At 72.0% G+C, this 52963-nt stretch carries 59 protein-coding genes and 4 pseudogenes (2 of these 63 cut by a window edge); 34 read left to right on the top strand and 29 right to left on the bottom strand.

Annotated elements, in window-relative coordinates:
• Nucleotides 1–3, bottom strand: a pseudogene (locus C4J65_RS34095) (TetR-like C-terminal domain-containing protein); its annotated part reaches 357 nt to the left of the window's first position; the annotation flags it as partial.
• 48 nt (nt 4–51) lie between these two features.
• Here C4J65_RS34095 and C4J65_RS34100 point away from each other — a divergent pair.
• Entirely contained in the window at nt 52–987 is a 936-nt protein-coding gene (locus C4J65_RS34100) for an MBL fold metallo-hydrolase (protein ID WP_115745923.1), read from the top strand.
• A gap of 13 nt (nt 988–1000) precedes the next feature.
• On the opposite strand, the gene C4J65_RS34105 is transcribed toward C4J65_RS34100, so the two are convergent.
• Nucleotides 1001–1696 carry a TetR/AcrR family transcriptional regulator C-terminal domain-containing protein gene (locus tag C4J65_RS34105; RefSeq protein ID WP_115745924.1) on the bottom strand — a complete coding sequence of 232 codons (696 nt, stop codon included), beginning with the start codon at nt 1694–1696 and terminating at the stop codon, nt 1001–1003.
• Nucleotides 1697–1749: 53 nt separating this feature from the next.
• On the opposite strand from C4J65_RS34105, the gene C4J65_RS34110 reads away from it, so the two are divergent.
• Nucleotides 1750–2871 carry an NAD(P)/FAD-dependent oxidoreductase gene (locus C4J65_RS34110; protein WP_115745925.1) on the top strand — a complete coding sequence of 374 codons (1122 nt, stop codon included), beginning with the start codon at nt 1750–1752 and terminating at the stop codon, nt 2869–2871.
• 30 nt (nt 2872–2901) lie between these two features.
• Here the strand turns inward: C4J65_RS34110 and C4J65_RS34115 are convergent, their stop codons facing one another.
• Entirely contained in the window at nt 2902–4380 is a 1479-nt protein-coding gene (locus C4J65_RS34115; RefSeq protein WP_115745926.1) for an FAD-dependent monooxygenase, read from the bottom strand.
• A gap of 270 nt (nt 4381–4650) precedes the next feature.
• Between C4J65_RS34115 and C4J65_RS34120 the strand changes: the two genes are divergently transcribed.
• The 4 genes from C4J65_RS34120 to C4J65_RS34135 all read left to right on the top strand — a co-directional run bounded on the left by C4J65_RS34120 (nt 4651) and on the right by C4J65_RS34135 (nt 8567).
• Complete coding sequence (locus C4J65_RS34120) at nt 4651–5232, top strand: dihydrofolate reductase family protein (protein WP_115745927.1); 582 nt, start codon at nt 4651–4653, stop codon at nt 5230–5232.
• Between the two features lie 153 nt (nt 5233–5385).
• Nucleotides 5386–6522 (top strand): PQQ-dependent sugar dehydrogenase, encoded by a 1137-nt coding sequence (locus C4J65_RS34125; RefSeq protein ID WP_205351185.1) that lies wholly within the window; start codon nt 5386–5388, stop codon nt 6520–6522.
• A 52-nt stretch (nt 6523–6574) separates the two neighbouring features.
• Nucleotides 6575–7816 carry a D-mannonate dehydratase ManD gene (gene manD / locus C4J65_RS34130; RefSeq protein ID WP_115745929.1) on the top strand — a complete coding sequence of 414 codons (1242 nt, stop codon included), beginning with the start codon at nt 6575–6577 and terminating at the stop codon, nt 7814–7816.
• A gap of 76 nt (nt 7817–7892) precedes the next feature.
• Nucleotides 7893–8567 (top strand): histidine phosphatase family protein, encoded by a 675-nt coding sequence (locus C4J65_RS34135; protein WP_115745930.1) that lies wholly within the window; start codon nt 7893–7895, stop codon nt 8565–8567.
• On the opposite strand, the gene C4J65_RS34140 is transcribed toward C4J65_RS34135, so the two are convergent.
• Nucleotides 8551–10449 (bottom strand): LamG-like jellyroll fold domain-containing protein, encoded by a 1899-nt coding sequence (locus C4J65_RS34140; protein WP_115745931.1) that lies wholly within the window; start codon nt 10447–10449, stop codon nt 8551–8553. The genes C4J65_RS34135 and C4J65_RS34140 overlap by 17 nt on opposite strands.
• 243 nt (nt 10450–10692) lie before the next feature.
• Here C4J65_RS34140 and C4J65_RS34145 point away from each other — a divergent pair, with 243 nt between their 5' ends.
• Nucleotides 10693–11526: a PIG-L family deacetylase gene (locus C4J65_RS34145; RefSeq protein WP_115745932.1), complete on the top strand. Its 834-nt coding sequence runs from the start codon at nt 10693–10695 to the stop codon at nt 11524–11526.
• 77 nt (nt 11527–11603) lie between these two features.
• Here C4J65_RS34145 and C4J65_RS34150 read toward each other — a convergent pair whose 3' ends face one another.
• Nucleotides 11604–12533 (bottom strand): endo-beta-N-acetylglucosaminidase H, encoded by a 930-nt coding sequence (locus C4J65_RS34150; protein ID WP_115745933.1) that lies wholly within the window; start codon nt 12531–12533, stop codon nt 11604–11606.
• 116 nt (nt 12534–12649) lie between these two features.
• On the opposite strand from C4J65_RS34150, the gene C4J65_RS36250 reads away from it, so the two are divergent.
• A complete protein-coding gene (locus tag C4J65_RS36250) occupies nt 12650–12787 on the top strand; it encodes a hypothetical protein (protein ID WP_162833489.1) in 138 nt (45 codons plus the stop codon).
• Nucleotides 12762–12971, top strand: a pseudogene (locus C4J65_RS36930) (SMI1/KNR4 family protein); the annotation flags it as partial. The gene C4J65_RS36250 and the pseudogene C4J65_RS36930, both read left to right, overlap by 26 nt.
• A 22-nt stretch (nt 12972–12993) precedes the next feature.
• Here the strand turns inward: C4J65_RS36930 and C4J65_RS34160 are convergent.
• Complete coding sequence (locus C4J65_RS34160; protein ID WP_115745934.1) at nt 12994–13545, bottom strand: snapalysin family zinc-dependent metalloprotease; 552 nt, start codon at nt 13543–13545, stop codon at nt 12994–12996.
• Nucleotides 13546–13704: 159 nt separating this feature from the next.
• On the opposite strand from C4J65_RS34160, the gene C4J65_RS34165 reads away from it, so the two are divergent.
• Nucleotides 13705–13995 carry a hypothetical protein gene (locus C4J65_RS34165; RefSeq protein ID WP_115745935.1) on the top strand — a complete coding sequence of 97 codons (291 nt, stop codon included), beginning with the start codon at nt 13705–13707 and terminating at the stop codon, nt 13993–13995.
• Between the two features lie 60 nt (nt 13996–14055).
• On the opposite strand, the gene C4J65_RS34170 is transcribed toward C4J65_RS34165, so the two are convergent.
• Both C4J65_RS34170 and C4J65_RS34175 read right to left on the bottom strand, forming a co-directional pair.
• Nucleotides 14056–15429: a cellulase family glycosylhydrolase gene (locus tag C4J65_RS34170; protein ID WP_162833490.1), complete on the bottom strand. Its 1374-nt coding sequence runs from the start codon at nt 15427–15429 to the stop codon at nt 14056–14058.
• A gap of 149 nt (nt 15430–15578) precedes the next feature.
• The gene (locus C4J65_RS34175; protein WP_115745937.1) at nt 15579–16043 is read right to left on the bottom strand and encodes an SRPBCC family protein; all 465 of its coding nucleotides are present in this window, start codon (nt 16041–16043) and stop codon (nt 15579–15581) included.
• A gap of 48 nt (nt 16044–16091) precedes the next feature.
• Here C4J65_RS34175 and C4J65_RS34180 point away from each other — a divergent pair, with 48 nt between their 5' ends.
• A complete protein-coding gene (locus C4J65_RS34180) occupies nt 16092–16697 on the top strand; it encodes a TetR/AcrR family transcriptional regulator (RefSeq protein WP_115746775.1) in 606 nt (201 codons plus the stop codon).
• A 248-nt stretch (nt 16698–16945) separates the two neighbouring features.
• Here the strand turns inward: C4J65_RS34180 and eno are convergent, their stop codons facing one another.
• Nucleotides 16946–18250 carry a phosphopyruvate hydratase gene (eno, locus tag C4J65_RS34185; RefSeq protein WP_115745938.1) on the bottom strand — a complete coding sequence of 435 codons (1305 nt, stop codon included), beginning with the start codon at nt 18248–18250 and terminating at the stop codon, nt 16946–16948.
• Between the two features lie 214 nt (nt 18251–18464).
• Between eno and C4J65_RS34190 the strand changes: the two genes are divergently transcribed.
• The 3 genes from C4J65_RS34190 (at nt 18465) to C4J65_RS34200 (ending at nt 19674) form a co-directional block, all read left to right on the top strand.
• On the top strand, nt 18465–18887 hold the full coding sequence (locus tag C4J65_RS34190) for a MarR family transcriptional regulator (protein WP_115745939.1): 423 nt from the start codon (nt 18465–18467) through the stop codon (nt 18885–18887).
• Between the two features lie 135 nt (nt 18888–19022).
• Entirely contained in the window at nt 19023–19388 is a 366-nt protein-coding gene (locus tag C4J65_RS34195) for a VOC family protein (protein WP_115745940.1), read from the top strand.
• Nucleotides 19389–19404: 16 nt separating this feature from the next.
• Nucleotides 19405–19674 (top strand): DUF1905 domain-containing protein, encoded by a 270-nt coding sequence (locus tag C4J65_RS34200; protein ID WP_162833491.1) that lies wholly within the window; start codon nt 19405–19407, stop codon nt 19672–19674.
• Nucleotides 19675–19716: 42 nt separating this feature from the next.
• On the opposite strand, the gene C4J65_RS34205 is transcribed toward C4J65_RS34200, so the two are convergent.
• Nucleotides 19717–20940 carry a saccharopine dehydrogenase C-terminal domain-containing protein gene (locus C4J65_RS34205; RefSeq protein WP_115745942.1) on the bottom strand — a complete coding sequence of 408 codons (1224 nt, stop codon included), beginning with the start codon at nt 20938–20940 and terminating at the stop codon, nt 19717–19719.
• A gap of 107 nt (nt 20941–21047) precedes the next feature.
• Between C4J65_RS34205 and C4J65_RS34210 the strand changes: the two genes are divergently transcribed.
• The 3 genes from C4J65_RS34210 (at nt 21048) to C4J65_RS34220 (ending at nt 23004) form a co-directional block, all read left to right on the top strand.
• Nucleotides 21048–21761, top strand: coding sequence for a TetR/AcrR family transcriptional regulator (locus tag C4J65_RS34210; protein WP_115745943.1), 714 nt, complete (start codon nt 21048–21050; stop codon nt 21759–21761).
• A 134-nt stretch (nt 21762–21895) separates the two neighbouring features.
• Nucleotides 21896–22168 (top strand): DUF4190 domain-containing protein, encoded by a 273-nt coding sequence (locus C4J65_RS34215; RefSeq protein WP_115745944.1) that lies wholly within the window; start codon nt 21896–21898, stop codon nt 22166–22168.
• A gap of 308 nt (nt 22169–22476) precedes the next feature.
• Nucleotides 22477–23004, top strand: coding sequence for an EF-hand domain-containing protein (locus C4J65_RS34220; protein ID WP_115745945.1), 528 nt, complete (start codon nt 22477–22479; stop codon nt 23002–23004).
• Nucleotides 23005–23081: 77 nt separating this feature from the next.
• Here the strand turns inward: C4J65_RS34220 and C4J65_RS34225 are convergent.
• Nucleotides 23082–23570, bottom strand: a pseudogene (locus tag C4J65_RS34225) (response regulator transcription factor); the annotation flags it as partial.
• Between C4J65_RS34225 and C4J65_RS34230 the strand changes: the two are divergent.
• Nucleotides 23571–23792, top strand: a pseudogene (locus tag C4J65_RS34230) (alpha/beta hydrolase); the annotation flags it as partial.
• 1 nt (nt 23793) lies between these two features.
• On the opposite strand, the gene C4J65_RS34235 reads toward C4J65_RS34230, so the two are convergent.
• The gene (locus tag C4J65_RS34235) at nt 23794–24387 is read right to left on the bottom strand and encodes a TetR/AcrR family transcriptional regulator (protein WP_240330579.1); all 594 of its coding nucleotides are present in this window, start codon (nt 24385–24387) and stop codon (nt 23794–23796) included.
• Between the two features lie 51 nt (nt 24388–24438).
• Here C4J65_RS34235 and C4J65_RS34240 point away from each other — a divergent pair, with 51 nt between their 5' ends.
• Entirely contained in the window at nt 24439–24990 is a 552-nt protein-coding gene (locus C4J65_RS34240; protein WP_115745947.1) for a GNAT family protein, read from the top strand.
• 69 nt (nt 24991–25059) lie between these two features.
• On the opposite strand, the gene C4J65_RS34245 is transcribed toward C4J65_RS34240, so the two are convergent.
• A complete protein-coding gene (locus C4J65_RS34245) occupies nt 25060–25782 on the bottom strand; it encodes a VOC family protein (RefSeq protein ID WP_115745948.1) in 723 nt (240 codons plus the stop codon).
• A 255-nt stretch (nt 25783–26037) separates the two neighbouring features.
• Here C4J65_RS34245 and C4J65_RS34250 point away from each other — a divergent pair, with 255 nt between their 5' ends.
• The 3 genes from C4J65_RS34250 to C4J65_RS34260 all read left to right on the top strand — a co-directional run bounded on the left by C4J65_RS34250 (nt 26038) and on the right by C4J65_RS34260 (nt 28448).
• Nucleotides 26038–26895, top strand: coding sequence for an aldo/keto reductase (locus C4J65_RS34250; protein ID WP_115745949.1), 858 nt, complete (start codon nt 26038–26040; stop codon nt 26893–26895).
• Between the two features lie 63 nt (nt 26896–26958).
• Nucleotides 26959–27891 (top strand): aldo/keto reductase, encoded by a 933-nt coding sequence (locus C4J65_RS34255; protein ID WP_115745950.1) that lies wholly within the window; start codon nt 26959–26961, stop codon nt 27889–27891.
• A 47-nt stretch (nt 27892–27938) separates the two neighbouring features.
• Nucleotides 27939–28448: a 2'-5' RNA ligase family protein gene (locus C4J65_RS34260; protein ID WP_115745951.1), complete on the top strand. Its 510-nt coding sequence runs from the start codon at nt 27939–27941 to the stop codon at nt 28446–28448.
• Nucleotides 28449–28502: 54 nt separating this feature from the next.
• Here C4J65_RS34260 and C4J65_RS34265 read toward each other — a convergent pair whose 3' ends face one another.
• On the bottom strand, nt 28503–28937 hold the full coding sequence (locus C4J65_RS34265; protein ID WP_115745952.1) for a VOC family protein: 435 nt from the start codon (nt 28935–28937) through the stop codon (nt 28503–28505).
• 172 nt (nt 28938–29109) lie between these two features.
• On the opposite strand from C4J65_RS34265, the gene C4J65_RS34270 reads away from it, so the two are divergent.
• A complete protein-coding gene (locus tag C4J65_RS34270; RefSeq protein WP_115745953.1) occupies nt 29110–30867 on the top strand; it encodes a lysyl oxidase family protein in 1758 nt (585 codons plus the stop codon).
• A gap of 102 nt (nt 30868–30969) precedes the next feature.
• On the opposite strand, the gene C4J65_RS34275 is transcribed toward C4J65_RS34270, so the two are convergent.
• The 4 genes from C4J65_RS34275 to C4J65_RS34295 form a co-directional block, all read right to left on the bottom strand.
• Complete coding sequence (locus tag C4J65_RS34275) at nt 30970–31995, bottom strand: NADP-dependent oxidoreductase (protein WP_115745954.1); 1026 nt, start codon at nt 31993–31995, stop codon at nt 30970–30972.
• 3 nt (nt 31996–31998) lie between these two features.
• Entirely contained in the window at nt 31999–32427 is a 429-nt protein-coding gene (locus C4J65_RS34280; RefSeq protein WP_162833492.1) for a helix-turn-helix domain-containing protein, read from the bottom strand.
• Between the two features lie 113 nt (nt 32428–32540).
• On the bottom strand, nt 32541–33662 hold the full coding sequence (locus C4J65_RS34285) for an NAD(P)/FAD-dependent oxidoreductase (RefSeq protein ID WP_115745956.1): 1122 nt from the start codon (nt 33660–33662) through the stop codon (nt 32541–32543).
• Between the two features lie 162 nt (nt 33663–33824).
• Nucleotides 33825–34808 carry an alpha/beta hydrolase gene (locus C4J65_RS34295; protein ID WP_115745957.1) on the bottom strand — a complete coding sequence of 328 codons (984 nt, stop codon included), beginning with the start codon at nt 34806–34808 and terminating at the stop codon, nt 33825–33827.
• Between the two features lie 163 nt (nt 34809–34971).
• On the opposite strand from C4J65_RS34295, the gene kcsA reads away from it, so the two are divergent.
• From kcsA to C4J65_RS34310, 3 genes are all read left to right on the top strand, one after another.
• Complete coding sequence (gene kcsA, locus C4J65_RS34300) at nt 34972–35454, top strand: pH-gated potassium channel KcsA (protein WP_115745958.1); 483 nt, start codon at nt 34972–34974, stop codon at nt 35452–35454.
• A gap of 73 nt (nt 35455–35527) precedes the next feature.
• Complete coding sequence (locus C4J65_RS34305; protein ID WP_115745959.1) at nt 35528–36133, top strand: dihydrofolate reductase family protein; 606 nt, start codon at nt 35528–35530, stop codon at nt 36131–36133.
• A gap of 236 nt (nt 36134–36369) precedes the next feature.
• The gene (locus tag C4J65_RS34310) at nt 36370–37548 is read left to right on the top strand and encodes a Cmx/CmrA family chloramphenicol efflux MFS transporter (protein ID WP_115745960.1); all 1179 of its coding nucleotides are present in this window, start codon (nt 36370–36372) and stop codon (nt 37546–37548) included.
• A 31-nt stretch (nt 37549–37579) separates the two neighbouring features.
• Here C4J65_RS34310 and C4J65_RS34315 read toward each other — a convergent pair whose 3' ends face one another.
• From C4J65_RS34315 to C4J65_RS34325, 3 genes are read right to left on the bottom strand one after another with little or no spacing between them, the layout of a single operon-like run.
• Nucleotides 37580–37864 carry an MGMT family protein gene (locus tag C4J65_RS34315; protein ID WP_115745961.1) on the bottom strand — a complete coding sequence of 95 codons (285 nt, stop codon included), beginning with the start codon at nt 37862–37864 and terminating at the stop codon, nt 37580–37582.
• Nucleotides 37861–38397: a DUF488 domain-containing protein gene (locus C4J65_RS34320; protein WP_115745962.1), complete on the bottom strand. Its 537-nt coding sequence runs from the start codon at nt 38395–38397 to the stop codon at nt 37861–37863. The genes C4J65_RS34315 and C4J65_RS34320 overlap by 4 nt, the downstream gene beginning before the upstream one ends.
• Before the next feature lie 8 nt (nt 38398–38405).
• Nucleotides 38406–38615 carry a DUF2945 domain-containing protein gene (locus C4J65_RS34325; protein WP_115745963.1) on the bottom strand — a complete coding sequence of 70 codons (210 nt, stop codon included), beginning with the start codon at nt 38613–38615 and terminating at the stop codon, nt 38406–38408.
• A gap of 153 nt (nt 38616–38768) precedes the next feature.
• Between C4J65_RS34325 and C4J65_RS34330 the strand changes: the two genes are divergently transcribed.
• Entirely contained in the window at nt 38769–39716 is a 948-nt protein-coding gene (locus tag C4J65_RS34330) for an NADP-dependent oxidoreductase (RefSeq protein ID WP_115745964.1), read from the top strand.
• Between the two features lie 5 nt (nt 39717–39721).
• Nucleotides 39722–40318 (top strand): HD domain-containing protein, encoded by a 597-nt coding sequence (locus tag C4J65_RS34335; protein WP_115746776.1) that lies wholly within the window; start codon nt 39722–39724, stop codon nt 40316–40318.
• Between the two features lie 44 nt (nt 40319–40362).
• Here the strand turns inward: C4J65_RS34335 and C4J65_RS34340 are convergent, their stop codons facing one another.
• Genes C4J65_RS34340 through folE form a run of 4 tightly spaced genes read right to left on the bottom strand, consistent with a single transcriptional unit; the run spans nt 40363 to nt 43916 of the window.
• Complete coding sequence (locus tag C4J65_RS34340; protein WP_115745965.1) at nt 40363–41106, bottom strand: pyrimidine reductase family protein; 744 nt, start codon at nt 41104–41106, stop codon at nt 40363–40365.
• Entirely contained in the window at nt 41106–41981 is an 876-nt protein-coding gene (folP, locus tag C4J65_RS34345) for a dihydropteroate synthase (RefSeq protein WP_115745966.1), read from the bottom strand. The genes C4J65_RS34340 and folP overlap by 1 nt, the downstream gene beginning before the upstream one ends.
• 38 nt (nt 41982–42019) lie before the next feature.
• A complete protein-coding gene (locus C4J65_RS34350; protein WP_115745967.1) occupies nt 42020–43267 on the bottom strand; it encodes an FAD-dependent oxidoreductase in 1248 nt (415 codons plus the stop codon).
• A 34-nt stretch (nt 43268–43301) separates the two neighbouring features.
• Entirely contained in the window at nt 43302–43916 is a 615-nt protein-coding gene (folE, locus tag C4J65_RS34355) for a GTP cyclohydrolase I FolE (RefSeq protein WP_115745968.1), read from the bottom strand.
• A gap of 120 nt (nt 43917–44036) precedes the next feature.
• Here folE and C4J65_RS34360 point away from each other — a divergent pair, with 120 nt between their 5' ends.
• The 3 genes from C4J65_RS34360 to C4J65_RS34370 all read left to right on the top strand — a co-directional run bounded on the left by C4J65_RS34360 (nt 44037) and on the right by C4J65_RS34370 (nt 46439).
• On the top strand, nt 44037–44744 hold the full coding sequence (locus C4J65_RS34360) for a helix-turn-helix domain-containing protein (RefSeq protein WP_115745969.1): 708 nt from the start codon (nt 44037–44039) through the stop codon (nt 44742–44744).
• 234 nt (nt 44745–44978) lie between these two features.
• Nucleotides 44979–45677 carry a DUF2249 domain-containing protein gene (locus tag C4J65_RS34365; protein WP_115745970.1) on the top strand — a complete coding sequence of 233 codons (699 nt, stop codon included), beginning with the start codon at nt 44979–44981 and terminating at the stop codon, nt 45675–45677.
• Between the two features lie 51 nt (nt 45678–45728).
• Nucleotides 45729–46439, top strand: coding sequence for a helix-turn-helix domain-containing protein (locus tag C4J65_RS34370; RefSeq protein ID WP_115745971.1), 711 nt, complete (start codon nt 45729–45731; stop codon nt 46437–46439).
• A gap of 126 nt (nt 46440–46565) precedes the next feature.
• Here C4J65_RS34370 and C4J65_RS34375 read toward each other — a convergent pair whose 3' ends face one another.
• The 4 genes from C4J65_RS34375 to C4J65_RS34390 form a co-directional block, all read right to left on the bottom strand.
• Complete coding sequence (locus C4J65_RS34375) at nt 46566–48281, bottom strand: SulP family inorganic anion transporter (RefSeq protein ID WP_115745972.1); 1716 nt, start codon at nt 48279–48281, stop codon at nt 46566–46568.
• 166 nt (nt 48282–48447) lie between these two features.
• The gene (locus C4J65_RS34380; protein ID WP_115745973.1) at nt 48448–49479 is read right to left on the bottom strand and encodes an NAD(P)/FAD-dependent oxidoreductase; all 1032 of its coding nucleotides are present in this window, start codon (nt 49477–49479) and stop codon (nt 48448–48450) included.
• Nucleotides 49476–49991, bottom strand: a complete 516-nt coding sequence (locus tag C4J65_RS34385; RefSeq protein ID WP_115745974.1) for an isoprenylcysteine carboxylmethyltransferase family protein — start codon at nt 49989–49991, stop codon at nt 49476–49478. Before C4J65_RS34385 ends, C4J65_RS34380 begins: the two co-directional genes overlap by 4 nt.
• Nucleotides 49992–50000: 9 nt before the next feature.
• Entirely contained in the window at nt 50001–51194 is a 1194-nt protein-coding gene (locus C4J65_RS34390; protein ID WP_115745975.1) for a 3-oxoacyl-[acyl-carrier-protein] synthase III C-terminal domain-containing protein, read from the bottom strand.
• Between the two features lie 90 nt (nt 51195–51284).
• Here C4J65_RS34390 and C4J65_RS34395 point away from each other — a divergent pair, with 90 nt between their 5' ends.
• The 3 genes from C4J65_RS34395 to C4J65_RS34405 all read left to right on the top strand — a co-directional run.
• Entirely contained in the window at nt 51285–52091 is an 807-nt protein-coding gene (locus tag C4J65_RS34395; RefSeq protein ID WP_240330667.1) for a UbiA family prenyltransferase, read from the top strand.
• Nucleotides 52092–52278: 187 nt separating this feature from the next.
• A complete protein-coding gene (locus tag C4J65_RS34400; protein WP_115745976.1) occupies nt 52279–52833 on the top strand; it encodes a hypothetical protein in 555 nt (184 codons plus the stop codon).
• A 38-nt stretch (nt 52834–52871) separates the two neighbouring features.
• Nucleotides 52872–52963 carry the 5' portion of a cupredoxin family copper-binding protein gene (locus C4J65_RS34405; protein ID WP_115745977.1) on the top strand. The gene runs 310 nt beyond the window's last position, so the window shows 92 of its 402 coding nt (coding positions 1–92); it begins with the start codon at nt 52872–52874; its stop codon lies off the right edge, out of view.

Raw genomic sequence — 52963 nt, forward strand, 5'->3', positions numbered from 1 at the left:
ACGAAGGATCCGCTCCCGGATCCACCGCCCGCCACCCGGAGGAAACCGATCATGAGCACCGCACCGGCCACCCACCGGACCGCCGTCCCTTCCTGGACCGTGGGCGACGTCCTCGTGCACCGCGTCGACGAGGTGCCCCTGCCGGCCGCCACCGGAGCGTGGCTGCTGCCCGCCGCCACACCGGACCTCGTCGCCGGGCAGCACTGGCTGCGTCCCCATTTCGCCGATCACGAGGGCACCCTGCGCATCGACAGCCACAGCTTCGCGTTCACCGTCGGCGGGCTGCGGGTGCTGGTGGACACCGGCATCGGCAACGGCAAGGAGCGGGCCAACCCCGCCTGGCACGACCTGCGCACCGACTTCCTCCGGCGTCTGACCGCCGCCGGGTTCCCCCCGGACTCCGTCGACCTGGTGATCCTCACCCACCTGCACGCCGACCACGTCGGCTGGAACACGCGTGCGGTGAACGGGGAGTGGGTGCCCACCTTCCGCAACGCCCGCTACCTGACCTCGCGCACCGAGCGTGAGTTCTGGGCCGGGTACGACATGGAGGAGGCGCGCCGCCAGATGTTCCGCGACTCCGTGATCCCGGTGGAGGAGGCGGGACTGCTCGACCTCGTCGACGTCCCCGCCGAAGGGGTGGAGGCGGTCCCGGGGCTCCGTCTGATCCCCACCCCGGGGCACACGCCCGGCCACCTCGCCGTCGAGCTGACCAGCCGCGGCCAGAAGGCTCTGGTCACCGGCGACTGCGTCCACCACCCCGTCCAGTTCGCCCACCCCGCCGTCGGGGCCTGCGTCGACATCGACCCGCAACGGTCCGAGGCGACCCGCCGCGAGCTGCTCGGCTCACTCGCCGGAACGGACACCCTCGTCCTGGGCACCCGCTTCGCGCCGCCCACCGCGGGCCGCGTCGTCGTCCACGAGGACGCCTACCGGCTCGCACCCGTCCCCGCCCGGGATTCCCGTGCTGCCCGCAACCTGCGGTGAGCAGGCGTGGACGTCAACTCCCCGGTGGCCGCGCGAGTCTGACGGCCACGGCGTCGAGGACCCAGTCCAGGCCGGTCGCGAAGGACTCCTCGGCATCCACATGCGTGCCGTCGTGCACGGCCCTGGCCAGCGCCGGGTAGCGGCCCGTGGCCAGCGTCCGCGTCAGGTGCGGGCCGTGGGCGCGCTGCCACTCGGGCTTGGACAGGCCCGTGGTGCGCTCCGCCCGCAGGTCCGCGATCTCGCGCCGGATGGCTCCGGTGAAGTAGGAGCTGACCGTCTCCACCGCGCGCATCACGGTGTCGACGTCGGCGAGGCCGTCGAGCGCGGCCAGCGTCTCCTCGGCCACGGCGAGACCGTTGGGCCCCAGGGCCGGGCGGCCGCCGAGGAGGTCGGCCAGCCACGGGTGCCGCAGAGCGGCCTGCCGGGTGCGCTGGGCGAGGACGCGCAGCGCCTCCCGCCAGTCACCGGCGCGTTCCTCGGGGAGGATCTCGGCATACACCGCGTCCACCATGAGGTCGAACAGCTCGTCCTTGGTGGCGATGAATCCGTACAGCCGCATCGGCCCGGCGTCCAGCCGGGCCGCCACCTTGCGCACGGACACCGCCGCCAGGCCACCCTCGTCGGCGAGCGCGACCGCGGCGTCGACGATCCGCTCGCGGTCGAGCGGCACGGGGCGATGCGGCGGCTCCGGCCGGTCCCAGACAGTCATGCGCCCACCGTACTGTTGCGATACGCCGTAGACGGAAAATACACTGTATCGACATGAGACAACGTATCGCGGTGATCGGCGGCGGTCCCGCAGGACTTGCCTTCGCCCGTGTCATGCACCGCCACGACCGCCTCGTCGCCGTCCTCGAACGCGACCCCGGCCCGGACGCCCGCCCCTCGGGCGGCACCCTGGACCTGCACGAAGGGCTGGGCCGGCTCGCCCTGGACAAGGCGGGACTGCTGGCGGAGTTCCAGGCGCTGTCCCGCCCCGAGGGCCAGGCCATGCGCATCCTGGACACGGACGGGACCGTGCTGCGCGACTGGCGACCGGATCCGGCGGACCGGGCCAATCCCGAGATCGACCGCGGGCAACTCCGTGACCTGCTGCTCGGCCCCCTCGATGTCCGGTGGGGCCAGGGCGTGATGAAGGTGGTGCCGGGGACCCGGGACGGTGTACTGGTCCACTTCGAGGACGGGCGGCGGGAAGCGTTCGACCTGGTGGTCGGCGCGGACGGCGCCTGGTCCCGCACCCGCCCGGCGGTCTCCCCGGTGACGCCGCACTACACCGGCGTCACCTCGGTCGAGACCTCACTGGACGACGTGGACACCCGCCACCCCGACCTCGCCGCGCTGGTCGGCGACGGCTCGGTGGCCGTGTACGGCGTGAACCGGGCCCTCGTCGCCCAGCGCAACAGCGGCGGCCACGTCAAGGTGCACGCCCAGTTCCGTGCGCCACTGGACTGGCACGCGCACCTTGACCTCGGGGACGCGGAGGCCGTGCGGTCGCGTCTCCTGACGCTGTTCGACGGCTGGACCGCTCCCGTCCTCGACCTCCTCCGCCACGGCACCGCGTTCGTCCACCGGCCCCTGCACGTCCTGCCCGTGTCCCACACCTGGACCCACGTCCCCGGAGTCACCCTCCTGGGCGACGCCGCCCACCTGATGCCTCCCCTGGGGGCGGGCGCCAACCTCGCGCTGCTGGAGGGCGCGGAACTCGCCGAGTCCCTCGCCGACGGCCCCGTGGATCCGGACGGGGCCGTCCGCGCCTTCGAGGAACGGATGTGGGCACGGGCCGGACGCTGGGCGAAGATCACGGCGGCCGGTCTGGAGCGCCTGGTGAGCCCGGACCCCGCCGCGGCCCTCGCCGTCTTCGACCAGGTGCAGCCGTCCCGCTGAGCGGCCGCCCCGTCGGCCGCCGGGGCCGGGTCAGCCGACGGGCTCGCCGAACCAGCGGGAGAGGTGCTCGTCCAGGTCCCGCTGGTCGTCGCCGATCCAGGCGACGTGGCCGTCCGGGCGCAGCAGGACGCACGGTACGTCCAGCTCCGCGGTGGGGTCCGCGAGCCGATCGACCCGGCCCGCCCAGCCGCCGACGGTCAGGCGTTCGGTGCGGTCCAGCAGCAGGCCGCGTCCGCGACGCAGCAGACCGTAGAGGTTGCCCTGCCCGACGCCGATGTCCCGCATCCGGCGGCCGAGCAGGTCGGGGCCCGCACCGAAGTCGTAGCGGATGCCGGTCGCGGTGACCTTCTCGATGAGCCGGCGGTTCACGTCGTCGATGTCCATCAGTTCGGTGAGCAGCCGGCGCACGGCCCGCGCGCCCGGTTCGGTGGAGTGCAGTTCCATCTGGGCACGGGTGTTGTCCAGCACGTCCTCGGCGACCGGACGGCGCTCGGCCTGGTAGGTGTCCAGCAGTGTGTCCGGCGCCCAGCCGCGGATCCGCGCGGCCAGCTTCCAGCCGAGATTGAACGCGTCCTGAAGGCCCAGGTTGAGCCCCTGCCCGCCGGTGGGCGGATGGATGTGTGCCGCGTCGCCGGCCAGCAGCACCCGCCCGACCCGGTAGCGCTCGGCCAGCCGGGTGGCATCCCCGAAGCTGGACAGCCAGCGCGGGGAGTGCACCCCGAAGTCGGTTCCGGCGACGGCGCGCAACTGCCGCCGGAAGTCCTCCAGAGTGGGCGGTTGCGCGCGGTCACCGACTCCCGCGCCGGGGACCACGACGCTGTAGACCCCCGCACCGAAGGGCCGCAGCCAGAATCGCTGCTGGGTGTCGCGGACGCGCGCCACCCCGGCGGAGACCTCCTCCGGGGGCGCCCCCACTTCCATCTCGCCCATCAGCGTCTCGTTCCGCGAGGGCTCGCCGGGAAAGGGGACGCCCAGCAGTTTGCGCACCGTGCTGCGGCCGCCGTCGCAGCCGACGAGGTAGCGCGAACGCAGCCGTTGCCCGTCGGCCAACTCCACGGTCACCCCCTCGGCATCCTGCTCGAAACCGGCGACCGCGCCCCCGTGCAGGACTCGCGCGCCCAGGTCGACCGCGTGTTCCTCGAGGAGCCGGACGACGACCGGCTGCGGGATGCCCAGCAGATAGGCGTACTCGGAATCCAGGTCCTTGGGCGCGGGTTTGGGGATGGCGGCGAAGACTCCGCCGACCGGGCGCCGCCTGCCGTGGCTCAGGAGGCGGTCCAGCAGTCCGCGCATGGCCATCAGCTCGAGGCTGCGCATGTGCAGAGCGACGATACGGACGAACGACGCGGGCTCGGTCTCCTTCTCGAGAACGAGTACCCGCACATCGTGCAGCCGCAGCTCGGCGGCCAGCATCGCGCCGGTCGGCCCGCATCCGGCGACGATCACGTCGAAGTCGTGGTCGGCCGTGTCCTCGGACGACGGCTCGGTGGTGAACTGCCCAGATTTCATGGGGTGTTGCCTTTCGGGAGTGCCTTGTGGTCGAGGCGCTCCCGGCGACACCTGTGTCAGTCGCCGGCCATGACGGGAAGGGGGAGCACCCACGTCGATACAGCGTTCATGGGTCTCACCTCCTCGGGCGGTGTCACGGTCGGGTGCAGGTTACAAGTGCGGCGCTCGGCCCGTCCAATCCCTTTGGACGAGTCCGACGACTTTCGGGCCCCGCAGCGGTCGTATCCGGTAGGCAGACCTGGCAGACCCACCGCAGGGAGGAACGGACCGATGGCACGTCTCATGGTCGACTTCATCATCTCGCTCGACGGATACGCGGCCGCGGACGGCTGGCCCGGATTCTGGGGCATGGAGGGCCCCGAATACCTGGCCTGGCTCGACGGGGACGACGAGAAGCAGCACACGAGCCTCATGGGGGCCACGACGTACCGGCTGATGTCCGGCTTCGCCCGCGAGATGCCCGACGACCCCGGCTTCCAGGGGATCACCGCGATGCCCAAGGTGGTGTTCTCCTCCACCCTCCGGACCCCGCTGTCCTGGGACAACACGGAACTGGTCCAGGGGGACCCGGTCCCGGCCGTGCGGGACATGAAACGGCACGGGACGCGGCCCCTGCGCACCCTGGGAAGCCTCACCCTGTGCCGCTCGCTGCTCCGGGCAGGTCTGGTCGACCGCTTCCGCGTGGTCGTCTTCCCGGTCATCACCGGCGCGACCGGCCGGGAAAGGATCTTCGACCAGTACCCGGACGTCACCCTCGACCTCGTCCAGAGCCACACCTTCGACGGCCGGCTCCAACTGCTGGAGTACGTACCCACGGTCCTGGACGGACCGCCCGCGGCCGACCAGAAGTAGCGCGTATTGGTCTGGGCCTGAAAAGCCCGACCCCCTATTCTCGGCGGTGGCCGGCGACACCCCCACCCCAGTCGTCGGCCGGCCCGGACGACCCCAGGTCCGGACCGGGCCGTCAGGTGCACTCCCCCCACTCACCGCCTCCGGGAGGCCATGGTGAACATGCGCACCAGAATGTCGGCGATCGTCGCAACACTGGGTCTCGTAGGATCCCTGGCCCTGGCCACGGCGTCCGCCGACGAGCCCCACACCGCCCGAGCCGCGGCGCAGGTCGCGCTGACCGAGGTGGCCCGGGCCCAGAACCCGACGGCCGGTGCCGCGGGCCCGAAGGACACGGTCTGGATCGCCGAACGCGCCGGCACCGTCCGCGTCCTCGCCGACGACGGACTCGGCGACCCCGTGCTCGACATCTCCGACGAGACCACCACCGACGGCGAACGCGGCCTGCTCGGCCTCGCGTTCGACGAACAGTTCACGCACCTCTACCTCTCCTACACCGACCTCGAAGGCACCAGCACCGTCGACGAGTTCGCCGTCCGGGACGGCCTGGTCCAGGAGAACACCCGGCGCACCGTGCTGACCCAGGAGCAGCCCGAGTCCAATCACAACGGCGGCGCCATCACGTTCGGTCCCGACGGCTACCTCTACATCGCGCTCGGCGACGGAGGAGGCGGCGGCGACCCCCAGGGCAACGGCCAGAAGCTCGACACCCTGCTCGGCAAGCTGCTGCGGATCGACCCCCAGGGCGGCGACCCCTACGCGATCCCGCAGGACAACCCCTTCGCCGACGACCCGGACGCCAGGGGCGAGATCTGGTCGTACGGACTGCGCAACCCCTGGCGGTTCTCCTTCGACGCCGGCTCGGGCGACCTGCTCATCGGCGACGTCGGCCAGAGCGACTGGGAGGAGATCGACTGGGCGCCCGCGAGCAGCCCGGGCGGCGAGAACTACGGCTGGTCGCAGATGGAGGGCACGCACCCCTTCCGCGGCGGCACCGAGCCCGCGAACCACGTCCCGCCGGTCCACGAGTACGACCGCACCGGCCTCGGCTGCTCGGTCACCGGCGGCTACGTCTACCGCGGCGGGGCGATCCCCGGCCTCGCGGGACAGTACGTCTACAGCGACTACTGCGACGGCACCCTGCGCTCCCTGGAGATCGAGGACGGCCGGGTCACCGCGGAGCACGACCTCGGGGTGAACGGCGGCGAGGTCGTGTCCTTCGCCCAGGACGGCGAAGGGGAGCTGTACGTCCTCGCCATCGGAGGTACGGTTTCCCGCGTCGACCCCGCGTGACCCCGGCACGGGCCTGACCACCGGGCGCGCGTCGCCGAGGAGGAACGACCCTGTGAAGATCACCGCCGCCGACGTCGTCGTCACCAGCCCGGGACGCAACTTCGTCACCCTGCGCATCACCACCGAGGACGGGCTCACCGGCCTCGGCGACGCCACCCTCAACGGGCGCGAACTGGCCGTCGAGGCATACCTGCGCGAGCACGTGGCCCCGCTGCTGCTCGGGCGGGACGCGCACGCCGTCGAGGACACCTGGCAGTACCTGTACCGGGGCGCGTACTGGCGCCGGGGCCCGGTCACCATGGCTGCCGTCGCCGCCGTGGACATGGCGCTGTGGGACATCAAGGGCAAGGCGGCGGGCATGCCGGTGTACCAACTCCTCGGCGGCGCCTGCCGCACGGGCGCCCTGGCCTACGGCCACGCCTCCGGCCGGGACATACCCGAACTGCTCGACTCGGTGCGCGAACACCTGGCGGACGGCTTCCGGGCCGTCCGCATCCAGAGCGGCATCCCCGGTCTCGACTCCGTGTACGGCGTCGCCGCCTCCGCCGCCGGCGACGGGGACCGCTACGACTACGAACCCGCCCGCCGCACCGGCACCGCCCACCCGCGCCCCACCGAGGAGACCTGGGACACGCGCGCCTACCTGCGCCACATGCCCACGGTGTTCGAAGCCGTACGGCACACCTTCGGCCCCGAACTCCCACTGCTGCACGACGGCCACCACCGCATGACACCCATCCAGGCGGCGCGGCTCGGCAAGGACCTCGAACCCTACGACCTCTTCTGGCTGGAGGACGCGACCCCCGGCGAGGACCAGGGGGCACTGCGGCTGATCCGGGAGCACACCACCACGCCGCTGGCCATCGGGGAGGTCTTCAACTCCGTCCACGACTACACCACCCTGCTCCAGGAACGGCTGATCGACTACGTCCGCTCGGCGGTGACCCACACCGGCGGCATCACCGCCGTACGCAAACTGCTCGACATGGCCGCCGTGTACGGCATCAAGTCCGGCATGCACGGTCCGACCGACATCTCGCCCGTGGGCATGGCGGCCGCCCTCCACCTCGACCTCGCCCTGCACAACTTCGGCATCCAGGAGTACATGCGCCACGCCCCGGACACCCTGGAGGTGTTCCGCACCTCCTACCGCTTCGAGGACGGCCTCCTGCACCCCGGCGAGGCCCCGGGCCTCGGCGTCGAACTCGACGACGAGGCCGCGGCCCGCTTCCCCTACGAGCCCGCCTACCTGCCCGTGAACCGACTCTCGGACGGCACGGTGCACGACTGGTGAGACCCGGGACACCCGTGGCGCGTGGCAGAGTGGAGACGCCCCGTCGTTCCGTCGTCCCGCAGAAAGTCCCCGTCGCATGCGTCTCCTGCTCATCAGGCACGGCCAGACCCCGTCCAACCTCAAGCACCTCCTGGACACGGCCGAGCCGGGCCCCGGCCTGACCGCCCTCGGCCAGGAACAGGCGGCGGCGCTGCCCGACGCCCTGGCGTCGGAGAAGATCGACGCGCTGTACGCGTCGACGCTGGTACGCACGCAGCTGACCGCCGCGCCCCTGGCCTCGGCGACCGGACTGGAGGTGCGGGTCCGGGCCGGGATCCGGGAGCTGACCGCCGGCGACCTGGAGATGCGCGGCGACGACGAGGCGGCGCGCACCTACATGCACACCGCGTTCGCCTGGTCCGCGGGTGACGTGCGGCTCCGTATGCCCGGCGGCGAGAACGGGGTGGAGGCACTGGCCCGTTTCGACGCCGTCGTGGCCGAGGCCCACCAAGGCGGCGCGGCGACCGTGGCCATGGTCAGCCACGGCGCCGCCATCCGCATGTGGGTGGCGGCGCGGGCCGACAACGTGGACGTCGACCACGCCGCCGGGCACCCCCTGGCGAACACCGGAATCGTCATCCTCTCCGGTTCGCCCGGTCAGGGCTGGCGGGCGCTGCTCTGGGAGGGCGAGTCCCTGGGGCCCGTGCCCCTCACGCCGGGCCCGGACGACCCCACCGGAGCCACCGTGGAGCAGCTCAGCCGAGGGGAGTGAGGAACTCCCGCACCGGCAGCGGCCGCCCCACGATCCGCGTGTCGCCCAGCCAGCCGTAGAAGCCCTGCCCGAACCGCTCGTCGAACTGCGTGCCGCCCAGGACGAAGGGCTTGCCGAGGGTGGCTATGCCGGTCGACGGCTGGGCGGGATTGCGCGCGATCTTCGATCCGTCCACGTACATCACCGTGCGGCGGCCGTCGTTGACGACGGCGATGTGCATCCAGCGCCCGACCGGCACCGCATGGCTCCAGGAGGTGGGGTCGGCGTCCTGGCGGTGCGGGTAGACCACGAACTGGAGGAACCGCTCGGGGGAGAGGTTGAGGCTGCACGTCGGCTCCAGCGGGGACCAGCCGGTCGTCTTGCCCGCGTCGCCGTTGCGGCCCTCCCAGCTGAGGATGCCCATCCAGTCGTGGTTGCCTTCGAACGGCTCGGGCAGCCGGACGAAGGTCTCGATGGTGTATCCGCGCGGGAACTTCTCGCTGTTCAGGGCGGCCCCGTCCGCGGTGGTGAGGATGGCACCGCGGTCGGGGCCCTGACCGCCGTCGAAGCGGAGGCTGGCGTGCGCCGGCTGACTGCGGTGGTGCTCCCGCGACCAGGTGAGCGCGTCGGCGCCGGAGGCGTGCAGCCTGCGCACCCTCAGATCGTTCCCCCGGCCGGTGAGGTCCCTGACCACGGTGCCGTCGGGCAGGGGCGCACCCGGCTTCTGGGCCGCGTCGGTTCCGGAGCCGTCGAAGCGCCAGTAGGCGAGCGTGCCGCGGGGCATCACGGCCCGGGCCGGCCGGGGCTTCGGCGCGGGCACGGGGGCGAACCCGGAGAACCGTGCGTCGAAGTCGATGTCGAGCGTGAACCGGTCGGTGGGGCCGGTGAGTTCCAGCGTCTCGGCCGCCAGCGGGGAGCGCGCCGCGGGGTCCCGGGCGAGGAACCAGGGCGAGAACGTCTCCACGTCGACGACCCCGCGCACCAGGTCGAAGCCGTAGGTGCGGATCATGCCCGCGCCGCCGTAGTAGCGGTCCTGGTAGTTGGTGATGTGGACGTGGACGTCGTGCCCGGCGTCGTTGGTCAGTACGGTGCGGCCGGGCGGCCAGTAGTGCCCGCCCAGCGCCAGGAAGATCTGGTCGTTCCCCTTGATCAGGCCGTCCCACAGGCGTTGGCCGTGGTCGGACAGGCGGGCCTCGCCGTCGTCCCCGGACCAGGCGATGTCGTGCGTGGTCAGCACCGCCGGCAGGGTCGGGTGCCGGTCGAGCACACCCTGCGCCCACGCCAGCCCCTGGTCGGAGACTCGCCAGTCCAGGGCGAGGACGAGCCACTGCCGCCCGCCGGCCCGCAGGGCGTGGTAGCTGTTGTAGCCGTCGGGCGAGGCTCCGCCGAACGTCGGCATGGACCGGTAGCGGTCCGGCCCGAAGGCGGAGAGGTAGGCGGAGTCGCCCCGCTGGTCGTCCGTGGACGAGCGGATGTCGTGGTTGCCCGCCAGAACGCTGTACGGGACGCGGCCGTGCAGGACGCGGAAGGTGTCGGCCGCGAGGTCGATCTCGGCCTCGGTGCCGTGCTCGGTGACGTCGCCGAGGTGCGTCATGAACGCGATGTTGGCGGCGGCCCGCTCGGTGACGAGGTGGCGGAACGTCGCCCGCAGCGGGGCCGGATCGGCGCTGTCGGCGTCGAACAGGTACTGGGTGTCGGGCAGCACCGCCAGGGCGAAGCGCGGACTGTCGGCATCGAAGCGGCCGCCGGACGAGCCGGACGAGCCGGCCGCGTCGGCCGCCTGTGCCGGGACGGTGGCCGTACCGGCGACGGCGGCACCGGCCGCCGGTACGGCCACCGCCGCACGCAACAGCACGCGTCTGTCCGGGTGACGGCGACCACTGCTCTGTTCCTCTGTGCTCATCTGGACTCCACGAACCGGGTGACGGATGGCGATCAGTGCGCATGCTGCTCACCCGCGCCGACCGTCCGATGGCGCCGAGCTGAACACCGCCCGCCCGGCCGACGACGGCCCGTGGCGGTAACCTGCGGCGGCGGGCCGGGAACAGGGGAGCCGTCACACGCTGTTGCATCGGCGGAGGGACCGGCGCCGCATCCGCGCCCGCCGCGTCCGGAGCATGACGTATCCCAGCAGGAGGACCTTTTCATGACCGACCGACCCTTGACGCTGATGGCCGTGCACGCCCACCCCGACGACGAGGCCACGGGCACGGGCGGGGTCCTGGCGCGGTACGCGGCGGAGGGCATCCGCACGGTGCTCGTGACGTGTACCGACGGCGGTTGCGGTGACGGACCGGGAGGCGTCAAGCCGGGAGATCCCGGGCACGATCCGGCGGCCGTCGCCCTGATGCGCCGGCGGGAACTCGAGGAGAGCCGTGACGTCCTGAAGATCAGCGATCTGGAGACGCTGGACTACGCCGACTCCGGAATGATGGGCTGGCCGAGCAACGACGCCCCCGGTTCCTTCTGGCGTACCCCGGTGGAGGAAGGCGCCGCCCGCCTCGCGGAACTCATGCGGCACTACCGGCCCGACGTGGTCGTCACCTACGACGAGAACGGCTTCTATGGTCACCCCGACCACATCCAGGCCCACCGCATCACCATGGCGGCACTGGAGATGACGACGCTGACACCGAAGGTGTACTGGACGACGGCGCCCCGCTCGATGATGGGGCGTTTCGGTGAGATCATGCGTGAGTTCAACGAGGACATGCCGGAGCCGGACCCCGCCGAGGCCGCCGCGATGGCCGAGATCGGCCTCCCCGACGAAGAGATCACCACCTGGGTGGACACCACCGCGTTCAGTGGCCAGAAGTTCGACGCGCTGGCCGCCCACGCCAGTCAGGGCGAGAACATCTTCTTCCTCAGGATGGGCAAGGAGAGGTTCGGCGAGCTGATGGGCATGGAGACCTTCGTACGCGTCCGGGACACCACCGGCGCGGCCGTACCGGAGAACGACCTCTTCGCCGGACTGCGCTGACCCGCCACCCTGCGGCCGCCCTGGGGGCCGCAGGGTATCCATGACATCGTTGTCCGGTCGCGGCTCGGCGCGCCGCCCTACGGCGTGTGGACGGCCTCGCTGCCGTACAGCTCCCTGGTGAACGCGGAGACGTCGGCGCTGCGGTCGCTGCCGTCGAGGTTGTACGTCAGATAGACGCCGTATCCCTCGTCGACGGTGCGCCGGGCGAGGTCGGCGGACGTGCTCCGCGAGGTCCGGCCGATCTCGACGGCCGCCGGTGACAGCTTCGACTTGGGCAGCGCGATCCCGGGCACCTGCCAGGTGCCGTAGTACGGGTTCCAGGCGTAGTCGAAGTCGGTGGAGACGTCCACGCCGCCGTAGGAGAGGCGCGAGGCGGCCGGGCCGATGTTGTACAGGCTGATGATCTTGTCGGGCATGTTCGCTCGCAGGGCCGTCACCAGATGGACGAACGAGCTGTCGTTGGGCTGCGCGGTGCCGTTGTTGCCGTACTCGGCGTACTCGTCGTCGAAGTCGATGCCGTCGAGCCCGTACTCGGCGACCGCGTCCGAGAGTTGCTTGGCGAAGGCCGAAGCGGCCTGCTGGGACGGGAAGTTGGCGAACCCCGCCCCCTGGTGGTTGCCGAGTACCGAGAGGACGACCTTGATGCCCTTCTGCTGCAACGGCCGTATCTGTGTGGCGGCGTTGTCGAGGACGCGCTGCACGTTCTCGTTGAAGTGCAGGTACGCCGACTTCGTGCCCGTGTCGTAGTTGATGTTCGCCGCGAAGATCACGGCGACGTCGAAGACGTTGCCGCCGCCGTCGGCGAGGGTGTACTTGCCCGCGTTGAGCATGCTGTTGTTGTTCACCTCGATGTAGGCCACCGAGGTCGGTCCCTGTTTCGCGGGAGCGGGGGCCGCCGCCGCGCCGGTCGTGGTGGCCGTCGCGGTCGTGCCGAAGGCGAGGGCCGCGACCGCCGAGAGCGCGAGCGCGGCCCTGCGCACCCTGCTCCGTACCGGAGTGAACTTCATTGATCGTTCTCCCATCTCGTGACCGGCGTCCGGCCGGTCGACCGGCGCCGAGTGAAGCCCTTCGAGTCTTCCCCGACCCGGACGGCACTGTCAGTGGGTGATGGCAGCCTGGACCCATGACGGATACGACGGCGTTCGACTGGCGGCCCTTCCTGGTCGAATGGAGCGGGGAGTGGGCGGACCGCCTGCCCGAGGGGGAGATCCGAGAGCGGGGAGACACCGAGGACGCTGCGCCCGGACCAGTACTTCGGTGATCCGGGCGACGGCGCCGACGACGCGGAACGGGCGCTGCTGGCGGCGGTGGGCCGGGAGTTCGGCGTCCACCTGCCCAGGCAGGCGCTCGTGCACGGGAGGCTGCACACCTGCACCAGTCGCTCCTGGACCCGTCCACCGGGGGACGGTGAGGGGTACCTGGAAGTCCGCGTGCCCATGTGCTGACCGTGCTGATCGTCGCCGAGACTCAGTCCTCGATGAGGACGGGCACCGGTCCCGCGACCGCCGACGGCGAACCGGCCGCACCGGCGAAGTTGTCCTCGACCTCCGCTTTCTCCGCGGCGTTCGGGTACGGGTTGGTGCACGGGACGCCCGCGCTCGATCCCGACATCAGACTGGAGCACGGCCCGGGTTTGCGGTCCGGCAGCCCCAGGATGTGACCGAGTTCGTGGGACGAGATGCGTACCGTGTTGTAGCCCTCGTTCACCGCCTGACGTCCGATCCAGACGGTGCCCTTGCCCAAGGACGTGGGGAGGGCGCGCGGCCAGCCGTCGTCGGCCAGGATCCGGATGTCGGCCCGCTGTCCGGCCGAAACCGGACGCAGCTCGGCACCCTGGACACTCTCGTTCCAGATGGCCGCGCCCTGGTCCACCGCGGAGCGGAACTCCGCGGAGCCGCTTGCGTCGTAGGTGAGTACCCGGGCTGCGGCCGGTGAGCCCGCGGCCACGGCCTGGCCGCCCAGCAGTGGCAGCGACATCAGCGCCGCCGCGAGACATCCGGTCAGTGTGCGGACGTGCATGCTCGACCTCCTTGTGGGGGAGAGGAGTCGTGCTCATGACATCAATTGGCTCCCTGCCCAGGGGACGGCGCCGCCAATCAGTCAATCCGTCGGCAGCTCCTGGCCGTCGGTGACAAGGAGGCCGAGCGGGGCCGGGCGCCGTGCACGTACGATGCCCGGATGTCCGAGCCGTTGCGCACGAGCCGCCGCAGGTGGATTGCCGCGTGGGCGGTGACAGGTGCCGTCGGCCTCGTCGTCACCGCGGTGCTGAACGCCTCCTCGGCTCCGGCCCCCCGGCCCGAGGAGCCCGTCCGCGCCGTGTGCGCGGAGCGCATCGCGGGCATGGAGAAGCAACTGGCCAAGGCCAGGCGGGAGGGCGGCGGCGGGGTGCTGACGTTCTCACGGGTCAAGGGCGGTACCGAGGACGACTGCGACGAGGAACTCCGGGACCACTTCGGGGGCGGTCGGTGAGCCGCGGAACCGGAGCCGCGGCCCACCCCCTCGTGCGTCTGCTCCTCCTGCCTCGCCGCGTCAGCTCGTCGGGAAGTCGTCCGCGGTGCTGATACGGCTCTTCAGCAGCGCCCCGGACTCGGTCAGCACACCGCTGCTGCTGTAGTCGCTGCCCTCACAGGTGCCCGGTTTGAAGGCGGCGCTGCCCTCGTCCGCGTCGGAGTAGGTCCAGTTCGCGTAACTGATCTTCAGCTGGTCCAGCAGATCCAGCCAGGCGATGCTGCTCGACCGGTCCACCGCACCACCGCCGGTGGCGCTCACCGTGCCGAACTCCGAGACGAACAGGGGGAGCCGGGAGGCCGCCCGGCTCACCGTCGCCCGGTAGTTGTCCTTGTGGCTGGCGGCGTAGAAGTGGAACGCGTACATGATGTTGGTCGCGTTCACCGGGTTGTTGACCACCTCGCTCTCGTTCGCGCCGTCCGAGACGCCCAGCGAGGACCAGCCGCGGGTGCCGACGATGACGACGGCGTCCGGGTCGGCGGCCCGGATCACCGGGATGACCTGCTCGGCATAGCTCTTGATGGCCGTCCAGCTCACACCGTTGGGCTCGTTGGCGATCTCGTAGATCACGTTCTTCTTGTCCGCGTTGCGGGCGGCGACGGAGGAGAAGAACGTCTTGGCGCGGTCGAGGTTGTAGTTCGGGTCGCCCGGCGTCAGCGTGTGGAAGTCGATCACCGCGTACATGTCGCGGGCCTCGGCCATGTCGACCAGGCCGTTCACCCGGCTGGTGAAGCCTGCCGGGTCGGTCTCGTAGCCGTCCTCCTGCACGTACATGGCGATGCGGAGCAGGTCCGACTTCCAGTCCTTCGCCAGGGCGTCCAGGGACGTGTCGCCGTAGCACGGGCCGAACCACTGGATGCCGTGCGTGCTCATGCCGCGGAGCTGAATCGGGCGGTCGTACTGATTGCACAGATGCACACCGCAGACGTGCAGCTGGCCGTTGACGCCGACCGGTGTTCCGGTCGCGGGCGGGTCCGTCGGCGGATCGGTGACGGACCCGGCGCAGGTCACGCCATTGAGGGTGAAGGACGCGGGCGCGGGATTGGGCCCCGTGAAGGACCCCACGAACCCGAGGTCGGCCGACGCGCCCGTGGACAGGGTGCGGTTCCAGTCGACGCTGTCGGCGGTGACCGTGGCGCCCGACTGCGACCAGGCCGCGTTCCAGCCCTGGACGACTCGCTGCCCGGCGTCCGGCATCGTGAACCCGAGCGTCCATCCGTTGACGGGATCACCCAGGTTGGTGACCTTCACCCCGGCCTGGAAGCCGCCCTCCCACTGGCTGGTGATGGTGTACTCGGCCTTGCAGCCGGTGGCGGCCTGCGCCTGGGGGCCGGCGAGCGCTGTCAGGCCGACGATCGATACGCCGGTCGCGAGCAGGGCCAAAAGGCGTTTCAAAGCGTTCCTCCTCGTACGAAGCGGACACGATGCGATGGGAGCGCTCCCAAAGCCCATCGGCCCGAGACCGTACACCCGTACGCCGGTGCGCGACAGGTGCCGGAACGCCGAACTCCCCGCCCGTGAGGCGCAGTCGGCCCCCGCTGCCGTCAGGTGCCGGTGGCGGACACGTGGTGGGCCAGCTCCTCGGCCAGGCGCCGCATGACCGTGCGGTTGGCGCGCCGCATCGTCACCCGTACGACGGGACCGAGCAGCCGGTCGGTGAGCGGGGCGCGTACCCAGGCGTAGGTGAACGAGACGCGGGCCCCGCCGGTTGGCAGCGCTTCGACGTCGTAGGTTCCGTGGGCCACGCGCCGGCCCGCGGCGCTGATGTTCCGTTCCACGATGCGTCGTGGCGCCTCGGCCTCGACGACCTCGATGTCGACGTCGGTCGTCCTGCCGCCCAGCGTGGCGGTGACGGCGGCGCGCGAGCCGATGCCGCGGGCGGGGCCGCTGCAGCGCCAGTCGGAGAGGTAGTGATGCGTGAATCGCTCGTGGTGCGCCATGACGTCGAGGAAGTCGTAGACCTGCTCGGGCGTCTGGGGCACGGCGATGGACACGGTGACAGGCTTCATGTACCACACGGTACACACGAGATGTACCACTTGGTACACTCGCTGTCCATGACACGGGACGATCCGCAGCCGGCGTCGGGCACCGCCCGAGGGACGCCGGGAGACCGGCGCGCGCGGTTGGTGGAGGCCGCCGTCGACCACGTCGCGGCGCACGGCATCGCCGACCTCAGCCTGCGCCGGCTGGGTGCCGCGATCGGCGTCAGTCATCGCATGCTGATCCACTACTTCGGATCCAGGGAGCAGCTGCTCGTCGAGATCGTCCGGGCGTCGGAGCGACGCCAGCGCGCGTTGCTGGCACGGCTTCGCGCCGAGCCCGGTCGCTCGCCCGCCGACACCGCGCGGCAGCTGTGGCGGCGGTTGACGGATCCCGAAGTGGCCGGTCAGGAGCGGCTGTTCTTCGAGATCTGCGGGCAGGCGCTGCGCGGCCGCCCCGAGGCCGCCCCGATCCTCGAAGGGCTCGTGGGGGACTGGCTGGAGCCGCTCGTGCGTGCCGAGGTCGAGGCCGGTGCGTCGCCGGACGAGGCCCGCGACCGCGCCAGGCTGGGGCTCGCGACCGTCCGCGGCCTGCTGCTCGACCTGCTCGCCACGGGTGACCGTGCCGGAGTCGACTCGGCGATGGAGGAGTTCCTCCGGCTCTACTACGGCCCCGGGTGACGGAGTTGCCGCGGCCGTGCGGTTGCTGACGGCCGTGTGCGCCGCCTCGGTGACCCCGTCCATCGGCCCGCCTGCTGACCCGCGGAGAGAGGCTGCGGGCGCTCGTGCCCGCGCGGCCTGGATCTCCACACCGTCGAAAGCCCCTGCTCGGCGCGCTGGGCCGTCACGGCGGACGGCCCACCTGCCGGTGATGAGCAGCCCGGTCACCGCGCCTCCGGGGCGCCGCGGCGGCCCGCTCCGGTCGCGGCTCAGATCCGGCGCAGTGCGGAACTGCCCGCGAACCGTGCCGAGTCGCCCAGTTCCTCCTCGATCCGGATGAGCTGGTTGTACTTCGCCGTGCGGTCGGAGCGGGAGAGCGAGCCGGTCTTGATCTGACCGCAGCCGGTCGCCACCGCGAGATCCGCGATGGTGGTGTCCTCCGTCTCGCCGGAGCGGTGCGACATGACGACGGTCCAGCCCGCTTCGTGCGCCGTGGCCACGGTCGCCAGTGCCTCGGTCAGGGTTCCGATCTGATTGACCTTGACCAGGACCGAGTTGCCGACGCCGGTACGGATGCCCTCGCGCACGAGCGTCTCGTTGGTGCAGAACACGTCGTCGCCGGTGAGCTGGCAGCGGTCGCCGACGCGCCCGGTCAGCATGCGCCAGCCGTCCAGGTCGTCCTCCGCCATCGGGTCCTCGACGGAGACGACCGGGTAGGCGTCGATGAGCTCGGCCAGGTAGTCGGCGTGCTCGGCGGGGGTCCGACGCACTCCCTCGCCCGCGTAGTCGTACACGCCGTCGCGGAAGAACTCCGACGACGCCGGGTCCATGACCAGGCCGATGTCCGGGCCGGCGCGGTACCCGGTGCGCTCGATGGCGGTCACCACGAAGTCGAGGGCCTCCTCGGCGGTGCGCAGTGCGGGCGCGAAGCCGCCCTCGTCGCCCACGCCGGTGGAGTGCCCGGCGGCCAGCAGATCGCGGCGCAGGGTGTGGAAGACCTCGCTGCCCATGCGGACGGCTTCGGCGAACGTGTCCGCGCCCACGGGCACGATCATGAACTCCTGGAAGTCCAGCGGATTGTCGGCGTGGGCACCGCCGTTGACGATGTTCATCATCGGCAGCGGCAGAAGGTGCGCGTCGGTGCCGCCCAGGTATCGGTAGAGGGGCTGGCGGCGGGACGCCGCGGCGGCCTTGGCGGCGGCGAGGGAGACGCCGAGGATCGCGTTGGCGCCGAGCCGGGACTTCGTGGCGGTGCCGTCGAGGGCGATCAGTGCGGCGTCGAGACCCGCCTGGTCCGCCGCGTCGCGGCCGTGGACGGACGCCGCGATCTCCCCGTTCACATGAGCCACCGCGCGGTCGACGCCCTTGCCGTGCCAGCGGGCGGAGTCTTCGTCGCGCAGCTCCACCGCCTCCCGGGCGCCGGTGGAGGCGCCGGACGGGACGGCCGCCCGCCCCAGGGACCCGTCTTCCAGGACGACGTCGACCTCGACCGTGGGGTTGCCGCGGCTGTCGATGATCCGGCGGGCGGTGACGGTCTCGATCGCCGCGGCGCGTTCGACTGCTGTTGCGGACATGGGAGTTCCTTCCCGTTGTCGGTGCCGTGACCCGCTGCGGCAACGCTGGCGCGGAGCCCGGCAGGACCAGACTCTACAGCAATGCTGTTCAGTTTGGCTGAGCAGCATTGCTGTAGAGCCTGGCCTGTGCAGATGCGCTGTGCGGATGTGCTGTGCGGACGGGCTGTGCAGGCCAGGTGAACAGCTTTGCTGGTCAGCGGGGGTAAAATGCCCCATGCCCTCCCCGGAAGCCGCCGCCGTCGCCGCCGAACTGCGCACCGCGATGAGCAAGCTCACCCGACGCGTCAAGCACGAGGACCGCATCCCGTTGGGCCAGGTCGCCGTGCTCGGCGCCCTCGACCGCGACGGCGCCATGACCACCAGTGAACTCGCCGCCGATCAGCGCGTACGTCCCCAGTCGATGGCGCGGGCAGTGGGCCTTCTACTGGAACAGAACCTGGTCACCCGACGGGCGCACCCCACGGACGGCCGCAAGGCGCTGGTCGAGCTGTCGGAGGCGGGCCGCACCGCGCTGGAGGCGGAGCGTGGCCGCAGGGTCGGCTGGCTCGCGCGGGCCATCGAGGAAGAACTCACGGACAGGGAGCGGGCGTTGCTGGCGGAGAGTGCCGCCCTGCTCGAACGGCTGGCCACGCGCTGACGCCGTCTCGGTGGGCCGGGGCACCGCTCGGCCCAGGTCTCGTCGGCCGGCGTCGGTCCTCGGGGCCACCGATGAGTCTTCCCGCCCGCCTCCGTCCTCCCTGGTGACCGAAGGCCGAGGCAGTGGAGGCAGCAAATGAGCAGGACCACCCGCATCACTCACGTGGCGACGGTCGGGATCCGCGTCGCCGACCAGCGCAAGGCAACCGAGTTCTATGTGGGCGAGCTCGGCTTCGAAGTGCGCCGGGACGTACCGTTCGGCGGTGGACGCTGGATCGAGGTGGCCCCACCAGGGGCGACGACGACCGTGGCCCTCGTGCCCGAAGGGATCCCGGCCGGCATCCGGCTCGCCACCCGGGACGCCGACGCCGACCACGCGGACCTGCGCGCACGCGGCGTCGACGTGGACGCGGAGGTCCTGCGGACGGGACCCGGAGTGCCGCACATGTTCGCCGTACGTGCCCCGGACGTCAATGACCTCATTGTCGTCGCAAGCTCCTGAACGGGCGGTGTCGACGATGGACAGGCAGTTCACCGCAACCTTGCTGAAGAGCCCGGCCAAGGGCGGCTGGACCTACGTCGTCTGGCCCGAGTCGGTCGAGTACTTCGGCACCCGCGGCCTGGTGAAGGTCCGGGGCACGATCGACGGTCACCCCTTCCGGGGTTCCTTCATGGCCCTGGGCGACGGCAGGCACAAACTGCCCGTGCGGGCGGACGTGCGCAAGGCGATCGGCAAGGAAGAAGGAGACACCGTGACCGTCCGCCTGGTGGAGCGGTCGGGCGCCTAGCGCGCCCGCGCCGGCCGCCTTAGGCACCGTGACCAATACCGCTCACCCCTGTTCGCGCAGTCCCCAGGGCGACCCGTACTCGGTGAGCAGGTCGAGGAACGGCCGGGCGGGCAGCGCCTCGGGACCGAGGACACCTGCGCCGGACCAGGCCCCGGTGGAGACCAGTTCGAGGGCGACGACCGGGTTGACGGCCGTCTGCCAGACGACGGCCTGTGACCCGTACTCGCGCATGGACCACTGATTGTCGACCACGTGGTACAGGTAGACCTCGCGGGCCTCGCCGTCCTTGGTGCCCCTGACCCAGGTGCCCGCGCAGGTCTTCCCGGTCATCCTCTCGCCCAGGGTCGCGGGGTCGGGAAGGCAGGCGGCGACCACGTCACGCGGGGAGACCCGCACCGGTCCGTCCTCGCCCGGCACGGTGACCCTGGCTGTCGAGTCCAGCCCCAGCTCGTGGAGGGTCTTGAGCCGGGCGATGAAATCGTCGCCGAGGCCGTACTTGAAGGTGACTCGCCGGGCGTCCAGCCAGCGGGGGATCAGCAGCACCTCCTCGTGCTCCACGTTCACGCACTCCACCGGCCCGATCCCGTCGGGAAAGTCGAACACCTCCGGTTCACTGAAGGGAGCGGTGGTGAACCAGCCACGATCCTTCTCATAGACCACCGGCGGGTTCAGACACTCCTCGATCGTGGTCCAGATGCTGAAGGAGGGGGCGAACTCGTAGCCCTCCACGGTGAGGTCGGCACCGTCGCGGACGCCGATCTCCTCGATCTCGTCGAAGAGTTCGTCCGCGGCGTACCGGGCGAAGACGTCGGACAGACCTGGCTCCACCCCCATCCCCACCAGAGCCATGCGCCCCGACTCCGCCCAGCGCCCGGCCAGTTCGAACTGCGCGTCGCCGAGCTTCACCCCGCACTCCTCGTACGGACGGGAGACGTGCGGAGCGGACAGCGACATGGCCATGTCCAGGTAGTGGACCCCGGCGGCGAGGGCCGCCCGGAACAGGGGCATCACGAACCGCGGATCGGTCGCGTTGAGCAGGAGGTCGCACCGGTGTTCCACGAGCGCCGTCCGCACCGCGGCCTCGTCGGAGGCGTCGAGGCGAAGGGCACTGAACCGCTCACCCCGTCCCGTCAGCGCGTCGACCGCCGCACGCGCGCGGGAGTGGTCGTAGTCGGCCACGACCATGTGGGTCAGGAACTTCCGGCGGGCCACGATCCGGGTGACGGCCGTGCCGACACCGCCCGCGCCGACGAGGAGGACGCGCATGACAGAGACCTTTCGTGCGGGAGGCCGCTGCCTCCGGAGCGACCCCGATGCAACAGGACCCGCCGTTGTAAGGTCAACCGTGTTGGCATAAGGACGGGAGCGGGCGGATGCCGAAGAAGGTGGTGCCCGAGGAGGCGCGACGCAGGCGCAGGCCGACGCGGCAGGGCGCGGTGCTCTCGGAGGGCCTGATCGTGCGGACCGCGCTGCGGATGCTGCGCGAGCACGGCACCGGCGGACTGACCGCCCGGCGTCTGGGCGCGGCACTGGGGGCGGACCCGAGCACCCTGTACCGCTACTTCGCCGGCATGGACGACCTGGCACGGGCCGTGGGCAACGAGCTGATGGGGCGGGCCCTGGACGGGTGGACGGCGCGGGGCGACTGGCGCGCGGACCTCCGCTCCCTCGGTCTCGCCCTGCACTCCTCGTACCTCGCCCATCCCCAGGCGGCCGTGCTCACCGCCAGCCGGGTGAGCGGACGGCCGCGCGAGATCGCCGTGGACGAGGCGATCCTCGGTCTCCTGCGGGGCGCCGGGCTGACCGATCGGGCCACGGTCCGCTTTTACCACGCGTTCATCGACCTGGTCCTCGCCTTCGCGGCGCTCGACGCGGGTTCACTGGTTCTTCCGGAAGAAGCCCGCAGGGCCGACGAGGACATGTGGGGAACCACCTATGCCCGGCTGCCCGCCGCGACCCACCCGAACATCGCCGCGACCGCCGGCCGGCTCGCGGCCCGCATGCCGCACAGCGCCTACCCCGTGGTCCTGGACACCCTGCTGGACGGCATCGCCGCCGAACTGACCGGGACGGCACCGGAGATGTGAAGTCGCAGAGGTCCAGCGTGCTGCGCTCCGGGCGGCCTCGCAGTGACGATCCGTAGGTATGAATCGACACCGAGCGGCAACTCGAAGGTTACGCAGGGAGATACCCACTGATCCACGACAGTCCGGGAGAAAGCATGGCGACCTACAGCAGAACAGGAACCCGAAAGGGCGGCAGGACCAGCGGACTGGCGATCGCCGGACTGGTCTGCGGCATCGTCGGGCTTTTCGTCCTGCCCATCGTCCTGGGCCCGCTCGCGATCGTCTTCGGTGCCGTGGCGCTGCGGCAGACCGGATCCACCATGGCAAAGTGGGCACTCGGCCTCGGAGTGGTCGACGTCCTGCTCATGATCGTGATGTTCGCCGTGGCGGCGAACAACGGCGGCAGCTTCTCCTGGCACATCGGCTGACACAGCTCGACCGGCCGTTCACCACGGTGCCCGCACAGCTTCCCGCAAGCGGTGCGGGCACCGTGCTGCGCGACGCGGCCGCGGCCTGGTGGCGAACCCGGCTCGGCTGCTCGTCACCGACGAGGACCGGAAGTCGCGTCCAGGGCAACGGCGTTTCATGCAACGGCCGCGTGGTTTCCGCCCGTTCGTGTGCTCCCGGCCGCTTTCGCCGACGCGGCGGTGGCAGCGGACCGATAGTGGACGAGCCGCCGGAGATGATGCCGGCGCACTCCGCCGCAAGCCGTCCATCCGAAAGTCCGAGGTGCACCATGACGCCCACCAGCGAGGCGACGGATCGCGTCCAGTTGGTCTTCTCCCTCTTCGACGCCGACGGGAACGGCTACCTGGAGCAGGCCGATTTCGACCTCATGGGCGACCGCGTCACGGCGGCCGTGCCGGCGGCCCGCGACGCGGTGAAGGAGCGGCTCACCGCGTCCTTCGGCGGCTACTGGGACACGCTCCGGACCGAGTTGGACGCCAACGGCGACGGGCGGATCAGTCCCGAGGAGTTCACCTCCGTCGTCCTGGACCCGCAGCGCTTCGACACCGCCGTGGACGAGTTCGCCGAGGCGCTGGCCGCGATGGGGGACCCGGAGGGCGACGGCCTCGTCGCACGTCCCGAGTTCGTCGCGCTGATGATCGCCATCGGTTTCGAACGGCGCAACATCGAGACGCTGTTCGACGCCTTCGAGCCGGACGACGGCGACCGGATCCGGGCGGCCACCTGGGCGGACGGCATCAGGGACTACTACCGGCCCGAGAAGTCCGGCATCCCCGGTGACCACCTGACCACCTGACCACCTGACCGCCTGACTACCGGCCTCTCCGGCTGACCGGCGGCGGGCCGGACAGGAGCCGGAGCCGGTCCCCATGATCACCCGCTGTCTGAAGGGCGATCAGTAGCACGCCAACGGGTCGAGTAACCCGCGTCGCGGACCAGGAGCGCGATCTGGACCCGGTTCTCGACCCCCAGCTTGGCGAACAGACTGCCGGTGTGCCCCTTGACCGTCGCGACGGTGATGCGCAGCCGCTCGGCGATCTCCGGGTTGCCCAGCCCGTCCGCGACGGCCCGGGCGGTCTCCCACTCCCGTTCCGTCAGCACGGACAGCCGTTCGCGCGCGCCCTCGCGGGTGCGGTCCCGGCTGTGTGAGGAGTCCGGGCCCGTGGCCGCGGCGATCACTCGCGCCGTTGCCGCCGGGGACAGCGCCGGATGGCCGTCCGCGACGGTCCGCACCGCGTCGAGGATGCGCGGTGGAGGGGTGTCCTTGAGGACGAAGCCGAGCGCCCCGGCACGCAGCGCCCCGAGCACGAGGTCGTCGGAGTCGAAGGTGGTCAGCATCAGCACCCGTGGCGGCGCGGGCCGGTGCTGCAGAACGAACGCGACCCGGGCACGCCGCTGGCCGGCGCCAGGGAACTGCGGCGCGCCTTCGGCGGGCGGGCCACGATGGTGACCGCCGACCAGGGCGGCCACGGTGTCTATCCGTACGGTCGCAACACCTGCGCCAACGATGCGGCGACGAGGTTCCTCACCACCGGAGAACGCCCCGCGCGGGACCTCGCCTGCGCGGCGCGACCGAGCGAGTGAACTACCCCGCCCCGGCGGCCAGGGCGGCCAGGTAGTCGTCCAGCAGCTCGACCTGCCGCCGCGGCGTGAACGTCACCGGGTCGAACAGGGCTTGGACCACCAGCCCGAGCACGAACGACTGCGCGGCGGCCGCGACCTGCGCGGGGTCGCCCGGGGCCAGTTCGCCGCGTTCCTGCGCCGCGACCACCCGGGCGCGCAGCCTTTCACGGCCCTCGGCGTACTTGCGGGCGTAGTCGGTGCTCAGGGCCGGGTCGGAGAGCGCGGCGTCCCAGGAGGAGACCCAGACGCGGTTGCTGTCCGTGGCCTCGGGGGTCAGCGGCAGGATGTCCAGCAGGGCGTCCCTGAGGGTGGCCGGGCCCCGGCCCCCGCCGCGGCGGGGGCGGGAGAGGGTGCGCTGTTCGAGCAGGTCGAGGGCGTAGGCGACCAGGGCGCGCTTGGTGGGGAAGTAGTGGGTGAGCAGGCCCGTGGTCGCGCCGAGTTCGGCGGCCACGGCACGCAGGGTCAGGCCCGCGAAGCCGCGGGTGGCCATGACCTGCCAGACCGCCGCGGAGACGTCCTGCCGCCGGGCCTCGTGATCTCCCTTGGTGCGTGGCATGCCGCCACGGTACATTGTCATAACAGTTGTTGTGCAAACGGGGAGACTCTCATGTTCTCGGTGTCGCTGGGTGGCGCTGCTCGACTCGGTCCGCTGGAGGTGTGGCAGGCCGAGGAGTTCGCGGGGCATCTGGACCGGGCTCGTGAGCACATCCGCCCCTGGGTCGGGCCCGGCTTCGTCACCCGCGACACCGACGGAGCGCGGGCCACCCTCGAGCGGTATGCCGCACGCCAGGCCGCCGACGGCGCCCGTCTGTACGGCCTGTGGAGCGAGGAAGTACTGGTCGGAGGCGTGATGTTCACCCAGTTCGACGCGGCCTTCGGCAACTGCGAGATCGGCTGCTGGCTGGAGCCGTCGGCCGAGGGCCGGGGGCTGATCACGCGGGCCTGCGGACTGCTGCTGGACTGGGCCTTCACGGTTCGAGGGCTGCACCGGGCCGAATGGCACTGCCGGGCGGACAACGACCGCAGTGCCGCGGTGGCCGAGAGACTCGGCATGACACTCGAAGGAGTGCGACGCGAGGCGTGGCCGTACGAGGGTGTGCGCCACGACAAGCAGGTCTGGGCGATCCTGGCCGCCGACCGGCGGTCAGGGGCGCAGTAGGCGGGCGACGGCGGACGACGGACGGCGGTGCCAAGCCGTCCGCGCCGTGGGATGCTGGGCACCGGGTTTTCAGCCGACGTGTGTCACCGTGAACTCGTTGCCGTCCGGGTCGAGCAGGAACGCCCGGCCGCCAGCCCCCTCATCGGCGGCGGAGCGCGTCGCGCCGAGCGAGAGCAGGCGGGCGGTCTCCGCCTCGAAGTCGGCGTCGGCGGGCAGCGCGAGCTCGAGGTGGAGCCGGTTGGCGCCGGACTTCGGCGCCACCGGGGGACCGCCCCAGGTGATCTTCGTGCCGCCGGCCGGGGACTGGATCGCGGTCTCCTGGTCCTGGTCCCACACCAGCGGCCAGCCCAGGGCCGCACTCCAGAAGTAGCCGACCTCCTGGGTGCCGTCGCAGGCCAGCGCTCCGACGGCGCCGGTGCCGGCGAGGAAGTTGTTGCCCGCCTCGATGACGCAGAACTCGTTCCCGTCCGGGTCGGCGAGCACCACGTGCCCCTCCTCCGGGAGCTGGCCCACGTCGATGTGTTTTCCGCCCAGTCGCAGCGCCCTGGCCACCGTCGCCCGCTGGTCCTCCGGGGACGCGCTCGTGAGGTCGAAGTGTGCCCGGTTCTGTCCGGTCTTCGGCTCCGGGCTCGGCAGGAACCGAATGCGGTACCCGGCGCCGTCAGGAGGCAGGACCGCGAGGTCGTCGTCCGCGCCGCCGGACAGCTCCCAGCCCAGGACCCCGGACCAGAATCGCGCCAGGTCCAAGGGCACGGAGGTGTTGAAGCAGATCGCGAACAGTTGACTGGTCATACGCCGTGCAACCCCGATTTCATGACGTGGTTTCGCCCGTCCCGTGGCCGCAGCCTAGGGGTGGCCGCGCCGGCCCCGCATCCGGGTTTCCGGAGCGGGAGTGGGAGAGGGTGAGACGTGCCCCCCATTCACGTCCCGTACTTCTGAATCCAAGAAACCAGAGCTGTTGGATTTCTGGATCAGCGGTTCCTAGAGTGAGCGCGGGGGACTCGCGCGGCACCCGCGCTCACGAGAGCGTCCAGGACGAGGAGATCCATGCAGCAGCGCACCATCGGCGACCGGGCCGTCTCCGCGATCGGTCTCGGCGGGATGCCGATGTCGATCGAAGGCCGCCCGGACCCGGAGCGGTCGATCGCCACCATCCACGCCGCGCTCGACGCCGGCGTCACCCTCATCGACACGGCCGACTCCTACCACCGCGACGCGAACGAGGTGGGCCACAACGAGGAACTCGTCGCCCGCGCGCTGCGCGCGTACGGTGCGGGCGCCGCCGACGTCCTCGTCGCCACCAAGGGCGGCCACCTGCGTCCCGGTGACGGCACGTGGACGCGCAACGGGGACCCCGAGTACCTCAAGCGCGCGGCCAGGGAGTCCGCCCGTCGGCTCGGCGTCGACGCGATCGGCCTCTACCAGTTCCACCGCCCCGACCCCGCCGTCCCGTACGCCGACTCGGTCGGTGCCCTCCGTGAGCTGCTCGACGAGGGCGTCATCCGGATGGCCGGGATCTCGAACGCCGGCATCGCGCAGATCGACGAGGCCCGCCAAGTCCTCGGCGGGCGGCTCGTGTCGGTGCAGAACCAGTTCTCGCCCGCGTTCCGCTCCAGCCGGTCCGAACTCGAACACTGCGCCGGGCTCGGTATCGCGTTCCTGCCGTGGAGCCCGCTCGGCGGCATCGCCAACGCCAAGGACCTGGCAGCACGACACGGCGTGTTCCAGCAGGTCGCCGACGAGACCGGCACCAGTGTCCACCGGGTCGCGCTCGCCTGGCAGCTCGCGCTCGCACCGGTGGTGATCCCGATCCCCGGCGCCTCGCGCCCCGCGAGCATCCGCGACTCCGCCGCGGCGGCAGACCTCGAACTCACCGCCGACCAGGTCGCGCTCCTGTCCACCTGACCGGCCTCCGTCCGATCCGTCTCCTGATCCGTTGATCCCTCCGAGCCACAGCGAAAGAGCCGCATGAAGACCTTCACCCTGCCCGGCACGGACATGGTCGTGCCCAACGTCGTCCTCGGCCTGATGCGCATCCAGGACATGAACGACGACGAAGTGCGCACACTCGTGCACACCGCACGCGACGCCGGCATCACCTTCCTCGACCACGCGGACGTGTACGGCTCGGGCAGTCACGGCTGCGAGCGCCGTTTCGCGCAGGCCATGAAACTCGGCTCCTCGGAGCGCGAGCAGTTCGTCATCCAGACCAAGGCCGGCATCGTCAAGGACGGCCCGTACTTCGACTTCTCCCACCAGCACCTCGTGGAGTCGGTGAACGGCTCGCTGGAGGCACTGGGCACGGACTACCTCGACATCCTGCTGCTGCACCGTCCCGACGCGCTCGTCGAACCGGAGGAAGTGGCCCGCGCCTTCGACGAGTTGTCCGCGGCGGGCAAGGTGCGCGCCTTCGGCGTCTCCAACCAGACGCCGCGCCAGCTCGACCTGTTGCGCAAGTACGTGACGCAGCCGATCGTCGCGAACCAGCTCCAGCTCTCGATCACGCACGCACCGATGATCGCCCAGGGCATCGCCGCGAACATGCAGGGTCTCGACCAGTCGGTCGTGCGCGACGACGGAATCGTCGACTACTGCCGACTGCACGACATCACCGTCCAGGCGTGGTCGCCGTTCCAGGCCGGGTTCTTCGACGGCCCGTTCCTCGGCTCGCCCCGCTACCCCGAGCTGAACGCGGTGGTCGACCGGCTGAGCGAGAAGTACGGCGTGCCGGCCGAGGCGATCGCCGTCGCCTGGATCACCCGCCACCCCGCGCGGATGCAGGTCGTGCTCGGCACCACCACGCCGGAGCGCGTCGAGGCGGCCGCGCTCGGCTCGGACCTCCCGCTCACCCGGCCCGAGTGGTACGAACTGTTCCGCGCCGCCGGCTACACGGTGCCGTAACCGACGGCACAGCCACCGGGGGCCGACGAGGTGCGGGGAGGAACGAGGTGGACCGGACGGGAACGACGGCCGTCCTGGCGCTGTTGCCGGACGCCGAGCCGCTGCTGGAGTCGGCCGCCTCGGTGGACGGGTCGGCGGTGCGACCGGGCTTGCCCGCACACGCCGCCCTGCTCTATCCCTGGCTGCCCGCCCACGAGGTGGGAGCGCCGGAGCTGGACCGGCTGCGGGCCGCCCTACCGCTCGGCCCGGTCCCCGTCAGGCTGGCCACGGTCGAACGAACCGGCGGGTTCGTCGGCGTCCCGGTGCCCGGACTGAGCCGGGTGGCCGACGCCGTTCGTACGGCATTTCCGGCGCAGGTGCCCTACGGCGGCCGGTTCGGCCCCCGCCCCCAGGTACACGTCACCGTGGCCCTGGACGCGGCACCGCACGCCGCCGCCGACATCGCCCGCCGTACCGCCGCCGCCCTGCCGATCACCACGGCGGTCAACACCCTGCACGTGGTCGGCCTCGCCCGGACGGGTTGGCAGGGTCTCGCGGAACTGTCGCTCAGTCGCTAGCGCTGCAACCGGCAACCGGCAAGCTGCAATTGCGCCAACGACGCGCGGCATGCCTCAGTCGAGACAGAACTCGTTGCCCTCCACGTCCCGCATCACGATGCACGACTCGTTCTCCTCATCGGCGAGCAGGACACGCTCGCGCACCGCGCCGAGGGCCACCAGCCGCGTGCACTCGTCCTGAAGCGTGGCGAGACGCTCCTCGCCCACGAGTCCGGTCCCCACCCGCACGTCGAGGTGCACCCGGTTCTTGACCACCTTGCCTTCGGGAACGCGCTGGAAGAACAGCCGCGGGCCCACACCAGAGGGGTCACCGCACGCGAACCACGCGTCCCGGTCCTCGGGAGGCAGCGAAGCGTTGTAGTCGTCCCACGTGCCGAACCCCTCCGGCGGCGACGGTGCGACGTACCCCAGCACCTCACACCAGAAGCGGGCGACACGCTCGGGTTCGGCGCAGTCGAAGGTGACCTGTACCTGCCTGATCGAAGACATCCGCGCACCCTAGCAGGGCGCGACGAAGGCACCGCGATCCGGCCAACCTCCCACCGTTTCCCACCTTCTGGACAACCGGGCATCCGACCTCTCCCTCTCACAGCGCGGGCACAGCATGTGCCGCCTGCTTCCTTCCCACCGCACCCCCCAGCACCTGAAGGACGAGGGATCGATGACCAGAACGCGCACCACCCGGCTGCGACGTCCGCTGCTCACAGCTACCACGGCGGTCGCCGCCATGGCCGTGACCGCGGGGCTCGTGGCCGCCACCGCGGAGCCGGCGAAAGCGGCGACAGGACCCAAGCTGAGCCTCATCGCCGCGACCACCTCACTCACGCTCACCTCCTGGAAGGAGGATCCTGGCGTCTACCTGGACCTCGGCACCTACCTCACCGCGGAGGGCAGGCCGCTGGAGCTGAAGGTGACCCGGAAGTCCTACAAGGACCCGGTGATCATCACCCAGACCGTGTACGAGGGCGGCAAGGCCAAGGCCAAGGTATTGCCCAAGGGCACGGTGAAGGACTTCTCCGGGCTGCCCGGCTTCGCGGAGATCACGGTCACCGACAAGGCGGGCAAGAAGGTCCTCGGCCGGACCGAGGACTTCTGCCCGAACAACGCCAGCGGCCGGGTACGCCCCGACGCGCCCGCCACCTCCAAGTATCCGGAGAGCTGCTCCACCAACCCGTTCACCCTCGGTTCGGTGTGGGGCGTCGAGCAGGGCTGGGCGGCCAACACCTACGCGGGTTCCTACACCGAGCCCGTCTCCCTGGCGGCCGGAACCTACACCGCCAAGGTCGGGGTCGCCAAGAAGTACCGTGACCTCTTCGGCATCGCGAACAAGCCCGCCACCGTCAAGGTGACCGTGGTGGAGCGGAGTTACGAGGACGACCAGGGTGCCGCCGGGTCGGCCGCGTCCCGGTCCGCGACGGCGGGCGAGCACGCCGGTCACGGGGCCGCCCACCAGGCTCCGGCCGCCCACGCGGGCCACGGGCCGGGGCACGCCCCGACCCCCGCCCAGGCCGCCGCACCCGTCACGAGCGGGGCGGGTGCCTCGTACAACGTGGGCCACGGACCGCTCAGGGCGGCACCGCCCGCCCTGCCGTGGGCGCTGAAGAAGCAGCAGGCCGCGCGGTCCGCGCCGGTCGGCGACAAGGGAGGCCAGACCGACGGCTCGCGCAAGGCCCCGGCACTTCAGCCGCTGGCCGCGCGACCCGCGGGCGAGCCCGCCGTCCCGGACGTCCCCAAGCCCGACCTGCGCTCGCTGCCGGCCTACGGCATCGTCGTCAGCGACGGGGAGGAGGACGTCCGCGGCAAGGACTACCTGGCCTTCAGCGCCAACGTGTGGAACGCCGGTCCGGCGCAACTGGTGGTGGACGGCTTCCGGTCCCCGGGCAAGGACAAGATGGACGCCTACCAGTACTTCTACGACGCCAAGGGCAAGCAGGTCGGCTACGCCCCGACGGGCACCATGGAGTGGGACCCGCGTCCGGGGCACGTGCACTGGCACTTCACCGACTTCGCCAGCTACCGGCTGCTGAAGGCGGACAAGAAGGAGGCCGTGCGCAGCGGCAAGGAGGCATTCTGCCTGGCCAACACCGACGCGATCGACTACACGGTGAAGAACGCCAACTGGCACCCGTTCAACACCGATCTGGCCACCGCCTGCGGCGAGGAGAACTCCATCTCCGTCCGCGAGGTCCTCGACGTCGGTTCCGGCGACACCTACTCCCAGGACCTGCCGGGCCAGTCCTTCGACATCACGGACGTGCCCAACGGCACGTACTACATCCAGGTACTGGCCAACCCCGAGAAGCGGCTCAAGGAGACCAGCCTCGACAACAACAGTGCGCTGCGGAAGATCGTGCTCGGCGGCAAGCCGGACGCCCGGACCGTGACCGTACCGGCACACGACCTGGTGAACGCGAACTGACCTGACCTCAGGGGCGCCGGCGCCCCGGTCCGAGGAGCCGACGGCCACCCGCGGTGGCCGTCGGTTCCCCACACCAGGCCCGCCCCACCGTCCAGGTGCCGGTCACCCGCGCACGCGGACGAGCTGCTTGCCCAGGTTGTGGCCCCGGAAGAGCCCGGCGAGGGCGGCGGGAGCCTGGGCGAGGCCCTCCGCCACGGACTCCTCCAGGACGATGTCGCCCTTCGCGGACCAGGTGGCGAGCGCGCCGAACGCCTCGGGGAAGCGCTCGACGTGGTCGAGGAAGACGAAGCCCTCCATGCGGGCCCGGCGCAGGCCGAGCTGGAGGTAGTTGCGGGGGCCGGTCGCGGGCGACTCGCCACGGTAGCCGGAGGCCACGCCGCCGCACACCACGATGCGGGCGTGCAGGGCGAGGCGGTCCAGGACCGCCTCCAGGAGATCACCGCCTACGTTGTCGAAGTACACGTCGACGCCGTCGGGGGCGAGCTGGGCCAGTTCGGCCGGGACGTCGTCGCGGGTGTGGTCGATGCACGCGTCCAGGCCGGCGGTCTCGACCGCCCAGCGGCACTTGCGTCCGCCGCCCGCGATGCCGATCACGCGTGCGCCGCGCGCCTTCGCGATCTGGGCGGCGATCGCCCCGGTGGCGCCCGCGGCAGCCGAGACGACGACGGTCTCACCCGGTCCGGGGCGGCCCACGTCGGTCATCCCGAAGTAGGCGGTCAGGCCGGTGGCGCCGAACAGGCCCAGCATGCTGCGCGGTTCGACGCCGGGCGGAACGGGGTGGATGCCGTACAGGCCGTCGGGCCCGCCGACGGCGTAGTCCTGCCAGCCGAGTTCGCCGTACACGTGCGTGCCGATCGGGAGCGCGGGGACGTTCGAGACCACCACCTCGCCGACGCCGCCGCCTCGCATCACCTCTCCCAGTCCCACCGGCGCACGGTAGTTGGGGCCGGCGTTCAGCCACCCCCGCTGAGTGGGGTCGATACTCAGCCAGTCGACGCGGACGAGGACCTGGTCCGGCCCTGGTTCGGGCGCCTGCGCGACGCGCAGCTCGAAGCAGTCGGGACGGGACGGGTCGAGGTCGCCCCGGGGGCGGCGGGCCAGCACCCACTGGCGGTTCCTGACAGACATGGATCACATCAGCTCCGTGAACCGGTGGAGCAGGGTGGCGAAGGCCTCGCGGTCCACGGGGCCGAGCGCCCGGCCCAGCAGCGCCGAGGCCTTGTCGGCGGCGACGGCCGTCGCCTCCCCGGCCAGTGCGGCCCCCGCGCCGGTCAGGGTGACCAGCGCGCGTCGGGCGTCGCGCGGGTCGGGGCAGCGGTCGACGTACCCCTGCCTCTCCAGCGGCGCGAGGAGCCGGGCCACGCCGGACGGGGTGATGCCGAGCAGCTCGACGAGGTCGAGCCGGCGCAGCCGCCGTTCGGGAGAGCGCGCCAGGTGGTGCAGGACGGCGAACTCCCGAAAGGAGAGCCCCTGTACGTCGAGCCGCCGCCGCAGTCCCGAGGCGGCGCGGGTCAGCTCCAGAGCGAGCGCGAGGTCGTCCGCCTTCCGCGAGCGGTCCATGATGTCCTTCACACGTTGAGATCACGTTGACTATTCGGTGAGTACTCAACGATAGGTCCACTACCGAGTGCGTGGCAAACCGCGGCGACGGCCGCGTCCCGGGTGCGATCGCATCACCGGCCGTTGTCGGTGACCAGGTCGATCAGGCCCTGGGCCGTGTGGTCGGGGGAGTTCATGTCGATCATGTCGTCGCTCGCCGCCTCGGCGCTGCGGGGGAACATGGCCCGCTCGTACTCGCTCAGTGCCGCCTCGACGTCACCGGGGTGCGCGGCGAGGGCCGCACCGAGTTCCGCGCCGTCGAGCATCGCGAGGTTGGCGCCCTCGCCGTTGGGAGCGGCGAGGTGGGCGGCATCGCCCAGCAGGGTCACCCCCGGTACCCGCTCCCACCGGTGTCCGGTCGGCAGCGCGTAGAGGGGGCGCAGGGCCGGCGCGACATCGCTGTCGGTGATCAGCGCGGTGAGCTCCGTCGCCCAGCCGTCGAATTCCTGGGCGATGCGTGCGCCTGCCGCGGCGCCGTCGGTGAAGTCGATCCCGGCGAACCAGTCCAGCGGCCGGTTCAGCCCCACGTAGGCGTGCAGGGTGTCGCCCTTCTCCCGGTGGGCGAAGATCTCCTTGCCCGGTGCGGGAGCGATCAGCATTCCGCCACCGACCGTCTTCGCGGCCACCGGGTGTCGTGTGCCGGTGTCGAACAGGTAGGTCTCGACCACCGACTTGCCGACGTACTCGGGTGTGGCGGAGGACAGCAGCGGCCGGACACGTGACCACGCGCCGTCCGCCCCGACCAGCAGGCGGGTGACGACGGCGCCACCGTCGGCGAACGTCACCTCGTGCCGGCCGTCGCCGAGGGAACGGGCCCGGCCGACCTTGTGTCCCCACCGCACGGTGCCGGCCGGGAGCGAGTCGAGCAGGATCTGCCGCAGGTCGCCGCGCTGAACCTCCGGCCGTCCACCGGTGCCGTCGTCGGCCTGGTCGAGCCGGACCGTGCCGTCCCGGTCGAGTACCCGCAGTGCCTGACGGCCATCGAGAACAATGGCCCGGAACTCGTCCGTCAGCCCGGCCGCCTCGACCGCGAGCTGCCCGTTGTAGTCGTGGATGTCCAGCAGCCCGCCCTGGGCGCGCGCCGAAGGCGAGGAGTCGGCCTCGTAGACGGTGACCGGGATCGCGTGGACGTGCAGGACGCGGGCCAGTGTGAGTCCGCCGAGCCCGGCGCCGATGATCGTGACAGGGGTGTGCATGGTGGCTCCTTCGGGATCGGGCCGACCGGTTCTTTTCCGGCCGGCCACCTCCCGAAAGGTGCCGGGTGCCGCCGACGAACCACCGACATCCGGCCGACAGCCCCCGACATCGCTCCTGCGCGGTGCCGACACGACACCGACACCGCAGGTCGGACAACGCGCTCAGGCGCGGCGCGCGCGGATCACGATGGCCGTGCCCGCCGCGACGGCGAGCACCGCCGCGCCGCCGAGGAACGCGGTCCGTCCGCTCGTGCCGGTGCTGGCGAGGCTCGGCCGTGAGTCGCCCGCGGCCCGCAGGATCAGTTTGGTGACGTCCTCCGGGTTGGTCTCCATGACGGCATGCGGCGCGTCGACCTCGACGGTCGTGGCCTCGGCCCGCTTCGCCATGAAACGCAGGTTCTCGGTGCCGATGGTGCGGTCGTCGGTGGGGACGAGGTACCAGGACGGAATGGTCTTCCACGCGGCGGCCCGCGTCGGTTCGTTGCCGGAGGCGGCGGTCGCGGGCCGCTGGGTGGCGGCCAGCACCTTGACCCGGCTCGCGTCGAGCCGGTCGCTCAGGAAGACGTCGCTGAACTTCTCCGGCTTGAGGTACAGGTCCACGTTCGTGGCGTCGCCGCCGAGCGGTACGGCGTTCAGCGCGGTGGGCACCGGCGCGTTCGGGTCGTCCGTCACCCGGCTGCCCGGGAACTTGGCCGCGAGCTGGAAGGCGGACTCGCCCTTGTCGGGTGCGAAGCCGGCGATGTAGACGAGGGACTCGACGTTGGGGTTGCCGGCGGCGGCGTTGGTGATGACGGCTCCGCCGTAGGAGTGCCCGACGAGGACGATGGGGCCCTCGATGGCCTTGAGCCGGGCGGCCAGGTAGTCGGCATCGCCGGAGAGACTGCGCAGCGGATTCGCCGTGGCCACCACCGGATAGCCCCGGGACTGCAGGTTCTCGACGACCCGGTCCCAGCCGGAGGCGTCCGCCCAGTACCCGTGCACCAGTACGACCGTCGGCTTGCCGCCTCCGGACGTCCCGCCGGGCGGCGTGGCACCGCCTCCGCTCTCGGACGCCGGCGAGGGGCCCGCGGCCATCAGGGCGGCCGCCGGGAGGAGGACGGCCAGGGGTAGCGTCCGCCGGGCGGCGGCGCGTCGTATCTGCTCCATGACCCTTCTTTCTCTGAGGGGAGGGACTGCTGACCACACTGCGTTCGGGTGATGGACGCGGCACCACGGATATGGCCATGGGAGTGAAGATCGATCACGGAGCGTAAAGGAGCGCCTCGCGTACGGCGCGGTGCCGCATCGTCGACCCGGCCGGTGGCGGAGCATGCCGCCCATGCTGTCCGGTCTCCTGGCCAGATTGGTCAAACTGCTGCTCGGGCGCCACGGCGGTGCGCTGCACTGGAGGGCCGCGGGTGCCGCGACGGTCGTCCTGGTGATCGTGCTCCTCGCGGGTTCGTACGTCGCCGTCCTGGCTGAGCGCGGCGCACCGGGTGCGCAGCTGATCACCTATCCGCGGGCGCTGTGGTGGTCCGTGGAGACCGCGACGACCGTCGGCTACGGCGACCTGTATCCCGTGACCCTGTGGGGACGGGTCGTGGCCGTGGTGGTGATGGTCGCCGGGATCACCTCCTTCGGTCTGGTCACCGCCGCGCTGGCCACCTGGTTCGTCGGAAGGGAACAAGAACGCCGGGGCCACTTCGTGCGCCACACCGAGAAGGCCGCCGAGGAGGCGTACACCCGGGCGACGCGAGCGCTGCACGAGCGCTTCGACGGGTTGGAGCGGATGCTCGACGACAACCGAGGGTGACTCCTCGCCGGACGCCGCACCGATGAGTTTCCGGCGGTCGCCCGGTCTACCCGTCGACGGAAGGGAGCGCACCATGCGCGAGATCATCGTTTGCACGTTCCTGACGCTGGACGGCGTCATGCAGGCGCCGGGCGGCCCGGACGAGGACGCCGAGAGCGGCTTCGAGCACGGCGGCTGGCAGAAACCGGTGGACGACGACGAGGTCGGCACGGCCATCGCCGGGTGGTACGAGGACTCCGACGCCATGCTGCTCGGCCGCAAGACCTACGACATCTTCGCGTCGTACTGGCCCACCGCCGACCCCGACAACCCGTTCACCCATCGGATGAACAGCATGCACAAGTACGTGGCGTCCCGGACCCTGACGTCCCTCGAATGGCAGAACTCGACACTGCTGGAGGGCGACACCGTCGACGCCGTACGCAGGCTGAAGGCGTCCGACGGCGGAAACCTCAACGTCGTCGGCAGCGGCGACCTCGCCCAGACCCTCATGCGCCACGGCCTCGTCGACGAGTACCGGCTGACCATCCACCCGGTGATCATCGGGACCGGCAAGCGGCTGTTCGCCGACGGAGCGATTCCCACCGCGCTGGAGCCGGTCGGCGTCTCGACGACGAAGGGCGGCACCGTCGTAGGCGTCTACCGGCCGAACGGTGCGCCCAGCTACGACAGTTACTAGACGGGCGGAGGAATCCAGGTGCTCCGGCGGGCCGGGGTCGGGTACTGTGCGGCTCATGTCGAGTCCTGAGTCGGACAGGGTGGGGGCTTTCGGTCACCCCGTCAGCCCCCTGAATCGCTGAGTTCGCAGCCCTGCGTCGTCCTACCGCTTTCGTCGGTCGGACGCGCACGCGCATGGGGCCGGCCGCGGTGACGAGATGACCCTTCTCGTGCTTCTCCTCACCTCGGAGCCACTCGATGCCTCTTCCGCTGTACCTGCTCGCCGTGGCGGTGTGCGCCATGGGCACCTCGGAGTTCATGCTCGCCGGCCTCGCGCCGGACATCGCCTCGGATCTCGACATCACCGTCGGGACCACAGGCATGCTCACCTCGGCCTTCGCGGCCGGCATGGTAGTCGGCGCTCCCCTCGTGGCGGCGCTTGCCCGCACCTGGCCCAGGCGTTCCAGCCTCCTCGGCTTCGTCCTCGCCTTCGCGGCGGCCCACGCCGTGGGAGCCGGCACCACGAGCTTCCCCGTCCTGGTGGCCTGCCGCGTCGTGGCCGCGCTCGCCAACGCGGGGTTCCTCGCGGCCGCTCTGACCACTGCCGCAACACTGGTCCCTGCCGACAGGAAGGGACGCGCGCTGGCCGTGCTGCTGTCCGGCACGACGGTGGCCACGATCGCCGGGGTCCCCGCCGGGTCACTCCTTGGCACCTGGCTCGGCTGGCGGGCCACGTTCTGGGCCGTCGCCCTCTTCTGCCTGCCCGCGGCCCTCGGCGTGCTGAAGGGAGTCCCCGCGGGACGTGCGAAGGCAGCGGCGACCGGTGGGTTGCCGCTGCGAGTCGAGCTCGCCCGGCTCAAGTCCCCCCGGTTGATCCTGGCCATGCTGCTGGGCGCGCTGGTGAACGCGGCCACCTTCGCGAGCTTCACCTTCCTGGCCCCCGTCGTGACCGACACGGCCGGGCTGGGCGAACTGTGGATCTCCGTCGTCCTGGTGCTCTTCGGTGCCGGTTCCCTCGTCGGCGTCACCGTCGCCGGACGGCTGTCCGACCAACGCCCCGCCCAGGTTCTCGCCGTCGGCGGTCCGCTGCTGCTCGTCGGCTGGCCCACGCTGGCGATGCTGGCCGACCGGCCGTTCGCGCTGCTGACCCTCGTGTTCGTCCAGGGCGCGCTGTCGTTCGCGCTGGGCAGCACGCTGATCACACGGGTCCTCTACGAGGCGGCCGGAGCGCCCACCATGGCTGGTGCGTACGCGACCGCCGCCCTCAACGTGGGCGCCGCGGGCGGACCACTCGTCGCCGCGACCACCCTGGGCACCACGACAGGCAACCTCGGGCCGCTGTGGGCGAGCGGGCTCCTGGTCGCCGTCGCGCTGCTCGTCGCGTTCCCCTTCCGCACGGTGATCACGACTGCCGCGCGAGCCGAGGCGATCCGATGACGCGAACTCCCGCTGCCCACCGTGGACGGTGTCACGGCGTCCAGTGGTGGCGGGCACGGGCCATGTCCACTCGCGCCCCGCGCATCGGCGTGCCCTCGTCCCGCAGAAGGAGCGGCGCCCGCCCACCGTGGCAGGAGGGAGGCGTGCCGTCCGCGTAGACGACACGCCACCACGGCACCCCCTCGTCGAGCAGGCTCATGGCGCGACCCGCCTGGCGTGCACCGACACCGGCCCGTCGACCGACGTCACCGTAGGAGGCCACGGCACCCGCGGGGATCGAGCACACCGCATCCCGGACATCGTCGACGAAGGTCACCGCACCTCCGAGTCGGGGGGCGGGTAGGTGAGGCGGCCGTCGCGGAGCCGTGCGTGCTCGTTCAGCACGGCCGGCTTCGTGGCCGTCCGCGACATGATGTGCACGACCTCCACCCCGGCGACCAGCAGGGCGTCAGTGATCAGCCGGCGGTGGCACCGCCACGGCACCGCCTCGCTGCACATGATCGCGGGCCGCTCGTGCCGCGCGATGCGGATCAGCTCGTCGAGGCCCTCGGCGAATTCGTCCCCCGCCATGTAGTCGGCGTAGTCGCGGAACGCCTTTACCCGCCACGCACCATTCTCACTGGGGACCCCCTTGGGGGTGTGTCGCCGACCGCCGAGCCGAGGGAGCCAGCGGTACTCGATGTCGGACGGCAGATTCCGCACGACAGCGGACTGGTTCCACTGGGGATGTTTCCTCGACGAAGGGTAGGAGCGCACATCGACCAGGCAGGTGATGTCATGGCCGCGCAGCATGTCCAGCACCTCGTCGAATTCACGCGTCGAATGCCCGATCGTGTGGACCCGGCTCACCTCGGCCCCTACGCCTTCTTCAGTGCTCCACCCTTGTGCATGGCGACATGGCCGGTCTTGTCGCTCTCAATCTCGTACTGCGGGTCGTCCGCCGAGCAGTGACGTGTGCGGCCCTTGAATTCCACATCGTGGGTGTGCTTCTTGATGACGACGCCCTCGACGTAGCCGGCCTCGGAGTTCCAGCGCACGTGGTCTCCCACGGAAAAATCGTCCGCCATGTGCTCCAGAATCTCACGCGGGCAGGCCGACGGCCATCCGGTGAATGGCTCAGTCCCCCGGGGCCGAAGTGGCCCACACGGACGAAGTGGCGGGAGCATACGGTCGGGGGCACCGTGTGCGTGAGGACCGCCGCTCGACCCCGAGGATCCGCTATGCAAGCCATCTCCGTCCATGACCGTGACGCGGGCACCGAAGGGCTCGCCCTGACGGAAATGCCCTACCCGCACGCCGCCGAGAACGACGTCGTAGTGCGTGTGCATGCCGCCGGCTTCACCCGCGGGGAACTCACCTGGCCGGGTACGTGGACCGATCGCGCCGGCCGCGACCGCACACCGAGTGTGCCCGGGCACGAGCTGTCAGGGGTGGTCGAGGAGTTGGGGTACGGCACCACCGGACTCACCGTCGGCCAGCGGGTGTTCGGGCTGGCCGACTGGACGCGCAACGGATCGCTGGCCGAGTACACCGCGGTGGAGGCACGCAACCTGGCCCCGCTTCCCGCCGACGTCGACCACACCGTGGCCGCCGCGCTGCCCGTCTCGGGGCTGACCGCGTGGCAGGGGCTGTTCGACCACGGCCGGCTCGCGCCGGGGCAGACGGTCCTGATCCACGGCGCCGCCGGCAGCGTCGGTTCGATCGCGGTCCAACTCGCCCGCGAGGCGGGTGCCCGGGTGGTCGCCACCGGTCGTGCCGCCGACCGGGACACCGCTCTCGGCCTGGGCGCCGAGGTCTTCCTGGACCTCCAGTCGGACCGGCTGGAGGACGCGGGCGAGGCCGACGTCGTGTTCGACGTCATCGGCGGCGAGATCCTGGACCGCTCGGCCGCCCTGGTACGTCCCGGCGGAACCCTCGTCACCATCGCCGCGCCCCCGGTCGTCAGGCCGGAGAACGGGCGGGCGGTCTTCTTCGTCGTCGAATCCGACCGGGTCAGGCTCGGCGACCTCGCGCAGCGGGTGAGGGACGGGCGGCTCACGGTGTCCGTCGGGGAGGTGCGCCCGCTTGCCGAGGCACCCGCCGCCTTCGCGTCCGGCCGGGGCAGGCACGGCAGGACGATCATCCGCGTCGTGACCGGGGGACCCGACGAGGCGGCGGGCCTCCGGTGACCCGGATGTCGCTCGACGCCCTGCCCGTGCCCGGCAGCCCGGCATCGGCCGCCGCCCTGGACGTCGCGACCGCCTATCTTCCGCCCGCACTGCTCAACCACTCGCTGCGCGCCTATGTGTGGGCGGCCGCCCGCGGCACGGCGGACGGCCTCTCGTTCGACGCGGAACTCCTCTACGTGGCCGCGCTCCACCACGACATCGGGCTGGTCCCGGCGTTCGACAGCCACACCGTCGCGTTCGAGGAGGCCGGCGGCCACGTCGCCCGCGTCTTCGCGGCGGGCGCCGGGTGGCCGGCGGAGCGCCGCGAGCGCCTGGCGGAGGTGATCGTCCGTCATATGGCGCCGCAGGTGGATGCCGCCACGGACCCCGAGGGACATCTGCTGGCCCGCGCCACCGCGACCGAGATCGTCGGCAGGGACGCGGACGACTACCCGCCCCGTTTCCGCGACGAGGTGCTGGCACGCTACCCCCGGCTGGACCTCACCGAGCGGTTCCTGGCGTGCTTCGAGGCCCAGGCCGCCCGCAAACCCGGCAGCGCCGCGGGAGGTGCGGTGCGGTCCGGACTCGCCGGCCGGATGGCCTCCAACCCGCTCGGCCCCTGAGCCCGGCTCATGTTCCCCGAACCGGGCCCGTGGGCCGTACCGGTTCAGCGCGACGCCGTGAGGTAGCGCAGCAGCAGGGTGTCGTCCTCGGCGAGTGCGGTGGCCAGACGCAGGCCGGTGGGTGGGACGGGTGGCCCGGTGGCGATCCGGCCGGCCGGGCCCGCGGTCAGCAGCGGGGAGACGGTCAGACGGAGTTCGTCGACCAGCCCGGCGGCGGTCAGTGCCCCGAACAGGCGGGGTCCGCCTTCGCAGTCGATGCGCCGCAGCCCCCGCCGGGTGAGTGCCGAGACCGCGGCGGCCAGGTCGACGGTGTCCTCGCCCGCGTAGACGACCTCCGCCCCGGCCTCCTGCCAGGCCCGACGTGTGGGCTCGGGTACCGAAGCGCAGGTGAGGACGATGGTCGGGACGCGCGCCCGGGTGATGACGGGGGCGTCGGCGGACAGTGTTCCGCCGGTGCTCACGACGGCCGTCGGCGGGACGTCGGCCAGGCCGTGGCGGCGCCGGCGGTCGAGGGTCTGCCGGTCGGGGTGGACGCCGCGGAAGCCCTCGACCACGGCCGTGGTGGCGCCGATCAGCAGGACGTCGGCGAGGTCGCTGCCGAGTTGCAGCACCTTGCGGTCGGGCGGGGTCGACAGGGGCCTGGCCAGGCCGCCGACTTCCACGGCCCCGTCGGCGCTGGCGACGAAGTTTACGGCGAGCCAGCGCTCACGGTCCGGGTAGGTGTAGAGGCGTTCCAGTTCGTCGTCGTCGATGGGCCGGGCCTGTTCGGCGGGCCAGATCAGGTGCATCAGGCGATCCAGGTACTCGTACGGGCGGGAGGACGGGTGCCGTTGATGCCCGCGGCCATCTCGACGACGTGCCGGGTGGGCAGGACCTCGTGGGCCCGGAAGACTGCGGCGCCGTCCCTGGCGGCGATGGCTGTCGCCGCCAGGGTGCCGGCCAGCCGGTCCCGCAGTTCCACATCCAGCATCTCGCCCACGAAGGTCTTGTTGGACAGTGCCATCAGGACCGGCCACCCGGTCTCGGTGAACTCGCGGAGGCTGCGGAGCAGGAGGAGGTGGTCGGCGGTGTTCTTGCCGTAGCCGGTGGCGTCGATGAGGATGCCGCCGCGGGGCACGCCGGCGGCTTCGGCCCGCTCCGCCAGCTCGACGACGGAGGTGCGGACGGCGGCCACCACGTCGGGGTAGTCGGGCCGGAAGGGCTCGGCGCGGGGGGTGCGGCCGCCGGTGTGCGTGCACACGTAGCCGGCACCGTGGTCGGCGGCCACCTCGATCAGTTTCGGGTCGGCGGCGGCCCAGGCGTCGTTGAGGATGTCCGCTCCGGCCCGGCAGGCGGCGTCGCCGACCTCGTGGCGCCAGGTGTCGATACTGATCAGCAGATCGGGGTAGCGGTCGCGGGCCCATTCCACCAGCGGAACGACACGGGCGACTTCTTCGGTGGTCGTGACGTCCTCCCCCGGACTGGCCGCGACTCCGCCGAGGTCGATCATGTCGGCGCCCTCGGTGACGGCCCGGGCGATGGCGGACCGGGCCGCCTCGGCGGCGAAGGTGGCACCCCGGTCGTAGAACGAGTCCGGTGTGCGATTGACGATCGCCATCACCAGGGGACGGTCGCCGACGACGCGGCGGCCGCGGAACTCCAGGTCGACTGCTGTGGTGGGCATGGTGTGTGCGGCTCCTGTCGTCGGCCGGTCGAGGGCGCTCATCGTTGCGGTGGTGCGTCGCCGGTGGCGAGCGCGTCGAGGTCTGCCTCGGTGAGCTGCCGGGCGGACACCCGTGCCCGGGTGCCGACCAGGGCGGTGAGCGCGTCGCCGTGGTCCCAGGAGTTGACGTTGAGGGCGGCGGTGATCCGCCCGTCGCGCAGCCAGAAGGCGAGGAACTCGCGGGTGGCCGGGTCGCCGCGCAGGACCAGTTCGTCGTGGACGGGGTCGGCGAGGCCGCGGTACTCGCAGCCGAGGTCGTACTGGTCGGAGAAGAAGTACGGGTCGGCGCTGTAGGCGTCGTGGCCGCCGAGGAGGCTGCCCGCCACGTGGGCGCCCTGCTCCTTGGCGTTGGACCAGTGCTCGACGCGTACGCGTCCCTCGTGGCGCGGGTGGTCGTGGGCGGCGATGTCGCCGGCCGCGTAGACGTCGGGGGCCGAGGTGCGCAGTGCGGCGTCGGTGGCGACCGCGCCCGCCGCGAGGTCCAGCCCCGCGGCTGCGGCGAGTTCGGTGCGGGGCAGGGCGCCGACTCCGACGACCACCACGTCGGCGGGCAGTTCGCTGCCGTCGTCCAGGAGCACCGTCCGGCCGTCGCGGCGGACCGCTGTGCCGGTCGCCCCGACGCCCAGGCGCAGGGTGACGCCGTGGTCGGCGTGCAGGTCGCGGAAGACCGCTCCGACCTGGTCGCCGAGGACGTGCCGCAGTGGCAACGGCACGGGGTCGACCATGGTCACCCGTGCGCCGTGGGCGCGGGCCGCGGAAGCGACCTCGCAGCCGATCCATCCGGCGCCGACGATCACCACACGGGCTCCGTCGGTCAGCTTCTCGCGCAGGGCCAGGGCGTCGTCGAGGGTGCGCAGCGTGTGCACCCCCGGACCCTCGAAACCGGGCGGGACGCGAGGGCGGGAACCGGTCGCCAGCAGCAGCCGGTCGTATCCGTGGGTCGCACCGTCGGCGTCGACGATCTCGTGGTCGGACGGTTTCAGAGCGGCGACGACGGTGTCACGGCGCAGGGTGATGCCGTGGTCCCCGTAGTACCCGGCCTCGCGCACCCAGTCCGGCTCGTCCCGCTCGCCCAGCAGGACCGCCTTGGACAGTGGGGGGAGTTCGTACGGGTCGTGGGCCTGCTCGGCGAACAGGGTGAGGTCTCCGTCGAACCCCTGCTCGCGCAGGGCGGCGGCGGCCGACGCGCCGGCCAGGCCGGCGCCCACGATCAGGATCCGCCGGGGCGTGCGCTGCGGTGTGCTCATGACTGCCTCCCAATGGGGCTGGTGCGTTGCTGTGCTACCGCTGTACGCCGGTGAGGGCGAGGAACTCCTGCCGGGACGCCGCGTCGTCGCGCAGCGTTCCGAGCAGGGTGGAGGTGACGGTTCTCGATCCGGTGGCCCGCACTCCGCGCAGGGTCATGCAGGTGTGTTCGGCTTCGACGACGACCCCGACTCCCCGGGGCTGCAACTGTTCGGCGAGGCGGTCCACGATCTGTTTGGTCAGCCGTTCCTGCACCTGGGGACGGCAGGCGTAGTGCTCCACCACCCGGGCCAGCTTCGACAGCCCGAGGATCCGTGCGCCGGGCAGGTAGCCGACGTGTGCCACCCCAACGAAGGGCAGCATGTGGTGCTGGCAGACCGAACGCAGGGGGATGTCGCGGGCCAGGACGAGTTCGTCGTAGCCCTCGTCGTTGGGGAACGTGGTCATCCGGAAGGGGCGCGCGTTGAGCAGTTCGGCGTAGCCGCGGGCCATCCGGCCGGGCGTGTCCCGCGTGCCCTCGCTGTCCACCACCACCCCGAGCGCCTCCAGGAACTCCCGGGCGGCCCGCTCGGCGGCCTCCAGGTCGGGCCCGGTGACCTCGTCGGGCCCGGTGAGATCCTCGATCACCTGCAGTGCGGCTGTGGCAGTCATATCCACGGACCCTCCTGTGCCATGTGCACGGCCCTCTGTGTATCGACAAGTTCTGTTGTTTTTACAGGCTGGCCACCTCGCCGAAGGTTTGTCAAATCTCATTGGTGTTACATTGGGAATGTGGGTACGAACGAGGACCGTGACAGGGACGCCATCAGCGAGCTGAGCAGCCTGGACGATCCGGTGCGGCGTCGGCTGTACGACTACGTGCGGACCTGCGACGAAGCCGTCAGCCGGGAGGACGCCGCGAAGGCGGCGGGGATCAGCCGCACGCTGGCGGCCTATCACCTGGACAAGCTGGCCGAGGCGGGCCTGCTGACCGTTGGCTACGCGCGGGCGGCCGGGCGCGGTGGCCCGGGAGCGGGCCGCCCCGCCAAGCGCTACACGCGAACGGACCAGGAGCTGTCGGTCAGCGTGCCGCCCCGCGACTACGGTCTGCTGGCCGGGGTGCTGGCCGAGGCCGTCGCCGCGGACGGCTCCGGGGCGGTGCGGGAGGCCGTGGCCGCCGCCGCGCACGCGGCGGGCAGGTCGGCCGGCGGCGAGGACCTGACTTCGGCGCTGCGTGGCTGCGGCTACGAGCCCGCGACCACCGCCGAGGGAAGCATCGACCTGCGCAACTGCCCCTTCCACCGGCTCGCTCGCGAGCACACGGAACTGGTGTGCTGGCTGAACCTGCACCTGGTACGGGGCGTGCTCGAAGCCGGCGGACAACAGCCCGGCCGTGCGGTGCTCGCACCCCGCCCCGGCCGCTGCTGCGTGGTCGTCGACCCGCCCGAGCAGGAGTCCGAAGCCGCCGCGGCACGACAACCGCACCGGGACGCTCGGTAGTCCCCGCGTCCCAGGGCCCGCGCGGACGAAGTCGACGCCGGCCGGCCGAGGTACGAGAAGGCCTGGGGGTCTTCGCCCTGACGAAGCGCTGACGCCGCCCGTGCTTCCTGCTTCTCGCTTCCCGCTTCCTGCTTCTCGCATCTCGCCGAGCAATTTTTACGACAGTGCATGTAATAATTGGCGGCGGTATCCGCGGGGGCAGACCGCCCCGGCCGGGACGAAGAGGGATCACGCATGGCACCCGCTGCAGACGTGTACATCCAGGCGACCGACACCGACCCGGACATCCGGGCCCAGGCCGTCATCGAGGAAGCCCACCGGAAGGTCCTGGAACGGCTGAGCGCGCTCACCGGGCCCGGAGCCGCCGCGGAGTCCGCCGCCGCGGTGGCCGGACAGGTGCGCGTCCTCGGGGCGGCTACCGACCGGACGCTGTACGCCGCCGCCTCCGGCGCTGCCGGGACGCGGCTCCTGGTCCGGGCGCTCCGCGCGGCGGCCGACGCGATCGGCCGGCACGCCGACTCCCTGACCGCCGCGACGGACGACGGCGAACGCTCCGGCACGGCCCGCGTTCTCGAAGCGATGCTCACCGTTCACCTCGGCATCGAGCGTGCGGTGCTGCTGCCCGCTCTGGCGGCCCTGCCCGGAGTGGACCTGTCCGCCCTCGCCGGCGACTTCGCCACCGTCCTGGCGGGCGGCCGACTGGAAGATCCGGCGGTCGTCGATGTGCGCGAGATCCCGCACGGCCAGCGTCACCCGCGCATCTTCACCCGCTTCGCCCGTCTGGCGGCCGAAGAGAGCTTCGTCCTGGTCAACAACCACGACCCCAAGCCGCTGCGCCGCGAGTTCGAGGCCACCCACCCAGGCCGCTTCACCTGGGAGTACGTCGAGTCCGGGCCCGAGCGGTGGCAGGTGCGCATCACCCGGGTGGCATAGACGGCGGGTTTTTCCTCGTTTCTACGATGAGTGCCGGGTAAAATCCACGAAATGAGCGAACGGACGCTGCACGATCCGCCGGGCCCTCCCGCCGTGGGGGAGAGCCGCGCCCAGGTACTCGACATACTGCGCGCCACACGCGACGCGGTCGGTGTACGGGAGATCGCCGAGCGCACGGGACTGCACTCCAACACCGCGCGCTTCCACCTCGACACCCTGGTCAAGGAGGGGTTCGCCGAGCGCACCACCGAGGGAAGCGGCCGCCCCGGCAGACCCCGGGTCGTCTACCGCTCCGTGGCCTCCTCCGCGGAACCGACCGGTCCCCGCAGCTATCAGCTGCTCGCCCGGATGCTCACCGGCCTCATCACCGAGGCCCTGTCCCAACCTGCGCAGGCCGCCGTCGGCGCCGGGGAGGCGTGGGGCCGCTACCTCGTCGACACCCCCTCGCCCGCCCGGCGCATCGACGCCGAGGAGGCGGTCCGGCGGCTGACCCAGGTGCTCACGGACGTCGGCTTCGCCCCCGGCCCCGTCGAACACCGTCCGGACCCGGTCGTCCCGCTGCGTCACTGCCCGTTCCGGGAGGTCGCCGAAGAACACCGCGACACGGTGTGCTCCCTGCATCTGGGCCTCATGCGTGGCGCCCTGAAGGAAGTGCGCGCCCCGCTCGGCGTCGACCGGCTCGACCCCTTCGTCGAGCCGTCACTGTGCCTGGCCCATCTCGCACCCGCGGACGAACACCGGGCGGCGGACCGCGCCGCCTGAGTGTCCACGACCCGCGGACACCGGGGCGGCGTCATCGCCGTCGTGGAGCGAGTGGGCCCGGGCCGGACGGTCTTCGGGGCGGGCGTCCTCGTCGTCGTGGCGCCGGCCGTTCTCGGCCTGCGCCGGTCACACCGCTTGTTCCGTCTCCGTAGCAGCGGTCCCGGACACCTGGGCGGGTCGCGGGGGCAACAGTCCGGCGCCCTCCAGGTGCGTACGCGCACCCCGGATCGCCTCCGGCGTGGTCACGTACTCGCGCCCCGCCGGGCGGAGGAGATCCAGCGCGCCGACCGAGTCGAGCACGCGGCGCTGGCCGGAACGGATACCGGAGGCCATGACGACGATGCCGCGCCGGTTCAGCTTTTCCACGACGTCCTTCAGGACCAGGGCGCCGGTGGCGTCGACGGTGGTCACCCTCGACATGCGCAGGATGACCACCTGGACGTCGGAGGCCTCGGCCAGCTCCAGCAGGAAGCGGTGGGCCGCGGCGAAGAAGAGGGGCCCGTCGATGCGGTAGGCCACGATGTGCTCGGCCAGCAGGGCGTGCTCCTCGGCACTGTGGTCCCCGCGGTCGAGCGGCACCTGATCCAGACGGGCCTGCTTGGCGACCGCCCGCAGCGCCAGCGCTCCCGCGACCACGAGGCCGATGACCACCGCGTAGACGAGGTCCAGCGCGAGAGTGGCCACCGCGGTGAGCACCAGGATCAGCGCGTCCGAGCGTGTGGCCCGGGCCATGGCCCGCAGCGAGCCGACCTCGATCATGCGGACCGCGGTGGCCAGCAGGACACCGGCGAGCGCGGCGAGCGGAATCCGGGACACGAGCGGCGCGAGGGTGAAGACGATCACCGCCAGAACGACGGCGTGGGTGAACGACGAGAGCCGGGAGCTCGCGCCCGCACGCACGTTGACGGCGGTGCGGGCGATGGCTCCGGTCGCGGGAACTCCGCCGAACAGGGGTGCGGCGATGTTCGCCAGCCCCTGCCCGAACAGCTCGCGGTCGGGGTCGTGCCGCTGGCCGACTGTCATGCCGTCGGCGACGGACGCCGACAGCAGCGACTCCAGGGCGGCCAGCGCCGCCACCGCCACGGCGGGAGTGAGCAGCGAACCGAGTGCGGACAGGTCCAGGAAGGCCAGTGAGGGTGCCGGCAGACCGGACGGGAGGTCGCCGATCGGCCGGGCGCCGTCCAGACCCGCGAACCGGGCGACCGCCGTGGCGGCGATCACCGCGAGGATCGAGAAGGGGACCTTCGGCCACCGGCGGGCACCGAGCAGCATGACGGCGGCGACCGAGAGGGCGAGCGCAACCGCGGTCCAGTTCGGGTGCTGCGCGAACTCCCGCAGGGCGCGCCAGGCGACGACCAGCACCCGCTCGCCCTCGGGCTTGGCCACGCCCAGCGCGTCCGGGAGCTGTTGCAGGGCGATCACGCAGGCGATGCCGAGGGTGAACCCCTCCACCACCGGCGCGGGCACGTACCGCATGTACGTGCCGGCCCGGAGCGCCGCCAGCGCGACGAGCAGCACGCCCGCCATCAGCCCCACGGCGAGAACCCCGGACGGCCCGTGCTCGGCCACGATGGGCACAAGGACCACCGTCATGGCGCCCGTCGGCCCGGAGACCTGGAGGTTCGAACCGCCGAACACGGCGGCCAGGGCGCCCGCGACCACCGCGGTCGCCAGCCCCGCCTCGGCGCCGAGTCCGGAGGAGATCCCGAAGCCCAGAGCGAGTGGCAGTGCCACGATCGCCACCGTCAGCCCGGCCAGCAGATCCCTGCGCGGGCTTCGGCGCAGCTGCGCCACATCGGTACGCCTGGGCAGCAGCTCCCAGAGCCGAGCGCCTGCCGACACGAACGCCTCCCTCGTCGGGGCCCGCGGCTACCGGCGGGCCCAGCCAATGAAGGATCTAATGAATTGCAAAGTTTCGCAATTTCGCATGTCGTGGACCGGGCTGCGCGGGGCCGGAGCCGGGGCCGGGGCTGGGGCCCGCAGACGTGCGGCACGGGGCCGGAACGGCTCAGGCCAGCGCGTTCACCGCGGCCGAGAACACGCGGGGCAGACGAGCGGCGGCGGGCATGATGCGGGGAGCGAGCGCGGGCTGGAGGCGGGCCCGCAGCAGCAGTTCGGTCAGCAGCCGGTGCCGGCGGGTCGCTCTGCGCCAGTCGGTCTCGTAATGGCCGGGCGTGCCCCGGCGCAGGTTGGCGACCAGGGCCTCGGCGCCGACGAGGGCGAGGGCGACGCCCTCACCGGTCAGGGCATCGACGTAGCCGGCGGCGTCGCCGACGAACAGGATCCTGCCGTGGGCCCGGGTGCGGGCCCGCTGCCGCAGGGGTCCGGCGCCCCGCACCGAGGTGACGGCCCGGTCCGGCGACAGGCGGGCCGCCAGAGTGGGAAAGCCCTCCAGCTGGGTGGTGAAGGAGGCGCGCCGGGTGGTCAGCACGGCGATGCCGACGAGCCGGGGGCCGATCGGGGTGACGTACGCCTCCGCGTCGCTGCCCCAGTGCACTTCGACGTACGGCGACCAGGGCGCCACCGCGTAGTGCCGGCGCAGCCCGTAGCGGGGTGCGCCGCGGGTTTCCACCTCCAGACCGAGCGAACGGCGCACACGTGAGTGCAAGCCGTCCGCCGCGACCAGCCACCGGGAGCGCAGCCCCGTCCCGGGCACGCTCACGCCCGCGTGGTCCTGCCGCACCTCTCCCACGCGCAGCGGCAGCACGGGCACGCCGGCCGCCAGCACGGCGCGGTGCAGCACGCCGTGCAGGTCGGTGCGGCGGACGCCCATGCCGGGGCCGTGGCGGAAGGCGGCCTGGACCCGGCGAGCGCCCTGGACGTACCGGATGCCGCTGACGGGGACGCCGGGGACCTCCAGGCCGAGCGCGGCGAGCGAGCGGACCGCGCCCGGCATCAGCCCCTCGCCGCACGCCTTGTCGACCGGCGCCGGGCGCGGCTCGACGACGACCGTGTCCAGACCGGCGCGCGCCGCGTGCAGGGCGGTGGCGAGACCGGCGGGCCCGCCCCCGACGATCACCAGGTCGTGGCGGGCACTCACGCGGGCGCCGCCTGGGCGAGGGCCGTGTTCTCACAGCGCAGGCGGACGGTGAGCAGCATCGCGTTGGCCGCGGTGAAGGCGGCCGCGGTCAGCCACGCGGAATGCACCAGGGGCAGGGCCGCCACCTCCACCACCACCGCGACGTAGTTGGGGTGCCGCAGGAAGCGGTACGGTCCGGCACCGACCGGCCGCGCTCCCGGAACGACGATCACCCGGGTGTTCCAGAAGGGCCCGAGCGTCGCGATGCACCACCAGCGCACGGCCTGCGCCAGGAGCGCGAGGGCCAGCATGGGCCACCCAAGGGCGGGCAGGAACGGGCGGTCGGCCAGCAGGGGTTCGAGCAGACAGCACGCGAGCAGCCCGGTGTGCAGGGCGACCATCACGGGGTAGTGGCCACGGCCGTGCTCCACTCCGGCGCGGGCGAGCGTCCACGCCGCGTTGCGGCGGGCGACGACGAGTTCGGCCACGCGTTCGGCGGCGACGGCGAGGACGAGAAGCGTGTACCACGGCATGAGAGCACCTCACCAGCGCAGCAGGACGAGTTCGGAGCAGAACCCCGGGCCCATCGCCAGGAGCAGTCCCCAGGTGCCGGACTCCGGTGTACGTCGGGCCCGGATGCCCTCCAGGATGTGCAGCACGGACACGGACGACATGTTCCCCACCGCGGCGAGGGAGCGCCGTGAGGCGTCCAGGGCGTCCTCGGACAGGCCGAGGGTCTCGCTCACCGCCGACAGGATCCGAGGGCCTCCGGGGTGGCAGATCCAGGTTCCGATGTCGTCCACGGTCAGCTCGTGCTCGGCCAGGAACGCGCGCAGCTGCCGGCCGAAGTGGCCCCGGACGATGTCCGGGACACCGGCGTCGATCACGACGCGGAAGCCGTCGGCGCCGATCTCCCATCCGAGGAGCTGCTCGGTACCCGGGTACAGGTGACTGCGCGTGGCGACCACGCGGGGACCGGCGGAGGGTGCGACCGTTGCGCTGCTGCTGCTGCTGCTGCTGCCGCCGCCGTCGGTGTTGTCGCCGCGGGCGACGAGTGCGGCGGCGCCGTCGCCGAAGAGCGCCCCGGCCACGAGGTTGGCACGCGAGCCGTCACCGCGCTGGAGCGTCAGCGAGCACAGCTCCACGGTGAGCAGCACGGCGGTGTCGTCGGGGTGCCCGCGGAGGTGGTCGTGCACCCGGGCGAGACCGGCGGCGCCCGCGACGCAGCCGAGCCCGAACAGCGGAAGCCGCTTGACGTCGGGTCGCAGCCCCATGCGCCCGGCCAGCCGGGCGTCGAGCGACGGAGCGGCCACGCCCGTGATCGAGGCGAACACCAGCAGGTCGACGTCGGCCGGTGCCAGCCCCGCCTCCCGCAGCGCGCCCGAGAGGGCCTCCTCGCCCAGGGCGAGACCCGCCTCGATCCACGCGTCGTTGCTCTGCCCGAAGTCACCGAGCCCGGCGTACTGCTCGATCGGCAGGGCGAGGTGACGCGTACGCACCCCCGCGGACGCGTGCACGCGGTGCAGCAGGGCGCGGTCCGCCCCGGGGGACAGGCACAGGTCGCCGATGGGCCCGGTGAGCTCGTGCTGGGCGTACCGGTGCGGGGGCAGCGCGCAGCGCACGGCGGCGATACGGGGACCCGCCTCCCACGGCGGCGTCGGGCGCCGCGCGGGGGAAGGGGGAGGCGACGGGGAGGGAGCATGGTCGACGATCACGGGGACACGCATGTCGTCCATGCCTTCCTCGGCCGCCGGTCCCACTACCGTGCGTACGTGTCACTCCACCCGTCTGGGGTTCTCCCGCGCCCGTCGAGCAGAGTCGTGGCGCTGCTGCGGGCCTGCCATCCGGAACCGACGATCGCCGTCACCGTCTTCGTGTCGGTCCTGGCGGTCGGAGCCGGCCGCGGGCCGGCCGGGTCGGCGGCCGTGGCCCTCGCCGTACTCGCCGGCCAGCTCTCGATCGGTTGGTGCAACGACGCGGTCGACGCACGGCGCGACACGGCCTGCCGACGCGGTGACAAACCGGTGGGCACCGGGGAGCTTCCGCGTGCCGCTGCCGCCGCCGCGGCGGGCACGGCCCTGGTCCTGTGCGTACCCCTGTCCCTGGTCTGCGGGCTCGCCGCGGGAGCGGCCCACCTCGTGGGGGTGGCCGCCGGCTGGGCGTACAACCTGCGGCTGAAGCGGACGGTCCTCTCGCCGCTGCCGTACGCCGTGGGCTTCGCCTCCCTGCCGGCCTTCGTCGCCCTCGGTCCGCCCCTGTCGGCCTGGCCCGCCTGGTGGGCGATGACCGCGGGAGCCCTGCTGGGCGTGGGGGCCCACCTGGCGAATGTGCTTCCGGACATCGAGGACGACCTCGCCACGGGGGTGCGCGGGCTGCCCCAGCGGCTGCACCGCTCGGCGTGCCGCCGGCTGGCGCCGGTCGTGATGTCGGCCGCCGTGGGAGTGCTCGTCGTGGGACCGCCCGGCGCGGCCGGAGTCATGGACCGGGTGCTGACGGGGGCGGCGGTGGTCGCCGCCGTGGCGGGCACGGCCGTGCGGTCGGGAGCCCGCAGCCGGTGGCCGTTCCGGGCGGCCATCGTGGTGGCCGGCATCGCGGTGACGCAACTGCTGCTGCACGCTCCCGACATGAGCTGAGCGCGGGTTCCGAACCGGGGCCCCGGCCGCTCTCGAACGTGCCGGCGGCAGCGTGCGCCGTCGGCCGCACTCCGAACAGACGCGGTGCGTTGGTCGGTTCGCCGGTCCTGAGGTGCACTGAGACCGGTGGCCCCGCAGTGGGGCCGTGTGCCGCCCGCGAGGCGGCCCGACGGTCGAGGAGACCCTCATGAAACGCATCAGGACAGTCACCGCGCTGGCCGCGGCGCTGCTGATCGCCGGCGCGGCGGCCGGGTGCTCGGACGACGGTGGCGCAGGCAGCGCCGGCGGTACGGAGACCCGCAACGCCGCGGACGCACCGGACACCGACGTCGTACCGGCCGCGACCTCGTCGAGCGCCCCCGCGGTCGACGTCAAGGACGGCACCTACGGGAAGACGCTCGTCGACGAGAAGGGCCGGACCCTCTACCTCTTCGAGAAGGACTCGAAGGACAAGTCGAAGTGCGACGACGACTGTGCCAAGGCGTGGCCACCGTTCACGGTCAAGTCGACCCCGACCGCGGGCAAGGGGGTGAAGAAGGACCTGCTCAAGACCACCAAGCGGGACGACGGCTCCGAACAGGTGACGTACAACGGGCACCCGCTCTACCGGTTCGCCGACGACCAGAAGCCCGGTGACACCAACGGGCAGGACGTCGACGCCTTCGGCGCCAAGTGGTTCGTCGTCGACCCCGACGGCGACAAGATCACCACCAAGCCCAAGACCGGCGACGGCGGCTACTGACCTTCGGCCCGACCGGCCCATCAGCGCTCGGAGACTCCATGCCGTTCCCGTTCCCCACCCGTGCCGCGCGACTCGCCGCGGCCGGCGCCTGCGCGCTCGCCCTGACCACCCTCGTCGGATGTTCCGACGG

Source organism: Streptomyces sp. CB09001, from assembly GCF_003369795.1.
Taxonomy (GTDB): domain Bacteria; phylum Actinomycetota; class Actinomycetes; order Streptomycetales; family Streptomycetaceae; genus Streptomyces.

What these genes read in the sequence shown, in the direction of transcription:
- C4J65_RS34305 (WP_115745959.1), top strand. Translation starts at nt 35,528, where the DNA reads ATGCGCGAGATCATCGTTTGCACGTTCCTGACGCTGGACGGCGTCATG.
- C4J65_RS34335 (WP_115746776.1), top strand. Translation starts at nt 39,722, where the DNA reads ATGTCGCTCGACGCCCTGCCCGTGCCCGGCAGCCCGGCATCGGCCGCC.
- C4J65_RS34295 (WP_115745957.1), bottom strand. Translation starts at nt 34,808, where the DNA reads ATGGAGCAGATACGACGCGCCGCCGCCCGGCGGACGCTACCCCTGGCC.
- C4J65_RS34200 (WP_162833491.1), top strand. Translation starts at nt 19,405, where the DNA reads ATGGACAGGCAGTTCACCGCAACCTTGCTGAAGAGCCCGGCCAAGGGC.
- C4J65_RS34195 (WP_115745940.1), top strand. Translation starts at nt 19,023, where the DNA reads ATGAGCAGGACCACCCGCATCACTCACGTGGCGACGGTCGGGATCCGC.
- C4J65_RS34180 (WP_115746775.1), top strand. Translation starts at nt 16,092, where the DNA reads ATGACACGGGACGATCCGCAGCCGGCGTCGGGCACCGCCCGAGGGACG.
- C4J65_RS34280 (WP_162833492.1), bottom strand. Translation starts at nt 32,427, where the DNA reads ATGGACCGCTCGCGGAAGGCGGACGACCTCGCGCTCGCTCTGGAGCTG.
- kcsA (WP_115745958.1), top strand. Translation starts at nt 34,972, where the DNA reads ATGCCGCCCATGCTGTCCGGTCTCCTGGCCAGATTGGTCAAACTGCTG.
- C4J65_RS34255 (WP_115745950.1), top strand. Translation starts at nt 26,959, where the DNA reads ATGAAGACCTTCACCCTGCCCGGCACGGACATGGTCGTGCCCAACGTC.
- C4J65_RS34140 (WP_115745931.1), bottom strand. Translation starts at nt 10,449, where the DNA reads ATGAGCACAGAGGAACAGAGCAGTGGTCGCCGTCACCCGGACAGACGC.
- C4J65_RS34145 (WP_115745932.1), top strand. Translation starts at nt 10,693, where the DNA reads ATGACCGACCGACCCTTGACGCTGATGGCCGTGCACGCCCACCCCGAC.
- C4J65_RS34100 (WP_115745923.1), top strand. Translation starts at nt 52, where the DNA reads ATGAGCACCGCACCGGCCACCCACCGGACCGCCGTCCCTTCCTGGACC.
- C4J65_RS34245 (WP_115745948.1), bottom strand. Translation starts at nt 25,782, where the DNA reads ATGACCAGTCAACTGTTCGCGATCTGCTTCAACACCTCCGTGCCCTTG.
- C4J65_RS34165 (WP_115745935.1), top strand. Translation starts at nt 13,705, where the DNA reads ATGTCCGAGCCGTTGCGCACGAGCCGCCGCAGGTGGATTGCCGCGTGG.
- C4J65_RS34340 (WP_115745965.1), bottom strand. Translation starts at nt 41,106, where the DNA reads ATGCACCTGATCTGGCCCGCCGAACAGGCCCGGCCCATCGACGACGAC.
- C4J65_RS34190 (WP_115745939.1), top strand. Translation starts at nt 18,465, where the DNA reads ATGCCCTCCCCGGAAGCCGCCGCCGTCGCCGCCGAACTGCGCACCGCG.
- C4J65_RS34270 (WP_115745953.1), top strand. Translation starts at nt 29,110, where the DNA reads ATGACCAGAACGCGCACCACCCGGCTGCGACGTCCGCTGCTCACAGCT.
- C4J65_RS34390 (WP_115745975.1), bottom strand. Translation starts at nt 51,194, where the DNA reads ATGGACGACATGCGTGTCCCCGTGATCGTCGACCATGCTCCCTCCCCG.
- C4J65_RS34365 (WP_115745970.1), top strand. Translation starts at nt 44,979, where the DNA reads ATGGCACCCGCTGCAGACGTGTACATCCAGGCGACCGACACCGACCCG.
- C4J65_RS34265 (WP_115745952.1), bottom strand. Translation starts at nt 28,937, where the DNA reads ATGTCTTCGATCAGGCAGGTACAGGTCACCTTCGACTGCGCCGAACCC.
- C4J65_RS34325 (WP_115745963.1), bottom strand. Translation starts at nt 38,615, where the DNA reads ATGGCGGACGATTTTTCCGTGGGAGACCACGTGCGCTGGAACTCCGAG.
- C4J65_RS34250 (WP_115745949.1), top strand. Translation starts at nt 26,038, where the DNA reads ATGCAGCAGCGCACCATCGGCGACCGGGCCGTCTCCGCGATCGGTCTC.
- C4J65_RS34385 (WP_115745974.1), bottom strand. Translation starts at nt 49,991, where the DNA reads ATGCCGTGGTACACGCTTCTCGTCCTCGCCGTCGCCGCCGAACGCGTG.
- C4J65_RS34135 (WP_115745930.1), top strand. Translation starts at nt 7,893, where the DNA reads ATGCGTCTCCTGCTCATCAGGCACGGCCAGACCCCGTCCAACCTCAAG.
- C4J65_RS34240 (WP_115745947.1), top strand. Translation starts at nt 24,439, where the DNA reads ATGTTCTCGGTGTCGCTGGGTGGCGCTGCTCGACTCGGTCCGCTGGAG.
- C4J65_RS34115 (WP_115745926.1), bottom strand. Translation starts at nt 4,380, where the DNA reads ATGAAATCTGGGCAGTTCACCACCGAGCCGTCGTCCGAGGACACGGCC.
- C4J65_RS34120 (WP_115745927.1), top strand. Translation starts at nt 4,651, where the DNA reads ATGGCACGTCTCATGGTCGACTTCATCATCTCGCTCGACGGATACGCG.
- C4J65_RS34370 (WP_115745971.1), top strand. Translation starts at nt 45,729, where the DNA reads ATGAGCGAACGGACGCTGCACGATCCGCCGGGCCCTCCCGCCGTGGGG.
- C4J65_RS34330 (WP_115745964.1), top strand. Translation starts at nt 38,769, where the DNA reads ATGCAAGCCATCTCCGTCCATGACCGTGACGCGGGCACCGAAGGGCTC.
- C4J65_RS34175 (WP_115745937.1), bottom strand. Translation starts at nt 16,043, where the DNA reads ATGAAGCCTGTCACCGTGTCCATCGCCGTGCCCCAGACGCCCGAGCAG.
- C4J65_RS34105 (WP_115745924.1), bottom strand. Translation starts at nt 1,696, where the DNA reads ATGACTGTCTGGGACCGGCCGGAGCCGCCGCATCGCCCCGTGCCGCTC.
- C4J65_RS34220 (WP_115745945.1), top strand. Translation starts at nt 22,477, where the DNA reads ATGACGCCCACCAGCGAGGCGACGGATCGCGTCCAGTTGGTCTTCTCC.
- C4J65_RS34235 (WP_240330579.1), bottom strand. Translation starts at nt 24,387, where the DNA reads ATGCCACGCACCAAGGGAGATCACGAGGCCCGGCGGCAGGACGTCTCC.
- C4J65_RS34150 (WP_115745933.1), bottom strand. Translation starts at nt 12,533, where the DNA reads ATGAAGTTCACTCCGGTACGGAGCAGGGTGCGCAGGGCCGCGCTCGCG.
- C4J65_RS34310 (WP_115745960.1), top strand. Translation starts at nt 36,370, where the DNA reads ATGCCTCTTCCGCTGTACCTGCTCGCCGTGGCGGTGTGCGCCATGGGC.
- C4J65_RS34350 (WP_115745967.1), bottom strand. Translation starts at nt 43,267, where the DNA reads ATGAGCACACCGCAGCGCACGCCCCGGCGGATCCTGATCGTGGGCGCC.
- C4J65_RS34285 (WP_115745956.1), bottom strand. Translation starts at nt 33,662, where the DNA reads ATGCACACCCCTGTCACGATCATCGGCGCCGGGCTCGGCGGACTCACA.
- C4J65_RS34110 (WP_115745925.1), top strand. Translation starts at nt 1,750, where the DNA reads ATGAGACAACGTATCGCGGTGATCGGCGGCGGTCCCGCAGGACTTGCC.
- C4J65_RS34400 (WP_115745976.1), top strand. Translation starts at nt 52,279, where the DNA reads ATGAAACGCATCAGGACAGTCACCGCGCTGGCCGCGGCGCTGCTGATC.
- C4J65_RS34210 (WP_115745943.1), top strand. Translation starts at nt 21,048, where the DNA reads ATGCCGAAGAAGGTGGTGCCCGAGGAGGCGCGACGCAGGCGCAGGCCG.
- C4J65_RS34160 (WP_115745934.1), bottom strand. Translation starts at nt 13,545, where the DNA reads ATGCACGTCCGCACACTGACCGGATGTCTCGCGGCGGCGCTGATGTCG.
- folP (WP_115745966.1), bottom strand. Translation starts at nt 41,981, where the DNA reads ATGCCCACCACAGCAGTCGACCTGGAGTTCCGCGGCCGCCGCGTCGTC.
- folE (WP_115745968.1), bottom strand. Translation starts at nt 43,916, where the DNA reads ATGACTGCCACAGCCGCACTGCAGGTGATCGAGGATCTCACCGGGCCC.
- eno (WP_115745938.1), bottom strand. Translation starts at nt 18,250, where the DNA reads ATGTCCGCAACAGCAGTCGAACGCGCCGCGGCGATCGAGACCGTCACC.
- C4J65_RS36250 (WP_162833489.1), top strand. Translation starts at nt 12,650, where the DNA reads ATGACGGATACGACGGCGTTCGACTGGCGGCCCTTCCTGGTCGAATGG.
- C4J65_RS34215 (WP_115745944.1), top strand. Translation starts at nt 21,896, where the DNA reads ATGGCGACCTACAGCAGAACAGGAACCCGAAAGGGCGGCAGGACCAGC.
- C4J65_RS34275 (WP_115745954.1), bottom strand. Translation starts at nt 31,995, where the DNA reads ATGTCTGTCAGGAACCGCCAGTGGGTGCTGGCCCGCCGCCCCCGGGGC.
- C4J65_RS34205 (WP_115745942.1), bottom strand. Translation starts at nt 20,940, where the DNA reads ATGCGCGTCCTCCTCGTCGGCGCGGGCGGTGTCGGCACGGCCGTCACC.